Annotated in this window: 54 protein-coding genes (1 of these 54 running past the window's edge); 18 read left to right on the forward strand and 36 right to left on the reverse strand. The window is 42.0% G+C overall.

What is annotated here, in order from left to right; translation table 11 throughout:
• The 7 genes from M3I01_RS12070 to M3I01_RS12100 all read left to right on the forward strand — a co-directional run.
• The coding region (locus tag M3I01_RS12070) for an NUDIX hydrolase (protein ID WP_255896142.1) at positions 1–450 on the forward strand (450 nt) is incomplete at its 5' end.
• A gap of 76 nt (positions 451–526) precedes the next feature.
• Positions 527–1,654 carry a tRNA 2-thiouridine(34) synthase MnmA gene (gene mnmA, locus M3I01_RS12075; RefSeq protein WP_255896143.1) on the forward strand — a complete coding sequence of 376 codons (1,128 nt, stop codon included), beginning with the start codon at positions 527–529 and terminating at the stop codon, positions 1,652–1,654.
• Between the two features lie 43 nt (positions 1,655–1,697).
• Positions 1,698–2,327, forward strand: coding sequence for a high frequency lysogenization protein HflD (gene hflD / locus M3I01_RS12080; protein ID WP_255896144.1), 630 nt, complete (start codon positions 1,698–1,700; stop codon positions 2,325–2,327).
• Between the two features lie 277 nt (positions 2,328–2,604).
• Positions 2,605–4,824 carry an NADP-dependent isocitrate dehydrogenase gene (locus M3I01_RS12085; protein ID WP_255896145.1) on the forward strand — a complete coding sequence of 740 codons (2,220 nt, stop codon included), beginning with the start codon at positions 2,605–2,607 and terminating at the stop codon, positions 4,822–4,824.
• 167 nt (positions 4,825–4,991) lie between these two features.
• Complete coding sequence (purB, locus tag M3I01_RS12090) at positions 4,992–6,365, forward strand: adenylosuccinate lyase (RefSeq protein ID WP_255896146.1); 1,374 nt, start codon at positions 4,992–4,994, stop codon at positions 6,363–6,365.
• Between the two features lie 93 nt (positions 6,366–6,458).
• Positions 6,459–7,652, forward strand: a complete 1,194-nt coding sequence (locus M3I01_RS12095; RefSeq protein ID WP_255896147.1) for a cupin domain-containing protein — start codon at positions 6,459–6,461, stop codon at positions 7,650–7,652.
• A 9-nt stretch (positions 7,653–7,661) separates the two neighbouring features.
• Positions 7,662–8,078, forward strand: coding sequence for a GNAT family N-acetyltransferase (locus tag M3I01_RS12100; protein WP_255896148.1), 417 nt, complete (start codon positions 7,662–7,664; stop codon positions 8,076–8,078).
• Between the two features lie 80 nt (positions 8,079–8,158).
• Here M3I01_RS12100 and M3I01_RS12105 read toward each other — a convergent pair whose 3' ends face one another.
• Positions 8,159–8,779: an FKBP-type peptidyl-prolyl cis-trans isomerase gene (locus tag M3I01_RS12105; protein ID WP_275565099.1), complete on the reverse strand. Its 621-nt coding sequence runs from the start codon at positions 8,777–8,779 to the stop codon at positions 8,159–8,161.
• A gap of 438 nt (positions 8,780–9,217) precedes the next feature.
• On the opposite strand from M3I01_RS12105, the gene M3I01_RS12110 reads away from it, so the two are divergent.
• Complete coding sequence (locus M3I01_RS12110) at positions 9,218–9,700, forward strand: universal stress protein (protein ID WP_255896149.1); 483 nt, start codon at positions 9,218–9,220, stop codon at positions 9,698–9,700.
• Between the two features lie 68 nt (positions 9,701–9,768).
• Positions 9,769–11,763 (forward strand): DNA topoisomerase III, encoded by a 1,995-nt coding sequence (locus tag M3I01_RS12115; RefSeq protein ID WP_275565100.1) that lies wholly within the window; start codon positions 9,769–9,771, stop codon positions 11,761–11,763.
• Between the two features lie 36 nt (positions 11,764–11,799).
• Here M3I01_RS12115 and M3I01_RS12120 read toward each other — a convergent pair whose 3' ends face one another.
• From M3I01_RS12120 to M3I01_RS12140, 5 genes are all read right to left on the reverse strand, one after another.
• Positions 11,800–12,420: a LysE family translocator gene (locus tag M3I01_RS12120; RefSeq protein WP_255896151.1), complete on the reverse strand. Its 621-nt coding sequence runs from the start codon at positions 12,418–12,420 to the stop codon at positions 11,800–11,802.
• Positions 12,421–12,539: 119 nt separating this feature from the next.
• Complete coding sequence (locus M3I01_RS12125) at positions 12,540–13,322, reverse strand: hypothetical protein (protein ID WP_255896152.1); 783 nt, start codon at positions 13,320–13,322, stop codon at positions 12,540–12,542.
• Between the two features lie 86 nt (positions 13,323–13,408).
• Positions 13,409–14,110 carry a hypothetical protein gene (locus M3I01_RS12130; protein WP_255896153.1) on the reverse strand — a complete coding sequence of 234 codons (702 nt, stop codon included), beginning with the start codon at positions 14,108–14,110 and terminating at the stop codon, positions 13,409–13,411.
• Between the two features lie 133 nt (positions 14,111–14,243).
• Complete coding sequence (locus M3I01_RS12135) at positions 14,244–15,818, reverse strand: inorganic phosphate transporter (protein WP_255896154.1); 1,575 nt, start codon at positions 15,816–15,818, stop codon at positions 14,244–14,246.
• A 335-nt stretch (positions 15,819–16,153) separates the two neighbouring features.
• A complete protein-coding gene (locus M3I01_RS12140; protein ID WP_255896155.1) occupies positions 16,154–17,536 on the reverse strand; it encodes an L-serine ammonia-lyase in 1,383 nt (460 codons plus the stop codon).
• Between the two features lie 336 nt (positions 17,537–17,872).
• Between M3I01_RS12140 and M3I01_RS12145 the strand changes: the two genes are divergently transcribed.
• On the forward strand, positions 17,873–17,998 hold the full coding sequence (locus M3I01_RS12145) for a hypothetical protein (RefSeq protein WP_255896156.1): 126 nt from the start codon (positions 17,873–17,875) through the stop codon (positions 17,996–17,998).
• A 355-nt stretch (positions 17,999–18,353) separates the two neighbouring features.
• On the opposite strand, the gene exaC is transcribed toward M3I01_RS12145, so the two are convergent.
• Positions 18,354–19,871 carry an acetaldehyde dehydrogenase ExaC gene (exaC, locus tag M3I01_RS12150; protein ID WP_255896157.1) on the reverse strand — a complete coding sequence of 506 codons (1,518 nt, stop codon included), beginning with the start codon at positions 19,869–19,871 and terminating at the stop codon, positions 18,354–18,356.
• 222 nt (positions 19,872–20,093) lie between these two features.
• Between exaC and M3I01_RS12155 the strand changes: the two genes are divergently transcribed.
• Complete coding sequence (locus M3I01_RS12155) at positions 20,094–21,017, forward strand: helix-turn-helix domain-containing protein (protein WP_255896158.1); 924 nt, start codon at positions 20,094–20,096, stop codon at positions 21,015–21,017.
• A gap of 11 nt (positions 21,018–21,028) precedes the next feature.
• Here the strand turns inward: M3I01_RS12155 and M3I01_RS12160 are convergent, their stop codons facing one another.
• Complete coding sequence (locus M3I01_RS12160) at positions 21,029–22,246, reverse strand: MFS transporter (RefSeq protein ID WP_255896159.1); 1,218 nt, start codon at positions 22,244–22,246, stop codon at positions 21,029–21,031.
• 395 nt (positions 22,247–22,641) lie between these two features.
• On the opposite strand from M3I01_RS12160, the gene M3I01_RS12165 reads away from it, so the two are divergent.
• Positions 22,642–23,853 (forward strand): MFS transporter, encoded by a 1,212-nt coding sequence (locus M3I01_RS12165; RefSeq protein WP_255896160.1) that lies wholly within the window; start codon positions 22,642–22,644, stop codon positions 23,851–23,853.
• A gap of 18 nt (positions 23,854–23,871) precedes the next feature.
• Here the strand turns inward: M3I01_RS12165 and M3I01_RS12170 are convergent, their stop codons facing one another.
• From M3I01_RS12170 to folM, 4 genes are all read right to left on the reverse strand, one after another.
• Complete coding sequence (locus M3I01_RS12170) at positions 23,872–25,047, reverse strand: MFS transporter (RefSeq protein WP_255896161.1); 1,176 nt, start codon at positions 25,045–25,047, stop codon at positions 23,872–23,874.
• 83 nt (positions 25,048–25,130) lie between these two features.
• Entirely contained in the window at positions 25,131–25,406 is a 276-nt protein-coding gene (locus M3I01_RS12175) for a hypothetical protein (RefSeq protein WP_112141725.1), read from the reverse strand.
• Positions 25,407–25,534: 128 nt separating this feature from the next.
• A complete protein-coding gene (gene folE, locus M3I01_RS12180; RefSeq protein ID WP_255896162.1) occupies positions 25,535–26,218 on the reverse strand; it encodes a GTP cyclohydrolase I FolE in 684 nt (227 codons plus the stop codon).
• Between the two features lie 71 nt (positions 26,219–26,289).
• On the reverse strand, positions 26,290–27,012 hold the full coding sequence (gene folM, locus M3I01_RS12185; RefSeq protein WP_255896163.1) for a dihydromonapterin reductase: 723 nt from the start codon (positions 27,010–27,012) through the stop codon (positions 26,290–26,292).
• A gap of 226 nt (positions 27,013–27,238) precedes the next feature.
• On the opposite strand from folM, the gene M3I01_RS12190 reads away from it, so the two are divergent.
• Positions 27,239–28,162: a dienelactone hydrolase family protein gene (locus M3I01_RS12190; RefSeq protein ID WP_255896164.1), complete on the forward strand. Its 924-nt coding sequence runs from the start codon at positions 27,239–27,241 to the stop codon at positions 28,160–28,162.
• A 46-nt stretch (positions 28,163–28,208) separates the two neighbouring features.
• On the opposite strand, the gene M3I01_RS12195 is transcribed toward M3I01_RS12190, so the two are convergent.
• The 10 genes from M3I01_RS12195 to M3I01_RS12240 form a co-directional block, all read right to left on the reverse strand.
• Positions 28,209–29,300, reverse strand: a complete 1,092-nt coding sequence (locus tag M3I01_RS12195; protein WP_255896165.1) for an MJ1255/VC2487 family glycosyltransferase — start codon at positions 29,298–29,300, stop codon at positions 28,209–28,211.
• The gene (locus tag M3I01_RS12200) at positions 29,297–29,812 is read right to left on the reverse strand and encodes a phosphatase PAP2 family protein (RefSeq protein WP_255896166.1); all 516 of its coding nucleotides are present in this window, start codon (positions 29,810–29,812) and stop codon (positions 29,297–29,299) included. Before M3I01_RS12200 ends, M3I01_RS12195 begins: the two co-directional genes overlap by 4 nt.
• Positions 29,813–29,972: 160 nt before the next feature.
• Positions 29,973–30,545 carry a hypothetical protein gene (locus M3I01_RS12205; RefSeq protein WP_255896167.1) on the reverse strand — a complete coding sequence of 191 codons (573 nt, stop codon included), beginning with the start codon at positions 30,543–30,545 and terminating at the stop codon, positions 29,973–29,975.
• Positions 30,546–30,652: 107 nt separating this feature from the next.
• Positions 30,653–31,642: a phospholipase A gene (locus M3I01_RS12210; protein WP_255896168.1), complete on the reverse strand. Its 990-nt coding sequence runs from the start codon at positions 31,640–31,642 to the stop codon at positions 30,653–30,655.
• A gap of 37 nt (positions 31,643–31,679) precedes the next feature.
• Positions 31,680–32,030 (reverse strand): 5-carboxymethyl-2-hydroxymuconate Delta-isomerase, encoded by a 351-nt coding sequence (locus tag M3I01_RS12215; protein ID WP_255896169.1) that lies wholly within the window; start codon positions 32,028–32,030, stop codon positions 31,680–31,682.
• Positions 32,031–32,087: 57 nt separating this feature from the next.
• Entirely contained in the window at positions 32,088–33,023 is a 936-nt protein-coding gene (locus M3I01_RS12220; protein WP_255896170.1) for a 2-hydroxyacid dehydrogenase, read from the reverse strand.
• The gene (locus M3I01_RS12225) at positions 33,020–33,433 is read right to left on the reverse strand and encodes a VOC family protein (RefSeq protein ID WP_255896171.1); all 414 of its coding nucleotides are present in this window, start codon (positions 33,431–33,433) and stop codon (positions 33,020–33,022) included. The genes M3I01_RS12220 and M3I01_RS12225 overlap by 4 nt, the downstream gene beginning before the upstream one ends.
• A 169-nt stretch (positions 33,434–33,602) precedes the next feature.
• On the reverse strand, positions 33,603–35,162 hold the full coding sequence (locus tag M3I01_RS12230; RefSeq protein WP_275565101.1) for an FMN-binding glutamate synthase family protein: 1,560 nt from the start codon (positions 35,160–35,162) through the stop codon (positions 33,603–33,605).
• Between the two features lie 69 nt (positions 35,163–35,231).
• On the reverse strand, positions 35,232–37,622 hold the full coding sequence (locus M3I01_RS12235; protein ID WP_255896172.1) for an EAL domain-containing protein: 2,391 nt from the start codon (positions 37,620–37,622) through the stop codon (positions 35,232–35,234).
• A 327-nt stretch (positions 37,623–37,949) separates the two neighbouring features.
• Complete coding sequence (locus M3I01_RS12240) at positions 37,950–39,851, reverse strand: PhoX family protein (protein ID WP_255896173.1); 1,902 nt, start codon at positions 39,849–39,851, stop codon at positions 37,950–37,952.
• Positions 39,852–40,203: 352 nt separating this feature from the next.
• Between M3I01_RS12240 and M3I01_RS12245 the strand changes: the two genes are divergently transcribed.
• The gene (locus M3I01_RS12245) at positions 40,204–41,841 is read left to right on the forward strand and encodes a methyl-accepting chemotaxis protein (protein WP_255896174.1); all 1,638 of its coding nucleotides are present in this window, start codon (positions 40,204–40,206) and stop codon (positions 41,839–41,841) included.
• Positions 41,842–41,935: 94 nt separating this feature from the next.
• Here the strand turns inward: M3I01_RS12245 and M3I01_RS12250 are convergent, their stop codons facing one another.
• From M3I01_RS12250 to M3I01_RS12270, 5 genes are all read right to left on the reverse strand, one after another.
• Entirely contained in the window at positions 41,936–43,522 is a 1,587-nt protein-coding gene (locus M3I01_RS12250; protein WP_275565102.1) for an ABC-F family ATPase, read from the reverse strand.
• A gap of 164 nt (positions 43,523–43,686) precedes the next feature.
• On the reverse strand, positions 43,687–44,094 hold the full coding sequence (locus M3I01_RS12255; RefSeq protein ID WP_255896175.1) for a hypothetical protein: 408 nt from the start codon (positions 44,092–44,094) through the stop codon (positions 43,687–43,689).
• A 3-nt stretch (positions 44,095–44,097) separates the two neighbouring features.
• Positions 44,098–44,493: a hypothetical protein gene (locus M3I01_RS12260; RefSeq protein WP_255896176.1), complete on the reverse strand. Its 396-nt coding sequence runs from the start codon at positions 44,491–44,493 to the stop codon at positions 44,098–44,100.
• 5 nt (positions 44,494–44,498) lie between these two features.
• A complete protein-coding gene (locus tag M3I01_RS12265) occupies positions 44,499–44,804 on the reverse strand; it encodes a hypothetical protein (protein WP_255896177.1) in 306 nt (101 codons plus the stop codon).
• A gap of 847 nt (positions 44,805–45,651) precedes the next feature.
• On the reverse strand, positions 45,652–46,929 hold the full coding sequence (locus M3I01_RS12270; protein ID WP_255896178.1) for a hemolysin family protein: 1,278 nt from the start codon (positions 46,927–46,929) through the stop codon (positions 45,652–45,654).
• A gap of 265 nt (positions 46,930–47,194) precedes the next feature.
• On the opposite strand from M3I01_RS12270, the gene M3I01_RS12275 reads away from it, so the two are divergent.
• On the forward strand, positions 47,195–47,602 hold the full coding sequence (locus tag M3I01_RS12275; protein ID WP_255896179.1) for a DUF2721 domain-containing protein: 408 nt from the start codon (positions 47,195–47,197) through the stop codon (positions 47,600–47,602).
• A 20-nt stretch (positions 47,603–47,622) separates the two neighbouring features.
• On the opposite strand, the gene M3I01_RS12280 is transcribed toward M3I01_RS12275, so the two are convergent.
• Positions 47,623–48,606, reverse strand: a complete 984-nt coding sequence (locus tag M3I01_RS12280; protein ID WP_255896180.1) for an N-acetylmuramoyl-L-alanine amidase-like domain-containing protein — start codon at positions 48,604–48,606, stop codon at positions 47,623–47,625.
• Positions 48,607–48,699: 93 nt separating this feature from the next.
• On the opposite strand from M3I01_RS12280, the gene M3I01_RS12285 reads away from it, so the two are divergent.
• Positions 48,700–48,966 (forward strand): hypothetical protein, encoded by a 267-nt coding sequence (locus M3I01_RS12285; protein WP_176334653.1) that lies wholly within the window; start codon positions 48,700–48,702, stop codon positions 48,964–48,966.
• A gap of 70 nt (positions 48,967–49,036) precedes the next feature.
• Here M3I01_RS12285 and M3I01_RS12290 read toward each other — a convergent pair whose 3' ends face one another.
• From M3I01_RS12290 to M3I01_RS12310, 5 genes are all read right to left on the reverse strand, one after another.
• Positions 49,037–49,375: a thioredoxin family protein gene (locus M3I01_RS12290; RefSeq protein ID WP_255896181.1), complete on the reverse strand. Its 339-nt coding sequence runs from the start codon at positions 49,373–49,375 to the stop codon at positions 49,037–49,039.
• A 155-nt stretch (positions 49,376–49,530) separates the two neighbouring features.
• Entirely contained in the window at positions 49,531–49,821 is a 291-nt protein-coding gene (locus tag M3I01_RS12295; RefSeq protein WP_112140432.1) for a YkgJ family cysteine cluster protein, read from the reverse strand.
• 206 nt (positions 49,822–50,027) lie between these two features.
• Positions 50,028–50,687, reverse strand: coding sequence for a PAQR family membrane homeostasis protein TrhA (gene trhA / locus M3I01_RS12300; protein WP_255896182.1), 660 nt, complete (start codon positions 50,685–50,687; stop codon positions 50,028–50,030).
• Between the two features lie 111 nt (positions 50,688–50,798).
• Positions 50,799–51,890 carry an amidohydrolase family protein gene (locus M3I01_RS12305; protein ID WP_255896183.1) on the reverse strand — a complete coding sequence of 364 codons (1,092 nt, stop codon included), beginning with the start codon at positions 51,888–51,890 and terminating at the stop codon, positions 50,799–50,801.
• A gap of 149 nt (positions 51,891–52,039) precedes the next feature.
• Entirely contained in the window at positions 52,040–52,804 is a 765-nt protein-coding gene (locus M3I01_RS12310; protein ID WP_255896184.1) for an undecaprenyl-diphosphate phosphatase, read from the reverse strand.
• A gap of 168 nt (positions 52,805–52,972) precedes the next feature.
• Between M3I01_RS12310 and zntR the strand changes: the two genes are divergently transcribed.
• Both zntR and M3I01_RS12320 read left to right on the forward strand, forming a co-directional pair.
• Complete coding sequence (gene zntR / locus M3I01_RS12315) at positions 52,973–53,419, forward strand: Zn(2+)-responsive transcriptional regulator (RefSeq protein ID WP_255896185.1); 447 nt, start codon at positions 52,973–52,975, stop codon at positions 53,417–53,419.
• 154 nt (positions 53,420–53,573) lie between these two features.
• On the forward strand, positions 53,574–54,755 hold the full coding sequence (locus M3I01_RS12320) for a murein transglycosylase domain-containing protein (protein WP_255896186.1): 1,182 nt from the start codon (positions 53,574–53,576) through the stop codon (positions 54,753–54,755).
• Between the two features lie 169 nt (positions 54,756–54,924).
• Here the strand turns inward: M3I01_RS12320 and M3I01_RS12325 are convergent, their stop codons facing one another.
• The 3 genes from M3I01_RS12325 to cobI form a co-directional block, all read right to left on the reverse strand.
• The gene (locus tag M3I01_RS12325) at positions 54,925–56,262 is read right to left on the reverse strand and encodes a DUF4041 domain-containing protein (RefSeq protein WP_255896187.1); all 1,338 of its coding nucleotides are present in this window, start codon (positions 56,260–56,262) and stop codon (positions 54,925–54,927) included.
• Between the two features lie 61 nt (positions 56,263–56,323).
• Complete coding sequence (locus M3I01_RS12330) at positions 56,324–57,097, reverse strand: cobalamin biosynthesis protein (RefSeq protein WP_255896188.1); 774 nt, start codon at positions 57,095–57,097, stop codon at positions 56,324–56,326.
• Positions 57,094–57,671: the 3' portion of a precorrin-2 C(20)-methyltransferase gene (gene cobI / locus M3I01_RS12335; protein WP_255896189.1), read on the reverse strand. The gene runs 163 nt beyond the window's last position; 578 of the gene's 741 nt are visible here — the last part of the coding sequence; its start codon lies beyond the right edge, outside the window; it ends in the stop codon at positions 57,094–57,096. The genes M3I01_RS12330 and cobI overlap by 4 nt, the downstream gene beginning before the upstream one ends.

The raw sequence follows: 57,671 nt of genomic DNA on the forward strand, positions 1-57,671 counted from the left end.
CACCTAACCGTCGCAGCACTAGTGAGAAAAGGACAACAGTTCCTCATGATAAAGGAATGGCAAGACGGCCAACTCGTCCTAAATCAACCGGCCGGACACATCGAAAATAACGAAAGCGCCATCGACGCCGTGATCAGAGAAACACGCGAAGAATCAGGCTGGCTTGTCAAACCCATTGGCTTACTAGGCATGTACGCTTTCACGCCTTTCAACGGTGCAGACACATATCATCGCCTGTGTTTTTTATGTGAGCCGATAAACGATACCAATGAACCACTCGATGAAAATATTGCCTCTCGCCATTGGTTAACTTATGACGAAATCATGGCTTTACCGCATCGCAGCCCATTAATTAAAACGTGCATTGAAGATTCGTTAAACAACCCCATTATTCCCTTATCCTTCTTGTCAGATCAGCACTTGTCTCCTGTGCCGACCTGTCAAAAATGAAGTACAATGCACAATCCAATTCACTGAGGCTTCGCCTCTTCGTTTTACTAAATTAATAGTCGAGAAAAAACAGGTCATGAAAGAAAGTCTATACCTAACAGATCAACCAGCCAATCACGATAAAAAGGTCATTGTGGGCATGTCTGGTGGCGTCGATTCCTCAGTATCAGCCCTTATACTGATGCAACAGGGTTATCAGGTTGAAGGCCTATTCATGAAGAACTGGGACGAAGACGATGGCACAGAATATTGCACGGCAATAGATGACCTTGCCGACGCTCAAGCCGTATCGGATAAATTGGGTATAAAACTTCATACCGCAAACTTTGCATCAGAATACTGGGACAATGTCTTTGAGCATTTTTTAGAAGAATACAAAGCAGGCAGAACCCCTAATCCAGATATTCTGTGCAACAAAGAAATCAAATTTAAAGCCTTCCTAGAGTACGCTGTGGCACTGAACGCTGATTACATCGCAACGGGGCATTACGTGCGTCGTGGCGAAAAAGACGGCGAACCACTTCTGCTAAAAGGCCTAGACGGCAACAAAGATCAAAGTTATTTTTTATACGCCGTGGGTAAAGATGAAATAGCAAAAACACTCTTTCCGGTTGGAGAATTAGAAAAAACAGAAGTCCGCCGCTTAGCGGAAAAGTTTGGCCTTATCACCCACAATAAAAAAGACAGTACTGGTATTTGCTTTATCGGTGAACGTCGCTTCAAAGATTTCTTAGAACAATATCTACCAGCACAACCTGGTAACATTGAGACACTAGAAGGCGACAAAATCGCTCGCCACCATGGTTTGATGTATCACACAATTGGTCAACGCCAAGGTTTAGGCATTGGCGGTTTGGCTAAATACTCTGATGACCCTTGGTATGTGGTTGAAAAAGACTTAAAACGTAATGTTTTAATTGTTACCCAAGGCGGACAACATGAATCGTTATTTAAAACGCATTTAATTGCCGATAACTTCGATTGGGTTGCCAGAAAGAAACCAACACTTCCACTAACGTGTAAAGCAAAGTGTCGCTATCGTCAGCCAGATCAGGACTGTACGATTAATGAATTAGCCGATGGCCAAATTGAAGTATCTTTTGTCGAACCACAACGCGCCATCACACCAGGCCAATCGGTGGTTTTTTATCTAGACGACCGTTGCCTTGGCGGTGGTATCATCAACGTTGCTTTTAACAAATGATTTACAGAGCCCCTATCACCTTAAGTAATTGAGAGAAAAAGACGTGAGTAGTAGAGAAAAAGAGCAAACCATCGCCCTATCCGCTGTTTTTCAAGCGGCAGAGTTAGTGTCTATTTTGGCAAAAACAGGGCAAGTAGATAACGCCAGCCTACAGCCGATGTTGGACAGTATTTTAATGGTTAATGCCGCCTCTACTGAAGATGTTTATGGAGGCCAATGGGATTGTCAGAGTAATCTAGCCCTAGGAAGAAAAATCTCTCGACAAGCCCTAGGCAAAGAACGCAGCAGTGTTAATCCTGATACACTCAGATACGCCCTTAGCATGATCCATCTTGAACATAAGCTCTCTAAAACACCCGATATGCTGCCAGTTATTGGTCAAAAAATTGCTCAAATCGAGCAAAAGAAAGCACATTACGACAGCGTATTACATGAAAACATGCTCGCTTCGATCTCAGGCATGTACCAAGATACATTGAGCAAACTGTCATTTCGCATTCAAGTACATGGCGACAGTCGGTTCTTACAGCAGCCACAGGTGGCCAATCAAGTTCGAGCCATTTTAATGTCTGGTATTCGAGCCGCGATGTTATGGCGACAACTTGGCGGTAAGCGCTGGCATTTGATATTTAAAAGAAAAGCATTACTGAATGCTTTAGAGTCACGTAATTAGTACTTAAAAGGCCCGTCGGGTCTTTTTTTATGCCTATTGAAATAGAGACTAAAGCATAAAATAAGCTGTCGGGGCAGGGTATCGAATAACTGAAATCAATTTCGAGTATACAATAGAGCCGATATCTCTAGCCGCGTTTTTTAGGTACTATATTGAGCAAATTTTTAACCTGTGAACCCGTTTTCTGTTTAAAAACTAAAATAGAGAATGGCGGCTAAAAGCCATCTTAGATTCAATAGGCTAACTATAAAACAGTCTAAAACGTAAGGGGAACTACATGTCGAAACAAACCATTTACTACACGTTAACCGATGAAGCACCAGCACTTGCTACCGCGTCTTTGCTTCCTATCTTTGGCGCTTTCGCAAAAGAAGCAGACATCGAACTTAAACTGACTGACATTTCTTTGGCAAGCCGTATTATTTCTTCTTTTTCTGACCTATTGCCTGCCGACAAGCAAGCGGAAGATGGTTTGAAATTCTTAGGCGATCTAACCGCCTCTCCTGAAGCAAATATTGTAAAACTGCCTAACATCAGTGCTTCTCTGCCACAACTATATGCAGCCATCAAAGAGCTTAAAACACAAGGCTACGACCTCCCTGACTACCCAGAAAATGCACAAACTGACGCTGAAAAAGACGTACTAGCGCGTTATTCAAAAGTATTGGGCAGTGCGGTAAACCCTGTTCTACGCCAAGGTAACTCTGACCGACGCGCTCCTGCCGCCGTAAAAGGTTTCGCTCGTAAAAACCCTCACTCAATGGGTAAGTGGAGCAAAACATCAACGTCTCACGCCGACTATATGCGCGATGGTGACTTTTACTCTTCTGAACAGTCCGTAACAATGGATTCTGCTCAAACCGTTAAGATTGAATTCGTTGGAAAAGACGGTTCAGTTGAAGTGAAAAAAACACTTCCTCTTCTCGCGGGTGAAATACTAGACAGCATGAACATCAGCTGCGCCAAGCTTCGCGCTTTCTTCGAAGCATCCTTACAAGAAGCGAAAAAAGACAACATCATGTGGTCTGTGCACTTAAAAGCAACCATGATGAAAGTGTCTCACCCAATCGTATTTGGTCACGCTGTCACCGTTTTCTACAAAGACGTTTTCGAAAAATACAGTGAATTGTTTAAAGAAATCGGTGTGAATCCTAACAACGGTCTAGGCAGTGTTTACGATAAGATCCAAACACTACCAGAAGCGAAACAAGAAGAAATCAAACAAGCCATCCAAGCTTGCTACGATACTCGTCCAGAATTGGCCATGGTTGATTCAGACAAAGGCATCACTAACCTACACGTACCAAGTGACGTTATTGTTGATGCCTCTATGCCAGCAATGATTCGTAACTCTGGTAAAATGTGGGGTCGTGACGGTAAAGCACATGACGCTAAAGCCGTTATTCCAGACAGCACTTATGCTCGCATTTACCAAGAAACAATTAATTTCTGTAAAACCAATGGCGCGTTCGACCCAGTCACTATGGGTACCGTTCCAAACGTTGGCCTAATGGCGCAAAAAGCAGAAGAATACGGTTCTCATGATAAAACGTTTGAAATAGCAGCCGCCGGTACGATGCGTATTGTTGATGCGAATGGCAATGTCCTAATGCAGCACGCGGTAGAAAAAGGCGATATCTGGCGCGCATGCCAAACAAAAGACGCTCCAATCCGTGATTGGGTAAAATTGGGCGTTACTCGTGCTCGCCAGTCTGATACACCTGCTGTTTTTTGGTTGGATGAAAATCGTCCTCACGATAACCAGCTTCGCAATAAAGTTGAAACGTATCTAAAAGACCATGATACAAACGGTCTAGACATTCGTATCATGTCTTACAACGAAGCGATCCGTTTCTCTATGGAACGCATCATTCGTGGCGAAGACACTATTTCAGTGACAGGCAACATTCTTCGTGACTACCTAACGGATTTGTTCCCAATCTTGGAATTAGGTACCTCTGCGAAAATGCTCTCTATCGTTCCAATGCTGGAAGGCGGCGGCATGTATGAAACAGGCGCTGGTGGTTCTGCTCCTAAGCACGTTCAACAGCTGATGGAGGAAAACCATCTTCGTTGGGATTCACTGGGTGAATTTTTGGCCGTGGCGGTGTCTTTCGAAGAACTTGGTATCAAGCACAACAACGAGAAAGCCATTATTCTTGCTAAGTGCCTAGACAAAGCAACCGGCAAGTTATTAGACACCAACAAGTCGCCTTCTCGTAAATCGGGCGAAATTGATAACCGTGGTAGCCATTTCTACTTAGCGCTGTACTGGGCTCAAGAACTGGCAACTCAAACAGAGAATGCTGAGCTTGCTACTAAATTTTCACCTTTGGCAAAAGCGTTAGCGGCGAAAGAAACAACCATCGTTGCTGAACTGGCTGCAGTACAAGGCAAGCCTGCTGGTTTATCTGGTTATTACCATATTAACCTTGAAGAAGTGACTAAGATCATGCGCCCAAGTGACACCTTCAACCAAGCATTAGCGTCTCTATAAATTAAAAAGACCTTTGTAAAGCTAAGCCCGGACGCCCTTTAGATATTTATTATTTAATGGGCATCTGGGCTTTTTTATGTCAATACATCCCCCTAATCCCTGTATTACCTCCTCCCTTTTGCCTATAATAGCCGCTCCCTGAAAACCATGTTCGAGGCGTTATCTCAATGGAACTAACTAGCTTAAATGCAATTTCCCCTATCGACGGTCGTTACGGATCGAAAACGGACGTATTACGTCGCTCTGTGAGCGAATACGGTTTGCTACGTATGCGGGTTATAGTCGAAGTTCGCTGGCTACAGGCGCTTGCTAAGCACCCACAAATCATCGAAGTTCCAACATTGAGCAATGAAGCGAGCGCTTTCTTGGATCAATTGGCAGACAACTTTAATGAAGCCGATGCTCAAGCCATTAAAGACATTGAGAAAACCACCAATCACGATGTCAAAGCCGTTGAATATTTTATTAAAAACAAAATGGCTGACAACGCAGAATTGGCGACCGTCTCTGAATTTGTACACTTTGCTTGTACGTCAGAAGACATCAACAACCTATCTCACGGGTTAATGCTTCGTGAAGCGCTGGAAGAAGGCATTGTTCCAGAACTGAAAAATGTTATTACCGCTATTCAAGACCTTGCGATTGAGCACGCGGAACAACCTATGTTGTCTCGCACACACGGACAAACCGCCTCTCCTTCAACGGTAGGTAAAGAAATGGCCAATGTGGCAGCTCGCCTTAGTCGCCAGCTGACACAAATTGAAAAAATTGAATTTTTAGGCAAAATAAACGGCGCTGTTGGTAACTATAACGCTCACCTTTCTGCTTATCCGGACGTCGATTGGCAAGCTCACGCCGAAGCGTTTGTGACGTCTCTTGGTTTGACTTGGAACCCATACACAACTCAAATAGAGCCACACGATTACATCGCTGAACTATTCGATGCTATGTGTCGTTTCAACACCATTCTTCTCGATTTCGACCGAGATGTTTGGGGCTATATTTCTATGGGCTTTTTCAAACAGAAAACGATTGCAGGTGAAATTGGCTCATCAACTATGCCACACAAAGTTAACCCAATCGACTTTGAAAACTCCGAAGGTAACTTGGGTATTGCGAACGCTATCATGGGTCACTTAAGCGCAAAGTTGCCAATTTCTCGCTGGCAGCGTGACTTAACGGATTCGACTGTATTGCGTAATCTAGGTGTTGGTTTGGCACACAGTTTAATTGCTTATCAATCCACACTAAAAGGCATCAGCAAACTTGAAATCAACGCACCTCGTCTAAACGCAGACTTAGACGCTGCATGGGAAGTGCTGGCTGAGCCAATTCAAACCGTGATGCGTCGCTACGGTATTGAATCGCCTTACGAGAAACTAAAAGAGTTAACTCGTGGCCGCACAATCGACCAAGCAACTATCGAAGCCTTCGTTGAGACGCTAGACATGCCAGAACAAGCAAAAGCAGAACTAAAAGCATTAACACCAGGTACTTATATTGGTAATGCTGTTGCTCAAGCGAAAGCTATCCGCAACTAAGTTTAGCTTTTAAGAAAACACAAAAAAGAGCCGATTTATCGGCTCTTTTTTGTCTTTGTATTCCAACTGATTTTTTATTTTCGTGAGCCACCTATGACAGATCTAACAACGCCTTTAACGATTCTTGGCGGTATGACAGCACACACCTTTTTGAATGAATACTGGCAAAAAAAACCACTGCTCATTCGTGCTGGTCTGGTAGATTTTCACGTGCCATTGGAAGCCGATGAACTGGCAGGCATGGCGATGGAAGAAGAAGTAGAGTCACGTATTGTTATCGAAAATGGAAAAACACCATGGGAAACACAGCAAGGCCCCTTCGATGAAAGTACTTTTTCCTCTCTGCCTGAAAAAGAGTGGACGCTACTGGTTCAAGCAGTCGATCATTGGGTTCCTGAAATCCAGACACTAAAAGAACAATTTCAATTTCTACCAAGTTGGCGTTTAGACGATGTAATGGTCAGCTACGCAACCGAAGGCGGCAGTGTTGGCCCTCATTATGATCAATACGATGTTTTCTTAGCACAAGTGGCTGGAAAGCGCCGCTGGCAAGTACTCACTCCGAAAGAGTACCAAGATTCTGCTATTTCAGATATTTCCTTACATATTTTAGATAATTTCAACGCCAATCCAGACATGGACTGGGAGCTTGAAGCAGGCGATATTTTATATTTGCCGCCTAATTTTGCCCACAATGGCCGCGCTATGGACGATGATTGCATGACTTACTCTATCGGTTTCCGTGCGCCTAGCTTGCAAGATGCATTAACGGGTGTCCGTGATAAGTTATGCGAAACAGTCAATGTAAAAGATCGTTTCGCGGCACCAGAAACTGGCAAACGTGAGCATAACGCGCAAATTCATTCAGACGATATTGCTTATTTACAGGCAGAGCTTACTCGCTTAATCAATCAGCCAGACCTATTGGCAAACTGGTTAGGTGAAACCATGAGCGAAAGCAAATACCCTGAGTATTTGGTGCCGTTGAATGGAAAAGAACTAAATGAAGCGTTTGAAAGTGCCACACAAGGGCAAACCTTTATTCGCCCTGGCGATGCTCGAATTTGTTACTATCTATCAACCAATGACAATACCATGTGCGTTTTTTGTAATGGCGAGAATTTAGAAGTCAGCAATGAATTAGCCCCTTTCGTTCAAGCTATTACAGATCAAATTGAGTTTGATTTTTCAGGGTTGGATTTGAATCAAAATAAAGATTTAGAGCCTCTCGTGCGATTCCTAATTCGTCAACAAGGCATCATTGAACTTGTCGCGTCAGAAGAATAAGAGGACAACATGAAAGCATTAACATCAGACTGGAACAGCAGCACAGACCAGATCACCTTCGTGCGCAAGCAAGTCTTTATTATTGAGCAAGGTATAGACCCTAAAGACGAATGGGACGAGCATGATAAAGAAGCCGTCCACTTTGTCTCTTTCGGGACGACTGCTGTCCCGACAGGAACCTGTCGACTAACGGAAGATGGTCAAATCGGACGATTGGCTGTTTTGCCAGCTTATCGTCATCAAGGCTACGGTGAAATGCTACTAAACCGAGCGGTTAAAGTGGCCAGAGAAATGGGCATTCGAACGGTATTTTTACATGCTCAGGTGGATGTACAAACTTTTTATGAAAAACAAAATTTCCGAACGGATGGAAAGGTCTTTCTAGAAGCCGGAAAAATGCACATACGTATGGCAAGAGAGATTTAGCGTCTTTTCTACTTTTTCGACGTATAAAAAAACGAGCAACCCGTTTAAGATTGCTCGTTTTTTTTGTGTTTAAAAACTACTTAAACAACCGCGATCAACTCAACATCAAACTGAAGAACAGAATGAGGTTGGATCATTGCACCAGCACCTTGAGCACCGTATGCCAATTCAGCAGGGATCGTAAGACGGTGTTTCGCGCCTTCTTTCATCAACTGAAGACCTTCAGTCCAACCAGCAATAACACCAGTTAGTGGAAATTCAATGGGTTCGCCACGGGCGATTGAGCTGTCAAATACTTGACCATCAAGCAAACGACCTTCGTAATGAACACGAACGGTTGCTTCACGGCTAGGTGTCGCACCAGTACCTTCTTCAAGCACTTCAAACTGCAAGCCACTTTCCGTTGTTTGAACACCAGGTTTTGCTTTGTTTTCTGCAAGAAAGGCTTCGCCCTCTTTAACAGTGCCTTCAGACGCTGCACGGCTTTTTTCTTCCATTTTTTGCTGAAGCTCAGCAAAAGCTGCTTCTAGCTGTTCGCCGGGAACGCGCATCTCAGCTTGATTCAAAGAATCTTCAATCGCTGCAAAAAGATGTGTTAGAGATAACTCACCAAGATCACTACCGCGTAGTTGATCGCCAATTTGACGACCAATGCCGTATGCGATTTTTGCTTCATTCGAGTCGAAAGACAGTTCTGACATGATTACACTCTCTTATTCATTGCCTATAAAATTGAGCGCGTATTATAACATAGCCAGAATCTCAGAAGATATTCCGCACCTTAAATCTTCCCTATCCAAACTTTATCTATATAACCCCATAGATTTATTAAATGATATTCATTATCATCTATTGGATAGTTATTCACTTTGGAGCGCATGATGAAAACGAAAACTTTTGTTCCGTCCATCAAGAGGTACAACACTAAAAAAACAATCGATTATTGGGGGATACTTTTTGTTGGCTTTATCTTTGTATCTTCCATTGGCTGTTTTTTATTCGCTAATAACGTTGATCGACAGCTCTCTCACAACTTATCAGATGTGATGAAAAAGCCAAGCAGTATGATGATTGACATAGATCAGAAAAGAAAAAGCTAAAAGGAATAAGCTATCAGCACATAAACAAAGGACTTTGCCATGCTACCTAAAATAAACACGATTATTTACGCCTGCGATTTAGAAAACCAAACTCAAGCAGCCATGGAGCTTGTGCTGAATTTAGCCAATTTACACAAAGCAAAAATAATATTAATGCATGTAATGGAACCGCTAAATGCTCAAGCGTCCAACATGATCAATAACTATATTTCAGAAGAAGTAATCGTTTCTATGCGAAAAGAGGCGCAAAAAGACATTCATAACCGTATGGAACAAATGCTGAGCAATTATATGCAACAACATGTGGAAGAACTTTCCACTTTAGAATATCCACCTGAGACACTCATCACCAGCGGCGCACCTTCAGACTGTATTCAACAGATAGCAAAAGCTCAGAATGCCGACTTGATTGTTATGAACAGCAGAACACACAGTCGATTAGGGCAAATGATTCTCGGCTCTACGGCCAATAAAGTCATACACAACAGCACCATTCCTGTGCTAGTTGTACCTATAAAATAGCCACTTACTCTAGCCACGCTCCTCGCTCTTAGATACACTTACTGTATATATAACCAGTAAGTGTATTTATGATTCTTTATATTGCAGAGAAACCCAGCCTTGCACGTGCTATTGCAGCTGCCCTACCGTCACCTCAGAAAAAAGAAGAAGGCTGTATTTGGCTGCCAAATGGGGACTGCGTCAGTTGGTGCATAGGTCACTTACTCGAACAAGCAGAACCTCATCAATACAACCCCGCTTTTAAAGTCTGGAATATAGATCACTTACCTATTATCCCAACAGAATGGCAGTGGCAAGAAAAAACCAATACCAAAAAGCAACTTGGCATTCTGAAGAAACTCATCAAAAAAGCGACACACCTTGTTCATGCTGGCGATCCAGACAGAGAAGGACAACTTTTAGTCGACGAAGTCCTTCACTACACCAAGGTTCCAGCACAAAAGTTAAAAAGCACACAGCGCCTTTTGATCAATGACTTAACGCCCTCCGCTGTCAAAAAATCGTTATCAAACTTACGTTTAAACAGTGAATTCTCGGCCTTATCTCGGTCGGCACTTGGTCGTGCTCGTGCAGATTGGTTGTTTGGCTTGAACCTAACGCGCGCTTACACCATTAAAGGACGCCAAGCGGGTTATCAGGGCGTTTTATCGATAGGGCGAGTACAAACCCCGGTATTAGGGCTTGTTGCTGCCAGGGACAAAGAAAGAGAAGCCTTTGTTCCAAAGGATTTTTATCAGGTATGGGCAAATGTACAAACGCATCAAGGCGTTGAGTTCCAAGCAAAATGGCTGCCAAGCGAGTCTTGCCAACCCTATATGGATGAAGAAAACCGAGTGCTGAGCTTACCGCTTGCACAAAATGTTGCCAATCGTATTACGAATAAACCCGCTCTCGTTGTGGACGCTAACTACAAGCAAAAAAAGCAGCCAGCACCATTACCCTACAGTTTGTCGGCACTTCAAATTGATGCAGCCAAAGCCTTCTCCCTTTCTGCTCAGCAAGTATTAGATATTTGCCAAACACTTTATGAACGTCATCAGATGATCACGTATCCACGATCTGATTGCCGTTATTTACCGACCCAACAACACAAAGACGCACCTGCGATCATTGCAGCACTCATTCGCTCGGGCGGTGAAATACAACAAGGTGCTGAAAGCGCCGACGCATCGAAAAAAAACAAAGTGTGGAATGACAAACAAGTCACGGCCCACCATGCCATCATCCCAACGACGCAAGCACACAAAGCCGCGTCATTATCTAAAACCGAAACCTTGGTATTTAACCTAATTGCCCGACAATATTTAATGCAGTTTTACCCAGAATACGATTACCTCGCGTCTTATATTAAATTGGAAATCGAAGGCGGCCACTTTGAAGCAAAAGGTAATACGCCTATCTCACTCGGTTGGAAAGCTCTTTTACCCAACAAAGCAAAAAGCCAAGATTCAGACGAAGAAAACCAAAGCATCTTACCAAAGCTAAAAAAAGCAGATACATTATGGTGTACAAAAGGGCAAGTTCAAGAAAAAATCACCACCCCACCCGCTGCTTTTACGGATGCAACCTTGCTAGCGGCTATGACGGGGATTAGCCGCTTTGTCACCAATAAAGACATTCGCGCGATTCTAAAAGAAACCGATGGTCTAGGCACTGAAGCCACACGCGCCAGTATTATAGAGCTTCTTTTCAAGAGGAATTTTCTAATGAGGCAAGGCAAACAAATTCACGCCAGCCAAACAGGTCGTGCTTTTATTGATTGTTTACCAGAGCAATTAGTCACTCCCGATATGACAGCTCAATGGGAATCTACTCTTAACGGCATCAGTCTTGGCGAAGCCAGTTATCAAGACTTTATGACGAACTTAGAAGGGAATTTAAATCAGCTACTGAACGCTTCTCGGGATATGCCAACCTCAGCATTACAAAACCTACCATCACCGAAAAATCCGTTTACCAAACGAAAAAGCTCAACCAGTAAAAAATCAACAGGTACGCGCAAAGCTACCAATGCAAAATCCACAACCTCAAACGCAAGAAGACGCCCAAAAGCGTCTTCTTGATAAAAGTAGTCTTCTCAATAAAGCTTAATCAACGCATTAACCAACGGCTAGCCAAACGCCAACACCAATCATTAATGAGCCCGCAATACGATTCATAATTCTTACATTACCACTTTGCATTAGAATCGATTTAAGTGTTCTGCCACCCGCCGCATAAATAAGTAAGCACGTCAGCTCAAGCGTTAGAATAATCGTAATCAGCACAGCTAACTGACTTGTAAGAGGCTGACTGGCATCTAAAAAAGGCGGTAATAACGCAACAAAAAATGCCCAGCCTTTAGGGTTTGCTATTGCAGTTACAAAGCCTTGCGATATTAGGTCAATTCGTGAGGCGGGTTTGGTGTCATTAGCATCCGCTTTAATGGCCATTTTACCTTTAGATAACCACATTTGAAGACCAACAAAAGCAAGATAAGCACCTCCGATGTATTTCAGTACGATAAATACATTAGGATAATTCAATAATAATGCCGCCACTCCAATCGCTGACAAAATAGCCACGGTTGCAACACCTACAAGCTCACCTAGCATCATCCAAAGCGCACGTTTTACACCAATTGTCATACCCAATGTCATCGCCAATGTCATGCACATACCTGGAGTAATAGACACAAAAAAGAACGTCGGTATAAATGCAGAAAGAAGTGCGAGATTCACAAAGAAATCCTTACTAAAATGAGGTTAAATTGGAAAGAAAACGGTGTAATCTGTGGGAGCTAGCAAGAGCCAGACTCTTATTAAAATAGCAAAATCATCATGGTAGAAGCTGAATATAATTAAAAGCGTTTTTTTGTCTGAAACGTAGAATCTTCTATAAATTTACTCCATTCATCATCTAACTCCTCTTCGCCTTCACTTTCCATGCTTTTACTCATTTCTTCTTCGGCTTTTTGTAAAGCAAGATCGTCTTGAATTTCTTGAAGCAGATCTTTGATTTTAAGAATGACTGGTTGAGCCTCAAGCGATTCTTTGATCGGTGCTAATTGAGATAAAGCCTCTTTATACATATCAACAGCCGTCTCCATTTGACCACTCAAAAATGCCTTACGAGCAAGATATGAATGATAATCCGCATTAATTTTATAATGATAAAAGTTTAATAATTTGCCATATCGATGAGCAATATCCGAATTGATAGACTTTTCTTTTTGAGACAACACTAAAAACGATTTAAAAGATTCAAACAAGCGCTTTACTTCAAGTATCAGAAGCTCATCATTCATCGGCTTAGCGCGCCTTTTCTGCTTACTCGCTTGAAACTCAGACATTTCTTCCGCTAAATGACCACGACGACGAGTCAGTGTGGCATCCGGCTGAAGCTCCAATAACTGATCGTATATGATAATCATGCGAGAGAATAACCACAACCTCATGTCTTTGGGCTGATATTGAGGTGGCATATCATCGAGATACCGACGTACTTGACGCAATTGATTATTAAGCAATGCTACTTTACGCAATTTCTCCAATCGTGCCTGCTCTTTTAACTGAAGAAAAATTGCAAAGGCAATAAATCCACCGATCACGAGCAAAAGTACAGTAATGGTTACAGCTGTCATATGATACGTAGTTTACCTTAGTAAGGTTTATAGCAGGACAACATCCTATTCTGCTTCTAAAGGTTAATGCAATAAAACTCGCCAACTTACTTCAACTCAGATTCCGTTTTATCTCTTTTTGAAAATAAAACCTTTTCAACATCCTGTATCATGTTTTGTAGGCGCACTATCTCTCTTTTCGAGCTACTCACGGAACGGTTCTTTTCTATTGAGGACAAAGCAATTCGATATTTTTCTAATGCCAGCCCTTTTTTATCATTTTCTAAATCCAGTCCAGCCTGTTTTACCAGTAAATCACGATAAGCTAATGCATGAGCATATCTAACTAAAACAATATGGTGCTTTACTATCACTCGACTGACGACACGATTTTCTGGAATATTCCTCATTTCTCTAAGAATGTACTGAAGCGCATCACAAACTTGATCAAATTGCTCTTGGCTCCCTACACGATCCCTAGTCACTTGTTGTCGTCCTGACTTTAATTCAGTCAAACAATCTACTAAAAAACCCTGTTTTGACACAAACTTTGACTGATAATTAGCATTTTTTAGCTGTCCAATCACATAAAGTAAATATTCCAAGAAAAAAACGTTGGTCTCTTTCGTTAGATAGCGATCGGATATCATCTCTAAAGAGTAAAGCAATCGTTCACTTCGACTCGATAAACGAGAAAGTAGTCTTTCCCTTAGCGCTTTTCGATGTTTTTTCCATCGGAAAAAAGCAGGAAGCAAGCAGCACAAAACCAATAAAACAACTAAAGCTAAAACAAACATATTTGATTTCACTACTTAACAACCGTCTAACACTGACTTTCTTTAAAAACAAATAAGTAACATACTTTTATATAACACTGACGACGCTATGAATACAAAAAAAGACCAGAGAATCTGATCTTTTTTTGTATATCGCTTAACTTATTTATCGAGCGATCGAAAATCCAAGTAACATATAAAAAATCATAGCGGCCAGTAAAGCGGAAGCAGGAACAGTAATTACCCACGCTGCTGCAATACGTAATAGAGCAGAACGTTTAACTAATTCTTTCTTCGTGGCTTTCTTCAACCCTTTACGCTCTGAAGAAGAAATAGGTGAAGACGATTGCGCTGCTTTCAACTCTTTCAAAATGCTGCGCTTCTCTTCTACATCGGCTAACTTGAACCTTTTAACAAACTCTTGAGTCTGCTGTCCATTAAGACCCGCTGACTCAGAATGAGAAGTAATCGCTGCCAACTTCTTCTCGTAAGACAGTTTTAAATACTCACGTAAAAAGCCTACGCCAAAAATACCACCAACAGCAATATGCGTAGAACTCACAGGTAAACCAAGCTGAGACGCAATAATAACGGTAATAGCGGCGGCCATGGCAACACAAAATGCTCGAGTTTTGTCTAACTCTGTAATTTCAGACCCGACCGTCTTAATCAGCTTAGGGCCAAACAAAGCAAGACCGACTGCAATACCCAACCCCCCCACTACCATGATCCAAAGAGGGATAGACGCCTTACTAGACACAGCCCCTGTCATCAAAGCGTCGTTAATCGCTGCAAGAGGTCCGATGGCATTGGCCACATCATTCGCACCATGCGCAAAACTTAACAACGCCGCAGACACAATAAGAGGAAGGGTGAACAAACTATTCACCGCATCTTTGTTATTTTCCAACGACGACGCGGCTTTTTCTACCATAGGTCGAACAATGAAATAAACAGTCAATGCAATCGCAAGCGCAATAAGACCCGCAGTAACAAAATCTAATTGCCAAATTTTCTTCAAACCTTTCAGAATCAGGTAAGTAGAAAACGCCCAAACCATGAATGCAACAAGCAAAGGAACAACTTTCTTGGCCGATTCAATCATGTCACTTTTGTAGGTAACTGAACGTTTGATGTACATCAAAAACAAAGCCGCAATGACGCCACCCAACACAGGCGAGATAACCCAACTTGCAACAATAGCAATCAATTTATCCCAGTTCGCAATATCCAAACCACCCGCAGCAATACCAGCACCTAAAACACCACCAACAATAGAGTGTGTTGTCGAAACCGGTGCGCCGAGATATGTGGCTAAATTAAGCCAAATTGCACCCGCAAGTAAAGCCGCCATCATGACCCATATAAAGGTTTCAGTATCGCCTATTGAGTTCGGGTTTATAATACCGTTCTTAATGGTTCCAACAACCGTACCACCAGCAATCAAAGCACCAGCCGCTTCAAAAATAGCTGCAATTAAAATTGCACCTGTCATAGACAACGCTTTAGACCCTACCGCTGGCCCCACATTATTGGCGACATCATTGGCACCAATATTTACCGCCATGTAAGCGCCTATTGCCGCTGCTATGGCTAAAATGGACAGATTAGAAACCCCCACACCATTAGATGATGCATAAAAACCGGCGGCTAACACAAACGCTAAAGCGATTAATACACGAACAAACTCATGTCCACTCAATAAAGTGGATTCTTCTTTCGGGCTATTTGTAAGATCCATACGGGCTCTTCTTTCTATAATTAATCTATACCAAACCGTTGTTAGTTAAGGGGACTCGACATTAACAACGCCATGCTGATCCTAGCATCTCAAATTAATTCGGCTCTCAATTCATCCCGTTACATTTTGATAAAATGTAAATTTCGCGTCATTCTACACTGCGAGTCTTTAGATAAAAACCCCTAAAATCATTGATAGCGACGACTCAAAAAAGAACAAAAAAAGTGCCTTAACAAGGCACTGAATAGAAATATACTACAGAAATATGACGGTTTTGTTACAGTTTAAATATCCAAACAACACACTATTAACATAGAGCAATAAATACAGAATAATTAACACTCAATCACATTAACCGCTAGTCCACCGCGCGATGTTTCTTTGTATTTATCATTCATATCTCGTCCTGTATCGCGCATAGTACGAATCACCTTATCTAGAGAAACGTAGTGCGTTCCATCTCCCCGAAGCGCCATACTGGCAGAGTTAATGGCTTTCATGGACCCCATGGCATTACGTTCAATACAAGGTACCTGCACTAACCCTCCAATAGGGTCACACGTTAATCCTAAATTATGCTCCATACCAATTTCTGCGGCATTTTCTATTTGCTCAGGAGAGCCCCCTGTAGCGGCTGCCAAACCAGCCGCCGCCATAGCGCAAGCCGATCCGACCTCCCCCTGACAACCAACTTCAGCACCAGAAATAGAGGCATTCTCTTTAAACAAAAATCCAATAGCCGCGGCCGTAAGGAAGAAATCAATAATTCCCTCTTCGCTAGAACGAGGACAAAACTCCCAGTAATAATGTAAAACTGCAGGAATAATACCTGCTGCGCCATTTGTGGGAGCGGTTACCACTCGACCACCGGCGGCATTTTCTTCATTTACCGCCAAAGCATAAAGATTCACCCAGTCCATTGCTCCTAGTGACGGTGTAATCATATCCATACGCGTTTTACTGGTTAAATCCCTATACAAACTTGCTGCTCTTCGCTTTACCTTCAGACCACCAGGTAAAATACCTTCATTGCGAATTCCTTGCTGTACACAGGCTTTCATTGCAGACCAGATTGAAAGAATTCCCTGTTTAATCTCTTCCTCTGTTCTCCAATATTTTTCATTTTCCATCATAATCTGCGCAATGCTCTTGTCTTGTGTTCGGCAAAGCTGAATGAGCGTTTCGGCATCATGAAAAACATGAGGGAGTTCAGTAGTATCTTCAACTAACGCCACATTCCCATGTTCATCTTCTTGGACAATAAAACCACCACCAACAGAATAAAATGTCGCTTGATGAATAGCTTGACCGTCAACATCAAAAGCCACTAGAACCATACCATTCGCATGAAAATCCAAGCGATCAATACGGTGATAAATAATGTCTGTGGCAACATCAATATTGATAGTTTGTTGAGCTAATAGATTCAGCTGCGACAGACTCTCTATTTGCTTAACGCGCTCACTCACACCGCTTGGATCAATGGACTCTGGCAGTTCATCTTCAAGCCCCATTAATACAGCCGTTCCAGTGCCATGGCCTTTGCCTGTGGCACCAAGCGAACCATATAGATCCACTTTTAAGCGAGTTACTTTCGATAATAAATGTCGATCTTGTAATTGGTGAGCAAATTGATTTGCTGCCACCATAGGGCCAACAGTATGAGAACTTGACGGTCCAATGCCCACTTTAAACAGATCAAATAAACTGATTGCCATAACCTTTTCCTCTGTCATCAGGCTTTCACCCGTACGACGATCAAAATACAAAAATACGATAGTACTAACAAACGAAATTATCACTTAAGAGATAAAGTTTCCAATCGGAAACAAGTATTTTTCATAATATTGAAGCATTAATACAAAATTAGGCAGCTTTATGGCGCGATAAGATAAATACACAAGCAACGTAAGAATCAAATAGAAACTTAAAATGACTAAAATCAGACATCCACAAAGGCTTCGCAACTAAACTTCTGCATCTCTTTTTAAAGAATAAAAATAGCCTATCTTTAAAGCTTAGCCTATTACCGTTGTCAGCTGAGGAGCGTCACTATGAAAAATTACACTTATCTATTTAGCGTGACCGCTGCATTACTTTTATTAAGCTTGAGCTCATCGACTCATGCAGAAGGGATTGATGCGGTAGTGAATGAAATTTTCGGCAATGTAATGGGCTGATTTATTTGTCTCATCTTTGCTCCTCTTCCTGGAACGAGCTTTCCATGGATTGCCCTATGGTTAGTAACCGGCGCCACCGTCTTTCACTGTGTATTTTGGATTCACTCAATCTTGTAGTATTGGCCACTCAATTGCCTTGGTAATATTGTCAGCTTGTGCTTATTAATGCCGATTACTAAAAGAGAACACTTGTCTTATCAAAAGCGTTTAAGATCTGGTGAGATTATTAAGTTCAAGGATCGTAAAAGATCCACTAAGAGGTTCAAAATAGCCAAATAGAAAAACCCCCATTAACGAAATCGTCAATGGGGGTTTTATTGTCAGAGGGATTCAGCTCAATGCTCAAATAAACAGGTTAGAAGAAACCTAGAGGATTGACATCATAGCTAATTAGCATGTTCTTCGTTTGCTGATAATGCTCTAGCGCCATTTTATGTGTTTCACGACCCACACCGGATTTTTTATAACCACCAAAAGCGGAATGAGCAGGATACTGGTGATAGCAATTCATCCATACACGGCCTGCCTCTAGGTTGCGCCCCATACGATAAGCAAGATTTGTGTCTCGCGTCCACACTCCCGCTCCTAGGCCAAACTCACTGTCGTTTGCAATGGCAAGCGCCTCTGCTTCATCTTTAAAAGTTGTGACACTAACAACAGGACCAAAAATTTCTTCTTGAAAAATACGCATGTCGTTAGAGCCTTTAAACAATGTTGGCTGGACATAGAACCCTTGATTCAAACCATCAATCGACTCAACACCACCACCTATCAGTAACTCTGCGCCTTCTTTTTTACCAATATCAATGTAACTCAGTATTTTATCGAATTGCTCTTTCGACGCCTGAGCCCCGACTTGTACGTCAGTATCCAATGGGTTTCCGCGCTTAATGGTTTTAGTGCGCTCGATCACCAACGCCATAAACTCGTCATAAATAGACTCATGAACCAATGCACGAGATGGGCAAGTACAAACTTCTCCTTGGTTAAAGAAAGCCAGCACTAAACCTTCAACACATTTACTGATAAAAGCGTCTTCTTGCTTCATCACATCGGCAAAATAGATATTAGGAGACTTACCACCTAACTCAACAGAAGAAGGAATGATATTTTCAGCCGCGCATTTCAAAATATGTGAGCCGACAGGAGTCGATCCAGTAAAGGCAATTTTAGCAATACGTTTGCTGCTTGCGAGCGCTTGCCCCGCCTCTTTCCCATAGCCATTTACAATATTTAACACGCCAGGTGGTAGCAAGTCTTGAATGACTTTAACCAATTCAAGAATAGACGCCGGTGTTTGTTCTGCTGGTTTTAGCACCACGCAGTTACCCGCCGCTAGTGCAGGCGCCAATTTCCACGCCGCCATCAAGATTGGAAAATTCCAAGGAATAATTTGACCGACAACACCCAATGGTTCGTGAAAATGATAAGCCACTGTATGTTCATCTAATTCAGCTGTGCTGCCTTCTTGCGCTCTCAAGCACCCTGCAAAGTAACGAAAATGATCGGCCGCCAAAGGAATGTCTGCGTTTAATGTTTCTCGAATCGCTTTGCCGTTGTCCCATGTTTCTGCGACAGCAAGGGCTTCTAGATGTTGTTCGATTCGGTCGGCTATTTTTAACAAAATGTTAGAGCGATTAGTAACCGACGTTTTACCCCACCCCACACGAGCAGCATGCGCTGCATCAAGCGCAAGATTGATATCTTCCTCTGTAGAACGAGGAATTCGGCAAAACACTTCGCCATTGACGGGACTAATATTATCAAAATACTGACCTTTTACCGGAGCCACCCACTCGCCTCCGATAAAATTACCGTACTCAGCTTCAAATGTAATCAGGCTGCCATTACTACCAGGTTGGGCATAGATCATAAAATCGTCTCCATTATTGTTGTTTTTATTTCAGGCTTTATTTTTAACCTTGGTAGTAAGAGTAGAAACAAAGCGAAAATAAAACTTGCCTGTCAGTCCATGAAACTTGTCTAGCGATCCATTTCTATTGATGTATTTGTATTGACCCATAACCAGTCAAGAGTGATGATAAGCACACGAAAATTAACCACGCCATACGATTAAAATAAAAGAGGTGTGTAAATGAACCGTTCTGCATCTACAGAAAAAACATTACTCGAGCAAAAACGCTCACCCACACAACTGGTCGAAAACCGTGTCTGCTTTGCGGGCCCGCATTCAGAATTAAGTATTTACGATACTTATGAACAGGCAAAAAAAGTCAGCCTAAAAGCAGATTCTCTTCTTTACTGTGGCATGGTGACCGGCGCAAAAGTAATGCACACTAAAGACCATGACAATATCGCATTTTTACCCCATGAGTCCTTTATTCTAGCCCCACAAGAAGAGGTGTTCATCGACTTTCCAGAAGCTCAGCGAAATAGCCCTACGACCTGTCTAACCATTGCAATCTCAAAAGAAAGAGTGGCTCAAATCTGTGACCGGATGAATGACATCATGGTCAAAGCCTTACCTTCTAGCGTTACCTTAGACCCAAACCAGCACCTACATACAATGCACACGCAAGCCACGCAACAATTGCTTGATCGACTAACCAGTGAGTTTGTACAGAATGATCCTGACCGAGACTTACTGGTCGATTTTGGTGTCAGTGAATTGGTCACGCGAATACTCAGACATCATGGTAGAGACGCACTATTGCGGTTTAGCCAAAATACGCCAGACGCCAATGGTTTGACCTGCGTTATTCATTGGATAGAACAACACCTTGCCTTGCCACTGGATATAAACTTTCTGGCAAAGAATGCGTGCATGAGTCGTAGCCGTTTCTATGAAAGCTTCAAACGACAACTTGGCTGCACACCAGTAGAATATCAACACCAACGAAGAATGAGCCGAGCCTATCAGCGTTTACAAGAAAAGTGTTCAGTAACAGAAGTGAGCTATGAACTAGGCTATCTTAGCTTGAGTCACTTCAGTCGACGCTTCCACCAACACTTTGGTATTTCACCGCGTCAAGTGACTCAGAAAAAACTCAATTCATAATCGAAGAAACGCTAAAAAACATGTTTTAATTTAGACTTACAATAGACAAAAACGCCTAACATAAAGAGAAGGGCAAACATCAAACCAAGAAAGGGAACCAACTGCCCTAACTGGTACAAAGAAGCAAGAATTACCGGTCCCAATGCAGCGCCAAGTCCTTGCATAGAGGCATTCATACTGGCCAAACGACTTTGCTGATCATCTTTTACCAACAAGGTTTGTGCCGTCACAATACCAGGAAACAAGAAACCAAAACCGGCTCCAAATAACCCCATCGCAAACAAAATGCCAACATAAGAATCTAACAAAATAAAGGCAAGTTGAGCAAGCACTCCCATGACAACACCAGAGAAAATCAAGGTAACCACACCCAATTGAAATCTAGGTACTAGAATCATTTGTACCAAAATACTAAAACAAGACATCGTCATCATGGCAAATCCAAGCTGATGCGTTGTTTGTGCCACATCAAGCTGAAATCTGTCCTGAATTAAAAAACCCATAATCTGCTGAATACCCGTCACAGATAAAATAGCCAAGGTAGACATTCCCAAAAATGGCATCACAGGTTCTTTAAACCAATTGATCGCAGGCGGTCTTTCGAACTGACGAACATGTTTTTTATCTTTTACAAACAGAACAACAAATAAAGCCGCACAGCCAGCCAAAAAAGCAATAATGTAAAAAGGCGCAGTGAGGCCTAAACTACTCAATAAAGACGCAAAAGCAGGCCCTAAAATCATACCTATACTAAAAGAAGCACCAATCATCGCTATGGTTGAACTACGATGTTTAATATCAGTATGCGCAATCAAAAAGGTCTGAATAGAAGGCAAAACACCAGCTATTCCAAGTGAAAAGACAATACGTAATGCAAACACCCAATAATAAGTCTGCTCGGCTGATAGGTTTTTAGCCAAGGCTTCTTGTAAAACAAACCCTGTCAGCGCAATAGTCAACGCATAACAGCTCATACCAATAATCACAGAACGTACGCGACCAATACGGTTAATAATACCGCCCCAAAGAAAAGCGGCGACCACAAATGTTGCTGCACCTGCCGTAATTAGTGTGCTGATTCGCACATCGGCTAAGCCAATTTCTCGGCCGATTGGAGGTAAAGAGGTAAAAATAAAAGATTGACCAATCCCAACGGCGACCAAGCAAAACAGCAGCAGCCATCGAGACAAGCGTTCATTAAAAAACGAATAGGTGTCAGAGTTAATCAATGTATAATCCTTGATAATAAACGAGCAGTTTAGTCTGCCTACATAGCAGATTTTCTCAGGCGAACCTGCAATAAGGTTTACCGATAAACAAGGGGGCTATTTATCATCCTGATAAAATAAGACATTAAATTAGCACAATCTTTTCACGCTTTCTGAGACATTTCATTCAAACTAAGCAATACAAAGCCTACCAAGACAACATCCACAATTCTTAGGCTTTTGACTTATTCCTTATCGACGTCATAACCATACAAACCACTCAGAATATATTACCGCTTTGTATCTATGAATCCTTAAGTGGGCTGGCGTATTATGGGCAACAACCTGTCACTTTAAACAATAAAGTCTACTTGACCTCAACAGAAAGTTTGATTTTCAAAGTACCATAGGAAACCATGCAACCTCTTTTTCAACACCCAAATTTTGTCCATTATTGGATTGGACAAATTGCATCGTCTTTTGCCTTTCAAATGCTCAGTGTTGGTATTGGTTGGCAAATGTATGATTTAACCAACAGTCCAATGGCACTTGGGCTCGTGGGACTTTGCCAGTTTCTACCCCAGCTATTATTAACCTTAGTGGTAGGGCACGTCGCCGATCGCTATAACCGCCGTCTTATTTGTGTTTGCACCCGATTAGCGATGGCAATGACCGTTGGCATTCTTGCCTACGGCAACATAAGCGCAACCATTTCAGCCAGTATGATTTACACCTGTGCCGCCTTATTAGGTACCGCTAGAGCATTTGAAATGCCAGCCAATCAAGCCATTTTACCTAATCTTATTCCCAGTGAATTATTGTCTCGTGCCATTAGCGCCATCGCGTCGGCACGAGAGATATCTGTCATAGCAGGTCCCGCTCTAGGCGGTTTAATTTATCTGTTAGGCCCATCAACACTGTATTTATCAAGCTTGAGTTGTTTCTTAATCTCTTGCGCCATCATGTTCTTTTTGAGATATAACTTTAGCGTAAAAAGTAAGTCACCCATCGATATAGGACATCTACTTGGTGGATTAACTTTTATACGCGGGAATAAGGTCATACTGGGGTCTGTGTCATTGGATATGTTCGCCGTTTTATTAGGCGGCGCAACGGCGCTCTTACCTATTGTCGCAAAAGACATTCTACACACTGACCCTTGGGGATTAGGGTTATTACGCTGTGCGCCAGCTCTGGGAGCGTTATTGATGTCTATTTATTTAGCCCGTCACCCTTTAACGCACAGTGTTGGAAAAATAATGTTTGCGGCAGTGGCTATTTTTGGTGTTGCTACCATTTTATTTGGTTTATCAGACAGCTTAATTCTTTCTATGTTTGCCCTTATTTTATTAGGCTCTTCAGACATGATCAGCGTGGTGATTCGTTCGACGCTTGTTCAATTAGAAACACCCGATGAAATGCGCGGTCGGGTCAGTGCGGCTAACTCTGTCTTCATTGGCAGTTCAAATCAGTTAGGGGAGTTTGAATCGGGCGTAACAGCAGCTTGGTTTGGTGTCATTCCGGCCATTGTGCTTGGTGGTGTTGGAACCATCGCGGTTGTCGGAATATGGATGTATTTATTTCCAGATTTACTAAAAAGAGAAGCCTTAGGCAAGGAAAACGATTAATCCGCAGATCCAAAAAATCTAATCTTCTCGTTTTAAAATACGTTGAAAAAGACCAAACAGCAAAAGTGCATAAAGCAAAAAAGTCATGCTCAACGCGGTTAAACCATAATGCCCACCAATCAAACCACTGAAAAATGGCAAGGTCATGGCTCCAATGACGGCGGCGCTCATTTGAAAACCAATAGCATGAGCTGAATATCTTTTACCGACACGGATGGCGGTTTGAGAAATCATACAAGGGAAAATAGGTGCTGCACTAAAACCCATTATAATCAGACCTAGATAGCTGGTATAGGGTGAGATATTGATAGCGAATGACAAAGCGCCTAATACCACGCCCGCCAAACAAAGACGTAAGAGTTGATCGACCGGAAAGCGCTCTACTAAGAAACCAAATACGGCCCGACCAAACGCTAAGGCCCCCCAATAAATCGCCACCCATGTACCAGCACTGGCTAATGAAATACCACGAGACTCTGTCATCACCGTAAATGCCCATTGTCCAACGCCGACTTCCACCCCAGAGTACAAGAAAAAAAATACGATTTGGAAACGAATAATTGGATGTTTAAGTGCCTGACGTTGGGAAACCACCACTACCTCATCAAGACCTTCCTCTGATTTTTTTGGGGCATGCTTATCACTTTCCCATAGGTGTCGGCTGAACAAAAACACCATCGCCATAACAAACAGTATCACCGCGAGAGTCGCATAGCCTAAACGCCAATTTTGAGAAAAACTAACCAGCACAGTGGTAACAATAATAGGGCCGGCGGTAGCACCAACACCAAAAGCGGCATGTAACCAATTCATGTGCTTGGCAGAAAAATGTTCTGCGGCGTACGCGTTCAATCCAGCATCAATCGCACCAGATCCCATACCAATGACAATTGCAAATAGGACAAAAATAATAAAGGTAGAGCTGAAGTAAAAGCCAAATAAACCAAAGCTGACCAATAGGCTACTCACTACCAACAGCCAGCCAACACCAAAGCGAGACAGCAGATAGCCAACAGAAAAACTCGACACTAAATAACCAACGCCGCCACCAGCAATGACTAAACCTAACCACCCTATTGGAACAGAAAATTCCGTACGCACAAACGGCCAATTAATCCCATGAGCCGCATCGGGTAAGCCCAGACTAATGAAACCTAGATACGCAATAAACAACAACACACCTGATGTGCGCATTCACAAACCCTTATCCATATTTTTTTTGCTATTTGAGCGTATTTAACCGATGAATAAAATCTTTAAATCCACTTAATTTTTCTTCATTTGAACAGTCTACGTTTTTCTTTTTCAATCGGTTTCCATTTCCAACTAGGTGCGTCGCCCTTCACATAATAAACAACGAGCAGAATAAGCGTGCTGATAGAGACCAGTAAAATCCATTTTAAAAGCTCAATTTTTGGATCAACCGAAAAACTGATAAAACCAACGGTAAATAAATAAAGCATTTGTACAAACCAACCTTGCCACGCCGTTGGTTTCCCCCATCCCCACCCATTTTTTTTTGCTGGAAACCACACTGTTTTTTTATCTGTCATAGTAAAAGCCTCAAAGCCAAATAATTCTATACGCTGCGTCACTTTGCCTGATTTCATGGCATAAAAAAAGAGCCTTGAACATAGGGCTCTTTTTATCAAACTAAACAAACGTACTTTTATCTAAAAATCTACCTTGCAAGGAATTCACCACGCGTTTTATCGCTGCGTTTAAACAAACCACCCAGTGCGGTTGTTTGAGTAGAAGAACTTGCATCCATAACACCTCGGGCTTTTACACAATAATGCACAGCACTGATACTGACCGCCACATTGTCGGTTTCTAGCAACGCTTGCAATGTCACTAAAATCTGCTGAGTCAGGCGTTCTTGTACTTGCGGACGCTGGGCAAAAAATCGCACGATACGATTGATTTTCGACAAGCCGATAATCTTTGTTTTTGGCAGGTAAGCAACTTTTGCTAGTCCATCGATTGTCACAAAATGATGTTCACATGTACTGGTAAAGCTAATGTCGCTCACTTTTACCATTTCATCCACTTTCATCTTGTTTTCAATCACAGTGATTTTTGGAAACTGAGCGTAGTCTAGGCCTGAGAAGATCTCCTTAACGTACATTTTAGCAATACGATGTGGCGTTTCTGCCAAGCTATCATCGGTCAAATCGAGCCCCAATGTCGTCACAATTTCTTCAAATGAGCTTTTAATACGCTGATACTTTTCTTCGCTTGTCAGACCATTATCAATCATAGGGGTTTCTAAACCACTTTTGATTAAGGTATCACGTACTTTAATAGCCTCATCAGACAACACAAGGCGATTTAAATTGGTTTGTAGAGCTATGTTAGCGTTCATATCTTTGTCCTAAGTTGCTTAACCCTGTCTCATGACATGGAGGCGTTAAAAGAGAAGTCTTATTTGGCGAGTTAAACCAAATGCCGGCCTCCATCAAGTGACAAGGTTCGACCTGTCATATAGCGGCTGTCTAGTATGTACTGCACCGCTAGCACCCCTTCTTGCTCTCCTGGCTCTTTTTGCAGCAGAGACTTACTCAATGCCTTATGACGGTATTCCTCGTCATCACTGTCGTTAAACATTAACAGTGACGGCGCGATCGCATTGACTTTTATTTGAGGAGCGAAACGCTTGGCAAATGAACACGTTAAGTTTGCCAAACCTGCTTTACTAGAAGCATAGGCGATGTGTTTATCACTGCCTTTTTCCACCACATAATCCGTCATGTGAATGATGTCTGCTTGCCCATCGAGCTTAGATCCTGCACATAATAATCTTTCGAAGGCGAGATTTATACGATAGGGTGCAAATACATGCACTTGCCACATTTTTTCCATTAAAAACGCCGTGTCCAAGGCACTTTCTTCGGACTCCCATTCAGATGCATTATGAATTATGCCACCCAATGCCGAATATTGATGCTGTATTTTTTCAATAAAGGCATCGACACCGGCACTGCTTGAAAAATCGGCTTGAACGCACGTGATACCCTGCGCTTCTAGCTCTGCGATGTCTTTTCGTTCACGACGATAAGTAATAATCACGCAATACCCTTGCGTGACCAATGACTTTGCACAGGCAAGACCAAGACGCTGAGCTCCGCCAGTGATAATAATTGGCATTTTACGCATCATTAGTATCCGTTCCTACTGAGTTATCTTCATTAAGCAGATGAAAAAACAACCTAACAAAGGCCTATATTTTATTTCTGCTAAATTTAGTTACGTATGTTTGTAAAAAAAAGATCAATCTATGTCATCTAATGTCTTTTTTCACACGTATCCATTGAACCACTTTTCATTAATAAGTTCTAAACAATGCGCTACTCATACAAATCAACCCGACAAAGAAGGAATTGTGATGACCTTACCGACAGCTAAATCGACCCCAAGCATGCCATCCAGCAAGAATATCCCTCAAGAAGCTTTTGATTGGTACGACGAGTACGCTCATGGCGACATTGATCGCCGAACTTTTTTGTCTCGGCTTGGCACACTCAGCGTTACGGGACTCACTCTTTCTGTAGTCGCTGGCGCATTAACGCCAGACTATGCGCTTGCAGAACAAGTCTCCTTTAATGACCCTGAAATTACAGCTAGCTATGTAGAGTTTGATTCACCAAACGGCCATGGTAAAGGACGTGGTTATTTGGTCGTACCAAAAGGCGTCGACATAAATAATAAAGCACCAGCCGTGCTTGTCGCCCACGAAAACCGTGGCCTTAACCCTTATATTGAAGATGTGGCTCGACGTCTTGCCAAAGCGGGATTTATCGCTTTTGCGCCGGATGCGCTTTTCCCGTTAGGCGGTTATCCTGGAAACGATGACGAAGGCCGCGCCATGCAGAAAACACTAGACGGTAATAAAATCGAAGGGGACTTCATGGACGCCGCAACCTTGCTAAAAAATCATTCATTTAGCACAGGAAAAGTTGGCATGGTGGGGTTTTGCTTTGGTGGTTATTTAACCAATTCATTGGTGGCGAATATGCCGGACACCATTCAAGCCGGTGCGCCTTATTACGGCACACCAGCAAAATCCAACATAGACAAAATAAAAGCACCATTACAGCTGCACTTTGCTGAGTTGGATAAACGTGTGAATGATTCTTGGCCAGATTACGAAAAAGAGCTCAAAGCAAACCAAGTCGATTACACCGCTTATGTTTACCCTACCGCAAACCATGGTTTTCATAATGATTCGACCGCACGTTACCAAGAAAAAAATGCGGAGCTGGCCTGGGAGCGTACGATTCAATTCTTTAATAAGACATTAAACGCCTAATAAAACATGAAGCGAGATGTTATGAACAAGCGCTACGGCCAGAATATTAAGCCGTAACGCTTTTTTCGTTGTTCTCAGAAGTGTCTTTATTGTATTTAAAGTCGATTCCGCGCACATTCGGAGTTTGCTGCCACAACGACTCACACAAATCCTCCACACTCGTATCATTATTCGACTGTAGCCAAGCCACCACAACTCGGGCAACATTTGGATAAGAAATTTGAACCACACGGCTCGTTTCCAACCAATCTTGAATAATCTTCGAATTCAAAACGTCACTCGTTTTGGCAATCCCCAACAAATCCAACGCAATGGCATTGGAATGCTGCTCTATTTGCCCTTTTAACGGTTTCGCTAAAATGCGTCGACCCAGTTGTAATGCCTCTGAATTCAACTCAAACCCGGCATTACACAACACAGATTCGCATTCGCTTAAATTTTTTTGAAACAACTCTCGTCCAAATGGAAATACTTCAACATTGCCATAAATACCGGGTTCAATGTCTTTACAGTGAAAGCGAAAATGATAGTTAGGAACGCCATCAAGCCAATCTAGTACCGCCTCACTGTTCTCAAAAGGTAGATAGACCAATACTTGATCAGGATCAGTGATATTTTTCATTTCTTGAGCATGAATAAGAGGAGGTAGAATAGGATAACCAAAGTGATGCCAATGAGCGCCTAGTTGCGTATCCGCCGGTGCAAAATTCGACATAATCCATTGTGCAATAAAATTCTTTTTATAACGCGGAATATCATATTTAAACGCATATTGATGACCAAAACCAATACAAGGCACACCCTGACGTTTAGCAGCCCATGCAACAATAGGCTCAAAATCAGTGATGACTAAATCATAACCTCTCGTATCCAGTGCCCGAATGTCTCGATACAGCATAAAAAAATGCGCATTCTTGCAGGTTGCATACAGATCTAACTGTCCATTTCGGGCCACAAAACTTAAGCCTTGAAACGTTCGATAGTCGCCAAATACCGCCATATCAAAATAGTCTTCCGGTGGACGACCGGAGAACACAAAGTCCACCCTAAAGCCTGCTGCATACATTTCTGCCGCCATGGCTCTTGCTCGGGTAATATGACCATTACCGGTACCTTGAACGCCATAAAGAATTTTCATACTAAAACGCCTATTGCCACTGCAGCGCAAGCGCTGCCTAATAAAGCACCAATCACCGTATCCGTAGGAAAATGCACACCTAGAAAGATACGCGATAAAGCGACATTAGCAGCCCAGAAATACAACATCACATTCAAGCTTGGAAACCACTCACTCAAACAGAACGCAATAAAAAATGCGCCTGATGTATGGCCTGAAGGAAAAGAGAATTGATCAGATGGAATAATAAAACTACTGAAGTCATCTAACGCATCGGCAGGACGATGACGCTTAAAACCTCGCTTTAAAATAAAATATACGGCGCGCTCAATCAAAAAACCAAAGGCTAATACACAAACTAATGTCTCAAATCCTGCCAGCCAAACCAGTGCAGCAACCAAAGCATACATAGGGCCATCCGCTGAAAACGATATAGCGCGCCCTATCTGGGTTAACTTAGCTCTATGTTTGCGTGCCATACACCAATAAAAAGTCTGTACATCAAATGCATGAATGTTTTGGAGTATATTCATTTTGTCACCTCACTGATTTTGTCTTACTTTCAACATAGACCAGTAAAATGTCAGTTCCGTGGCACTTAGATGACAACTTAATGACACCCTTACACGGTAAAACGCAGACAAAAAAATACCTCGTAATGACGAGGCATTTTTTAAATTTTAACCAAATTAATTACTTCATATCATTCATTTTATGAAACAACGCAATCATCGCTTCAGGCTTAACTTTTTTATTGCTGCTGTTCAAAGCATACACAACGGTCTCGCCTTTTGGCCCAGATCCGATATCCGTATAACGCAGAGGCACTTCACCAACAATCCGCGCGCTATTCATTTCTTGTAAGGACCCAAAAACATAAATTCGGCCATCTATTCGCATTTCACCATAAAAAGGTGTCGCCGCGTCTAATGCACCATCGTACATATCAACTGAGGCAATGCCCGACATTTTCTTTTTATCCGCATTCGTTAAACCAAATACAATCGTTTCACCCTTTGGGCCTGCACCAATACGAACTTTGCGATATGAAGTTTCGCCAACTTGTAGAAATTCTTCATAGACAGCACGATCATCAAAAATATAAATCCGTCCATCATGATGAACCTCGTACAAGTCTTCGTTATTCAAAGACGCAGCTTCAGCCATCGGCTTTGCCTCATCTTTTTTAACCATTTCACCACCACAGGCGGTTAGTAATGTAAGCGCGACTAAACTTGTTACAACAGGTAAAAATGTCAATTTCATGGTGTAGCTCCTAAGTTAGATTGATACCCACCTTAAAAGCAAAAAATGACGAAATAATGACAATTTAATGACACTATAAATTCTATGGACACGATAAAGCCTTCGAACTACAGCCAGTTAGTCAGCATAATCCCGATACCAAGTGATTGTGTTTGATGGTTGTAGTCCAATAGAGATTGTCCATAACCATTAAAATATTGGATGTAACCACGTGTTTTTCCCCATAGGGGAAAATTAAAACCAACCTGAAGTGCGCCCCTATTATCAGACGACTTAAGGTTATTTCGCAGCATGATATCAATGCTGTAGTCATCAATAACATGTATCACATTCAACTCTCCATAACCGAAATACTTTTCGATATTAGGATTGTCATCTACTTTTGAACTTTCAGAAATTCGATACCAAGGCTTAAAAGAGAATGCGGTATCACCTGCCTCAAACAAAAAATCTACATAGAATCGATTCCAAGAGCGTGATAAATCCCCAGACTGGCCATTAGATTGGTGATTAAAGCCGTATGAAACGTATTCCGGTTTAATGCCCAAAAAGCCATGTTTCGGCTTCGTAACGATAAAGACTTCAGGTTCATGATTGGTATCACGAAAAGGCGCAGAAATATTGCTGTTATATGCCTGCCAATAGGCTTGCTGAGTATAGGCAAACCATAAACTGCTATTTCGCCCAACTACGTCATAAGCAACGGGGAACTTCACACTCAGTTGAAATTTAAATTCAACGCTTTGCAAACTTTCCGAGTCACTGTCTTCACCTAAAAAAGCACGATCATTTGGATTGGAGGTATACGCAAACGGTAAAAAATAATTCGGCTTATGAGGTGTCATAACAAACGGATTATTTACCGTGGCCGTTTCTCTGTCTTCCCTCTGTTGAAATAACCCATTGGCCTCTTTAGCACGTTTTGCAATCGATTCTGGCACTTCTGGCTCTTCAGGTGAGTAAGGCTCATCCTTTTCCTCCACCGCAACGAGCACGTTATCAGCCTCCGCCTTTGACCTATCGTCTACTTCAGAAGATTCAACTTGAGCCCAAAGCAAACTTGGAAGAAACAACATTGAGCACATGATAACTTTCATTATGTAAAACCTTTTTTGACGAGAGTATTTGCCATGACTATTCAGAATGAACCACTTTTTTAGCGTAGGTATCACGATCCATATCACACACTTCAACTGAAAAACTAACATCTTTTAATGAAAATTTTGTTAACGACTCTAAAACTAAATGAGAAAGCCGATTTTTTTGCTCAGAAGTGCGCCCAGACAACATTCTCAATGTCACATGTATAAAAGCATCTTCTTGCCCACCCGTTATGAAGCTTTTATAGGGAAAACTACGAAGTTTAATGTCTTCCGCCGAAAAAATAGCGGATGCAATACAAGCTCCTTTTATCGCTTCCAGTATGTCAACTGGTGGTACTTCTTGTTCTAAATTTTGACTGTATTCAAGAATACAATGAGGCATAGCAGGCTCCATTTTTTATAGTTTTACGCACAAATTACAGCGCACTTAGCACTAGAATCAATAACCCCGAACAGGATCGACAGCAGGAGGTATATCACCCGTTAATCGGAAGTTTCTTATATTACTTGCAACTATATCACTAGCACTCACTGGATGAGTTGGCGCCGAAATATGTGGCAAGACCGTCACAGAAGCGTTGTGCCAATATGAATGATCGACTGGCAATGGTTCCTGCTCGAAAACATCCAACACCGCATGATATATATGATTTTCATCAAGCATCACAAGTAACGCTTCATCGTCAATAATAGGCCCCCGAGCAAAGTTAATCAGACTTGCACCCTCTGGCAGTCGCGATAAGGCTTGTTGATTCAACAAACCTTTCGTTTCCATTGTCAAAGGCAACAGACACACCAGTATGTCACTTTGATCTAATAACGACGTCAGCCCACCTTCACCATGAAAGCACGTTATGCCGTCTACTTGTTTAGCATTCCGGCTCCATCCCGATACAGAGAAACCATTCTGCGCCAAACGTTGAGCACTCACTTTACCCAACTCCCCCAGCCCCAACACACCAATTCGACGGTCTTGCGCGCGAACCATAGGTCGCTGCAGCCATGACTGACTAGCTTGTTGTTTGGCATACGCAGGCATATCACGATGAAGAAATAGCGTCCAAGCAAGCACCGCTTCCGACATGGTTTTCGCCAAATCCGGATCAATCAATCGCACAATTGAAAAAGGCGGTGAAGATAACTCATTCATCATACGTTCAACCCCCGCCCACATACTGTGAACCCACTTTAAAGCGGGGAGTGCTAGTAGGTCTTGAGGATCAGGGTTGGCGACAATAGCCACATCGCACAGCTGTTTTTGTGCTGCCGTCAAATCAGAAAAAGGTAATATAACTTCATCGGGCATGGCGACCGATAAGGTTTTAATCCAAGCATCTTGTTCAAGCGGATCAATACGACTCACAAAAGGAATCATTTTTCGTACACCTGAGATAGGTTTTTAAAGCCTTTTAACTCAATGGCATTGCCACTTGGGTCTTTGAAGAACATCGTCCATTGCTCACCAGGCAAGCCTTCAAAGCGAACACTCGGAGCAAGGTCAAACGCTACATTAGCTTCGGTTAGACGTTTGGCTACTTTTTGCCACTCATCCAGAGGCAAAATCAAACCAAAATGTGGCATAGAAACTAGATGATCACCTACTCGACCTGTCTTCGTCGTTGGGCTTGGTACTCCCAGATGCAAAGACAACTGATGACCATAAAAATCAAAATCGATCCACGTTTCGGTACTTCGCCCCTCTACACAACCTAAAACTTGTGTATAAAAAAGGCGAGTTTCTTCTAAAGAGGTGACATGAAAAGCGTAATGAAATAAAGCAGACATAAGGACTCCTAACAGCAATTATGAGGTTAAAAAATACAGCACGCAGACTAAAAGTAAATACGAGGTACTCTCGTGGAGCTATATACTTAGCATTAGGAGCAAAAATGACGATAAAAAATGCTTTTGGCCAACCGGAACCATTGCACGTTACTATCGCTATAATACTTTTTTACTGTAAACGATCTTCCATGCTCACCGTTTCTTGGAACTCAGTCATATTAATAAACTCAGGTCGGACGTTCGGTATTGGGTTTATGTCTGAAAATAGATTAGAACGACTTTGATTTTCAATAATACGTACATGAGAGCGAGTCAGTTCTCTTGGCTCTTTAACGCCACAAGAGTGTGCAATCATGCCAATACCATGCAATAACTCTGCTGCGTAATTCGCCACCCGTTCAGATTTTTCAGCCGCCACTAAACCCCGTTGTAAATCAGGGTTGTGTGTCGTAATCCCAGTCGGACAGGTATTTTTATTGCATTGCAACGCTTGAATGCAACCAAGCGAAAACAAGAATCCTCGTGCGGTCACTACAAAGTCTGCGCCCGCGCTCAACGCCCAAGCCGCTTTGCCCGGCACAATCAACTTGCCTGATGCAATGATTTTGATATAACGACGCAAGCCATAAGACGTCACAATGTTTACGACAGTCGGTAAGCTTTCACGTAATTGCATGCCAACATAATCCATTAACGGCTGGGGTGCCGCGCCTGTTCCGCCATCAGAACTGTCGATAGTGATAAAATCTGGACAATAATCGATGCCTTTTTTATGCACTAACTCACATAGAGTTTCAAAAAATTTTAGGTCGCCCACCACCATTTTGAAGCCAACGGGCTTAGACGTGACTTGTCGAACATGGTGGATCATATTTAATAAGTCGTCGATGGATTTTATATCTGGATGACCATTTGGACTAATGGAGTCATGACCAACAGGAATCCCACGAGTATGCGCAATTTCTTCTGTCACTTTTGCACCGGGGAGCATTCCACCTTTACCAGGCTTAGCCCCCTGACTCATTTTAATTTCGAACATTCGCACATTTTCATGATTAGCAAGGCTCACCAATTTTGTGTCATCTAAATGCCCTTGATGATTTCGTACACCGTATTTAGCAGTACCAATCTGAAAAACAAGATCACAACCGCCTTCAAGATGATAAGGCGATAATCCACCCTCACCTGTGTTCATCCAAATACCCGCTTTACGGGCCCCTTTTGATAAGGCTTGAACCGCGGGCTTAGACAACGCACCGAAGCTCATTCCTGAAATATTAACAACAGATTGTGTTCGGTACGGTATTTTTGCGGTGTGTTCGCCAATACAAACTTCTTTGGGCTGAGCCGCGTCTTCATCCAAGGTTGGAAAAGCACAATTTAAAAAGAAAATGTCTCCCGGTGTTTCAAGAGAGCGAGTAGAACCAAAGGCAATGGTGGTATCTACTTTTTTAGCGGCACGATAGGCCCATGACCGTTCAGCTCGATCAAACGGTCTTTCTTCTCGATCCATTGCGAAAAAATATTGGCGAAAAAACTCACCTAGATGTTCAAAAAGATAACGAAAGCGGCCAACAACGGGATAGTTCCGTCTTATGGTATGAGTGGTTTGATGTGAATCGACCCAATACATTACCGCAACAGAAATTAAGGTGAGAAAGAGTAAGAACACAAACAACAATGCGCCCCAATGAATGGTTAGCGTTGCTAATGATGACAAAAAGTCCATGTCTAGCCCTTAAGGTTAAATGATAAATCAGCTCGTTATAGTACGCTAAAAACTAGGCTTCAACGTGGTTTAATCATGAACAAATGCAGCGACGAACTTATCTGGCGGCAAGGGATGTCCAAAGTAATATCCTTGATAACAAAAGCAGTTTATTTCACGTAACCGGTCGTAATGCGAAAGTGTTTCTACCCCTTCCGCAAGCACTTCGATATTAAGGGCTTTGGCCATCGCAATAACAGCATGAACAATCGCCTCATCGCTTTTATCTGTTAATAAATCACGCACGAAAGATTGATCGATTTTCAATCTGTCTATTGGTAATAATTTTAAATATTTAAGAGAAGAGTAACCAGTGCCAAAGTCATCAATTGAAAGGTAAACGCCTAAGCTTTTTATGGCATTCATTTTCTCTAAACTAGAAGCAAGATCGTTCAATAGCATATTTTCCGTAATCTCAAGATCAACACAACATGCAGGGACATCATGCTTTTGTAATTGCGCTTTTAACATAGGTAGAAAGCCCGCTTGTTGAAACTGAATGGGGCTTACATTAATAGAAATACGCCAAGATACTTGCCACTTCCCCTCTTTCAACCAAACTGCTACTTGCGATAAGGCTTCATTCAAAACCCAATCACCAATCTCGACAATGAGCCCAATTTCTTCTGCCACAGGAATAAATTCAGCGGGAGAAATAAAGCCTTTTTTATCATCCTTCCAACGGATTAGCGCCTCAGCACCAATTAACTCGTTTTGATCGTTAATTTGCGGCTGATAATACAATTCAAATAACTTAAATTCTGTTGCATGATGAAGCGCTTTTTCCATCTCAAGACGCGCATCGGAAACGGCCTGCATTTCTTTTTTATACAAGGCAAAGGTATTACGTCCACACTCTTTTGCTCGATACAATGCAGTATCTGCTTGTTTTAAAATAATTTCTTCAGAGCATTCAGAATCATCAAATATAGTGGCACCTAGACTCGCCGTTATATGCACCTCATGGTGACCTGCTTTTTTAACTTGTTGGCACGCAAACATAATACTTTCAGCGAACCCGTTTATAACGAGTTCAACTTGCTTTTTATTGTCGCCTAAATTAGTTAATAAAAAAGCGAACTCATCGCCGCCCATCCGAGCAAAAACAACATTTTCCTCAATAAGAGCAGATAGTTGTGACGCCACACAACACAGCAGCTGATCACCTACATTATGACCAAGCGAATCATTAATCGTCTTGAACCTATCGAGGTCCATAAAAACAACGGCAGAAGAACTTGGAATTGGCTGCTTACGCTGTAGCGTTTCACGCAGTTTATCCGCTAAATATTGACGGTTGGGGAGGTTTGTGACTGAATCGTAATACGCCAAATAATGGATATGTGCTTCTGTTTCTTTGCGTTCAGAAACATCACGAATAAGCATCAAAACTTCTACTTTGTCTTGTATTTTGTACTTTGCTAACCGTATTTCGACAGGCAATTCAATATTTTGTATTTGATAAAGCGTTTCAACAGTACGAGGAGCGTCTATTTGAAGTGAATTCAAAGCTTCTGAAAATACGCCCCAAGATGAAGAGGCATGCAAGGTTTCCAAAGAAAGAGATTTAAGTGTCTCACTTTTCATTTTCAACATGAATTCCGCTGCGGTATTAACCAGCGTTATTTTATTGTTTTCATCCAACAACAAAATACCATCTGCCGCATGCTCTATCATCGCTTTTGTATGACTATCACTGCGCTCCAAATCACTAAGCGCCGTATTTAATTTGTTCCAAAGTAAAGAGAAAGTGGAATGCAAATGTCCTAATTCATCCGATTTATGGCGTCGATAAAATGATTTTGGTAAAGGTAGCTTTTCATTGTAGCCTACCGTCGACAAGGATTCCGTCAAACGCTTTAAAGGGTGTGTCACTAAAAAGTAGAAGACCAATGAAATCAAAGAGGCCAATAAAACATCTTTGAACAGATTATAAATCAATATGGAAAGTTGCTCTTTAAATATTTTATCGAGCAAATAACGCTTCTCTGGCAAGACTAGCAAATACCCAGCTTGAAAAAGTGGCCTTTCTAAGCGCAATTCCCGCTTATAATTCTGCAAGTCAGGTAAAAAATAATCAGCCAATGAATGGGAAGCGGAAAAATGATGTTTTGCAGCAGTTGCTTGCACAAACAACACTCCAGCCTCGTCTCGAACTTCTACATGGGCAATAGAGGAACTCAGCAGCAAACTATCAATCTGGTGTTGAGCAAAAGTAATGTCTAGCCGGAAAACAGCCTCAGACAGTGGTTTTTCGACAACAGCCAGCAATTCATCAAAGTCTTGATCTATCTGTTGCTTCTGATATCGAATACCATCAATAAATTGAATGCCGCTACTGACCAAACTTAAAACAATCGCGAGCGCTAAGGTTAAAACCGCTTGTTTTATAAATAGTGATTTAGAAAGTACGACGCCCATTACTACTCACTTAAATTTTTCATGTCCTGCGAGGCACTCTACCTACCCCCCTATAATAGAAAACTAACTAGGATGATCGAAGTAAACATATAAATTATAAAGAAAAAATAAGTTATGTACCTTTGCCCAAGAAAACTAAGACTGACATTTTATCTATAATGAAGCAAGGATGCCATAAGTAAACTTTATACACTTAATGATATAAGTCATGGAACATAATACGATTAGAAATAAAAAGGGTCGACTCAGGTAACTAAGCATTATTCAAAGAACCTACGCGCAATAAAAAACCAGTATGAATACTGGTTTTTTCATCGCTGAAAACGCTTAGCCTATTACTGCGCCATCTTTACGAGAAATCGCAACGACACTAGAGCGAGGAACAGACTGTCCGCCGTCAGGCCAATGAGAATTTCCTTTCTCGCCAGGGTGTTGAACACTAATAAACATAGTAGTTCGTTCAGCGTTCCAAGCAGACCCTGTAATTTCACACTCCTTTGGCCCAACTAAGAAACGACGAATTTCACCGGTTTCTGGGTCGCCAACCAACATCTGATTATTACCTTGACCCTGAAACCCTTTGACATTTGAATAATTACCGTCTGTTTGAATCCACAATAATCCTTTAGAGTCGAATTTCAGACCATCTGGCGAGTTAAACATATTATCTTGGTTGATGTTTTGAGAGCCCGCATTAGCATCGTCATAAACCGCTGGATTGCCCGCGAGTACAAACAAATTCCACTTAAACTCACTGCTGGTGTGGTCTTCGTTCATCGGAATCCAACGAACGATCTGACCAAAATTATTTTCCACTCGAGGATTAGGGCCACTTGGGGGAGTTGCATCACCACCCGCATTCGGTTTTACACCACGATTTTTATTGTTCGTCAAAGCACAGAAGACTTCCGCTTTATTTGGGTTTGCTGCCACCCACTCAGGGCGATCCATCGTTGTCGCCCCCACTTTAGAGGCAGCCATTCGAGTATGAATCGAAATTTCAGCGTCTGTCATCCCTGTTGTTTTTGGTGTTAAAGCGAGCCATTCACCACGATTGTTATCGTGGAATTTGGCAACAAACAATGTCCCTTCTTCCAGTAAGTCGCGATTATTACCTCCCGCTAAATACTTATGCTTAGACACAAAACGATACAAAAATTCACCCCGTTCGTCATCGCCAAGATAGACCACAACATGGCCATTTGAAGCGATGGTCAATTCTGCATTTTCGTGTTTAAAACGACCCAGTGCTGTACGCTTTTTTGGACGAGAGGTTGGGTCTAACGGATCAATCTCAACCACATAACCAAAACGGTTTGGCTCATTGGGCTCTTTGATTAAATCAAAACGCGCATCACTCATCGCCCAATTGTAGCGCCCTTCTGTGCTAAGGCCGTAACGTTTAAACGCTTCAGGCATTTTGTAATTTTTATCATTGGCAGTGAAGTAGCCATTGAAGTTTTCTTCGCAAGTAAGATATGTACCCCATGGCGTTTGTCCATTACCACAGTTATTCCAAGTACCTTTGGCAACTAAGCCTTTAGGATCTTCTGACGTCTGCATCCATTTATGGCCTCGCGCTGGGCCGGTAATGTCCATTTCTGTGTCAGCGGTAATTCGGCGATTATATAGAGAGTCTTGAACAATTCCCCAGTTACCACCTCGTTGAGCCACTTCCACAATAGAGACACCATGCGCCGCTTTGTTTTTACGAACGTCGTCTGCTGTTTCAGGCATACCATTAGCCCGATTCGCATGAAGCGTTTTTCCATCGGTGTATTCGTTGTTAATGGCCATGATCTGCTTGCCATCTTTCGAGAAAAAAGCCATACCATCATTATGATCACCAAAAGCCAACTCTTGAGAAGCGCCTGTACCACCTGTTGTAGTATCTAACGCTGGGGCATTACTGAACAATGGGTCACCCCAAGAAACAACCACTTCCCACTTATAGCCTTCAGGCACCGTTATAGTATCAAGACCATTTGCCTTGACCATCTTAAACGCAAGACGTGACTCGTCTGTACCAGCCGCCAATGCTTTTCCTGCTGATAATGCAGTAGAGCCCATCACAAATGCGCCTGCACCAACAGCCACGCCACTGCCCAAAAAACCACGGCGAGAAACCATTTTATTGGCCACTTCTTCGAACTCTACGACGCGTGGCGCAGGTCGCGAAATTTCATCTAATTCATCAAAACTCATATGATTCATTTGTTTAATTTTCATAATACTGCCCCTACTATTAAATATATTCTCCCCAATTGGCGACTAATCCAATTAAAGAAAGTGATCAAGAATGACCTTCCCCTGCAAAAGAAAGTTGATCATCAATTTATAGGCAAAAGATTACATAGAAATGACAGAGGCTTAGCATTATGGTTATATTGCTGAAAGGGTAAGCATTAAATGCGGAAAATTAGCAACACCAAACGCATATGAACGCAATTTTAGAAAAGGAAAATCATCAAACAGGCATGTTTGCAGCGACTCTCAGAGTATGGTGACTAAAACAGGAGTAACATTTTTTAAATCTCCCTTAGATATTATAAAACTAAACATACCTATCGAGGACGGCTCAATGATCAATACGCTTCGCAAAATCCCCATTAACCTACGCCTAACCAGCTTGGTTTTTTTCTTTTCTCTAGGACTATTACTGGTCATTTATTTAACTCTCACGGTCAATAAACAATCTCTTCTTGATGAAAAATATTCTCAAACGAAGCATGTTATTGAAACAGCAACAGGTGTCCTTAAACACTATTACAAACTTCAACAATCTGGCGAGCTTACTAAGGCCGACGCCCAACGTCATGCAATGGAGACCATTAAAGACATTCGTTACGCAGAATCAGAGTATTTTTGGATTAATGACTATAATGCCATCATGGTCATGCACTCGGTCAAACCGGCATTAGATGGAAAAGACCTTACCAATCTAGAAGACACAAATGGCAAAAAATTCTTTTCAGAGTTCGTGAAGGTCGTCAAAGCGAAAGAAGCGGGGTTCGTTGACTATTTGTGGCCAAAGCCTGGCAGCGAAAAACCAGTAGAGAAAATTTCCTATGTACAAGGTTTTAAGCCTTGGGGATGGATCATCGGTTCCGGAATTTATTTAGATGATGTGGATTCTCAATTCAAACAAGAAGCCATTAAACTAGGCACAGTCAGTGCTATTATCATATTAATATCTCTGCTTATATCCTTTTTAATTGTACGTTCAATTCTCTTACCCATTGGTCAAATACAAACCGCCTTGCACAATATTTCAGCCGGCGATGGCGACTTAAAAACACGTCTACCAGAGTCAGGCAAAGATCAATTGACCGAAATTGCAATTTATTACAATACTTTTGTAGAACGCCTTTCAAAAACCTTAACTAAAGCGGTATCCCTTAATAAAGAAGTTGAAAGCAAAAGCCAAGAATTAAAATCCGTTGCAGCAAAAACACAAACGATCACACAACAACGTGAAGGCATGTTTGCGGAAATGGCAGAAACCATCAAAGAAGTTGATACGTTTAAAAATGAAGTCATTGAAGGCACTCAGTCCACTCTTACCTCTGCACAAATAACGGCAGAAAAAACACAAACGGGACAAGTCTCTATTAAACAAACGGTAGAATCTCTTGAAAAGCTCTCTGAGGATCTCGAAGCGGGTCTAAACACCGTTGTACAACTAGCAGAACAGTCACAAACCATAGGCTCGGTACTAGACGTCATTAGTGCTATTGCTGAACAAACTAACTTATTAGCCCTCAACGCAGCGATAGAAGCGGCCAGAGCAGGTGAGCAAGGAAGAGGGTTTGCCGTTGTAGCAGACGAAGTACGCGGCTTGGCAAGTCGAACTCAAGCATCTACCGATGAAATTCAAAACATGATCAGTAAGCTTCAAAGTGGAGCAAAAGAAGCCGAAGCTCGTATCACCGCTAGCCATCAGCAATCACAAAAAACCACGGAAGAGATCACTCTATCTACACAATACCTACAAGATATCTCCCTATCAGTAGATGAAATAAACAGAGCTAGTAATAAAGTTATTCAAAGTGTCACCATGCAAAGCGAAGCGGTGCAACAGCTTAATAATTTAAATCAAAAGGTCTCAGAACTCTCCGCCCAAGCAGGCTTGCAGGTTCAACAAAACAGCGCGACCAGTGAATCTTTAGCAAAAACAGCCAAAGACACCCAAGAAATCATGTCTATTTTTAAACTGTAATTTGCGTTTACATTGCATTTAGAAAGACTTAAAACAAAAAAACCGCTTGCTGATATTCAGTAAGCGGTTTTTAAATACTTGCATCTAAATAAAATTAGGCTTGATGAGCGAGATATTCATCGTAAGTACCTTGGAAATCAATAATTTGTTGATCTTTGATTTCAATCACTCGATTTGCCAACGATGAGACAAACGCTCTATCGTGGCTGACGAAAATTAAGGTGCCATCAAAGTCGATCAAAGCATTGTTAAGAGCTTCAATTGCTTCCATATCCATGTGGTTGGTTGGCTCGTCCATGATAAGAACGTTTAAGTCCATCATCATTAACTTACCAAACAATAGACGGTTTTTCTCGCCACCAGAGCAAACTCGGACTTTTTTATTAAAGTCATCGGCCGTAAATAATAAACGACCCAGCATAGCGCGAACTTTTAAGTCATCATGTTTTACCGTACGCCATTTTGACATCCAATCAAACAAAGTCAGATCAGAATTAAAATCTTCAGTACTGTCCTGCGGGCAATAACCAATAACAGCATTTTCTGCCCATTTGATTTCGCCCTGTTTGGCCTCTAATTCGTTCATCAAGCAGCGAAGGAACGTCGTTTTACCTGCGCCATTCTCACCGATAATCGCCAGTCGCGCACCTGCATCAAGAATGATACTGCCGTTGGTAAACAACAATTCGTCTTCATAGCCGTGACCCAATTCTTCAAGAATTAACGCCTGACGGTGGAGCTTTTTATCTTGTTTGAAATTAAGTGATGGCGTCATACGGCTTGACTGTTTCACTTCTGACAATTCGATTTTATCTAATTTCTTCGCACGAGAGCTGGCTTGCTTCGCTTTCGATGCATTGGCAGAGAAGCGATTGACGAACGCTTGCAAATCGTCCATTTCAGCGCTTTTCTTTGCATTCTCTGTCAGCAATTGCTCTCGAATCAAAGATGAGGCTTCCATAAAATATTCGTAGTTGCCTGGGTAAATACGCAACTCACCAAAATCGATGTCCGCCATGTGCGTACACACAGAGTTCAAAAAGTGACGGTCATGGGAAATGATAATCATGGTGCATTTACGCTGATTCAATACACCAGCCAACCAGTTGATGGTATGGATATCCAAGTTGTTGGTTGGTTCGTCTAGCAGCAAAATATCTGGATTAGCAAACAAGGCTTGCGCAAGTAATACTCGAAGTTTCCAACCTGGCGCCACTTGGCTCATTAGACCAAAGTGATAATCTTCTTCAATTCCGGCCTCTAATAAAATGTCACCTGCGCGACTTTCTGCACTATAGCCATCCATTTCAGCGAATTCTGCTTCAAGCTCACCGGCGCGCATACCGTCTTCTTCACTCATTTCTGGCTTGGAGTAAATCGCATCACGCTCTTGTTTAATTTTCCACAGCGCCACATCGCCCATAATCACGGCATCAACAACAGAGTATTCTTCGAAAGCGAACTGATCCTGACTCAAGGTACCGACTTTTTCACCCGGTGTAATAGAGACGTTTCCAGAAGTGGGTGTCAACGCCCCACTGAGAATTTTCATAAACGTAGACTTACCACAACCGTTGGCGCCAATAAGGCCATAACGATTACCGTTACCGAATTTCGCTGAGATGTTTTCAAACAGTGGCGTTGCGCCAAATTGCATGGTGATATTAGCCGTGGAAATCAAAAGAAAGTCCTGAAAAAAAAGAATAGAAAGCCGTTTACACTTGTTGCCTGATCAGCGTACAAAATATAAACACAAAGGGGGGCGAATATAGTGGCTTACTGCACTAAAGTCGAGGACTAAGCGATGTTTTTTGAATAAACAACTATATTAGAGAAGAACACGCCTTAATAGCGCGGGATAGTTTCCTTCACCGGTTGCTGATCCGTGTCTTCTTCAATAGGCATTGTTGGATCTTGAACAGGCATTGTTGGAGGCCGATCGACAGAGACATTCTCCTCTTTCATCGGCGTTTTTGGAGGCTCTGTAGCCATGTAAGCCATGACTTGACTCGATAAAAAACTCAACACATCTCGGCTGGCACCATTTAATAGGCTCTTCCGAATTTTCTTTGTAATATCCAGTTGCGTGCTCGCGCCTAAAACAAAGCTTGCAATCAACCCTGCTGGACTGGTCGCTTTATTTAGAACGTCATCTATAGCATTTTCACGAGATAGTTTGGCACGGTTTTCCAGTCGCTGTGTGCGTTCGTACAAGTGTTTTCGTTGTCTATGCATACGCTTAAGACCAAACATTACTTATTCCTCTTCCGTTGGAATAATGGCGTCCAACGTGTGGGTGAAATTCATGTTTTTCAATGTAATTCCAACCAAATAGAGCAAGACGGCCGCACTGGCAAAAGTCACCAAAGTGGCACTCAATAAAATACCCATCAGTGAAAAGCCATAGCTCCAAGCAATGGCAGCCGCTGTGGCAATAAGCAACAACCACGTAGTGAGTAACAAGAAAATAACACCGCACATTAAGGCAAGGAGCTGGGCGCTCGAAGTCACCCACATTTTAGCTTCTAGTGCTCCTAACCCTAATACGCTCTTCAACCAACTTTTGTGTGAGAGGATAACCTCATCAAAAGCCGACGTCTCATCGGATGAGTCGGTCTTCGGTTGCGAGTCTGAATGCGGTGGTGTTTCCATGAAGTTTATTTACGCTTGCACAAGAAACTGGCCGCTAATGCACCCGCTAAAAAGGCGATACCGATGGTTTTGACGGGGTGTTCTTTAGCATATTCACCCACAGCAGAAGATACTTTTTCTGATTGGCTTTTCGCTGTTTCCGCGATTTTATGGGCTTGCTCGCTAATTTGATGAGCCACTTCCTCGATACGCTCTTGGCTTTTTTCTTTCATTTCAGCCGCGCTGTCTACCCCTTTATGGGCAACTTCAGCTGCACTATCTACTTTTTCATGAGCTTTTGATTGGGTCGTGTTTTTGATTCCGGTAGCCATTCTTTATTCTCCTTCTAAATAATGAACTGATTTCTCAACACCCCTCGAATTCAAGTCCGAAGTGCGACAAAAAACAACGAATACATGATCTGGATCGAGTAAAAATATAAACCTTCTTACTTCTGTATTTCTCTTAAGGCGATATCTCAAATATCATCGAGAAAAAATAACAAAACAAAAGGTTTAATTTCTACCTTGCTATCTAGCCTACTGGGTTATATTTTGGTCGTCAAATTTGCACAGAGAAACGTGCCCACTTTCCTTTTTATATGGTCGATCTTTAAAAAAGAGAACCTTTTTTGCACAAAAACAGTTAGACAATATGCAAATCGATTCATAAACCTTCTCATGGTTTTCTAACTGCTTTATTCAAAGATAAGCGTCGTCACCACTTTTTAATATCAACCCAAGCGTCCAGCCTTTTCTAAAGAAACACCCTTTCCCCATTATTCGAATAATCGTTGATCTTCTTGACGAGTGGTGCTTAATTGAGACAAAACGTACCTTCTCGTGCAACAAACAACGCAATTTAAGGAATGCATGTGTTTAGTTTAAATAGACCACTGGCGTGACAGCGCAATCACCTCTTCTAACGACGACCAAGAAGCCATGAACAACAACTTTCCCAATAGTAAGACGGACGCTAAGCCTGCTGGAGAATACTTAAACATCTCGGCTTTGTAGCCTTATTTTACTAAAGTAATCGTAATAAGACTTCATTGAGCACCGCCAGTCGACCACAAATAAAAGCATGTAATGTCCAAGTAGATAGCCTCCAGCAACTAACTTAATATTGATGTTCTCCGCCTACTTCTACAGCACCTTGCTGAGCCGATGGTTATTATCTTTATTTCAAACGTGTTACCAATACCTGTTCAACACGAACACCTTCAAGGTCCAACACTTCAAACTTATAATCTGCATAAACAAAAAAATCTGTACGCTTTGGCAATCGCTTCAAACTATAAGTCATAAAACCACCCAGAGTTTCATATTGGCTACGATCTGGAAATTCTTCTATATTAAGACTTCGCATAACATCACTGATCGGTGTCAATCCCTCTATTAACCAAGAATTCGCATCACGCTGTACGATTTGTTCTTCGTCATGAGGCGTTAACAACCCCCCCATGAAGCCGCCAAGTAAGTCTTTCACCGTTACAATACCAACAATTGTCGCGTATTCATTGACGATAACAGCAAACGCTTGTGGCGCCATTCTGAACGCATTTAACGCTTCCGAAAGCGTTAGTGTTTCTGGTAAATAAAAGACATCTTTATCCACTTGCTCTGGTTTGATTTGTGCTGGCTCCCCTTTAAGCACTAATCGCAATATTTCTTTTGACTCAATAATGCCCTCAATTTTATCTAAACTGCCATTGCAAACTAAGAAATCATTATGTGGATGATCAATGATTTTTTGGCTAATGACTTCGCTGCTGTCGTCAATATCGAAGTAGATAATCTGATCACGCGGAGTCATCGCACTGGAAATATTGCGCGTTTCCAGTTCAAACACATTACCAATAAGCTGATATTCCTGACTCTGCAAACTGCCATCTTCCGCACCGGCTTCCATCATGGCAACAATATCTTCTGTAGTAACAATTTCTTCACGCTCAATTGGCACATTAAACAAGCGCAGAATCGTATTGGTTATACCATTAAACAAAAAAACCACGGGCGTTAACATAAAGGTTACCCAAAGCATTGGCGTAACCATACGAATAGCCACCGCTTCCGGCATAATGATCGCCAAACGCTTTGGCAGCAAATCTGCAAATAAAATAAACAGCGACGTCAACGTCAGAAAGGAAAGAACAAAGCTCACTTGATCCAATAACGGCCCTGAATACATTAAGGCCACAACCTGCGTAATGTAAGGGGTTAGTGCTTGCTCTCCGATAATACCGCCCAAAATAGCAATCGCATTCAGAGCGATTTGAATCATGGCAAAAAAAGCACCGGGTTTTTGCTGTAACTTAATCACGGCGAGCGCTTTTACGTTCCCCTCATCGGCGAGCACTCGTAGCTTTATTTTTCTCGCGGCGGCCATACCCATTTCAGACATAGCAAACAATGCACCGGCAATAATCAGTAAGCCAATACTCAACACATCACTCATTTTTTTCTCACTCATCACGGAAGGGATAGAACTAAAACGCAGGTTAAATAGATTGAAATAATATTGTCTCAGCCATTTCAATACATAAATGTAGCCGCATTATAGAAGGAAGTTGGGACGATACAATGCTTATTTTCTATACTTTTGGAAGGGAGTTATTGGATATAAGATATTCTAGCAAAGACGTAAAAAAATGACCGACCAGCTCTACAACACAGCATCAAAGAACACGACACAATGTCTCACTTTACCAACAAGGTCCACTATGATTATTACACTAACCACACCCGCCATGTTGTTTCCTGCGGTTTCGTTATTGCTACTGGCTTACACCAACCGCTTTGTAACGCTCGCTTCTATTATTCGTACTTTTGACCCAAAGCTTGAAGACGAGAATATTACTGAGCAAATTACTAACTTACGTAAACGTATATACTTAATACGACGCATGCAGGAAGCAGGCGTCGTTAGCTTTTTTCTGTGCGTTTTATCAATGATGGCCATTTATTTAGAATACCAACAAATCGGCAGTTATATCTTCGGTGCTAGCCTTGTTTGCTTAATGTACTCTTTGTATCTGTCAGTTCGTGAAATCACCATTTCATGTGATGCACTTGAGTTACATCTGCAGTATTTCAGTACCAACTTTAAACAGCGACACAATAAAAAGTAGATAAAACGAAATATAGCGTGTTAATGAGTCAAGCTTTGAACGTTAAACCCTTTCAAAGTCGAGGACGCTGAATAACCAGAAAAGTAATCGACAAAGTTTTCATCTAAGACTTTTTTGTGTACAACACTAGCATGTCGAAGAAATAACGTGCCATTTTTTCGGATGGCGATACCTTGATGTGACACGTTCATATTAGTTCCAATCCATTGTTTAATTGGCCAGTCTGGGCGAACCATATTAATCACACTGCCAGAAGGAATTCTATCTAATAAGGCTTGATTAGTGCGCTTAGCCTCACCAAGGAACAACTCGGTCAAAGGAATATAAGATAGAAACGCAGGCTCAGGATCAAACGCATCACCCTCACCCTGTAATCGAGTCAACAACGTTAGACAATCGCTCGACGATGCCACATCGCAATGAATAACATCGTCCCCAATATGCTGATACCACGCCGTTTTATCTATTATTGTCTTTGCCATTGAAACGGCGCCGCCTGCAACGGTTGATGTGATATCAACTAACTTATCTTGATTATTAGGTAGCCAGTCTAGACTAGGAAAATGATTGCGCGACACGAAGGATACATTTCCCTCTTTATAGCGCAATCGCATTAGATTCTGTTCAAATTCATCAGAAGAAGCCGACATAGCACCCGCCAATATTGTTTCAACATACGTTGTGCAATCAAATACATCAAAACGCACTAAAGGGTCTTTATCATAAATCCCTTCTTCACCTTCGCCCACACTGCCACCAACATACACAGAGCCTAACAAAACCTGACTCAATGCCTCTAGTTTTTGAGTATGGCCAGCAGAACGAGTACCCGCTTGACTCTCGTCTATCACTTTATACAAAAGCGCCTTATTAGCAGAATCAATAGCATTAATGGCCATCGCAGGTGATAAGAAAAAACTAAGCACGCAGATAGGCAAGATCTTCCTCAAACCACCCGTCATTCTCTCCTTCCGGTGACTAACAACATCGTCAATGAATGGCATTTTCAATACTCAACATAAAAAAACATTCCTTGTTCAAAAAACAGACAATTAAATGATACTATTACTAAATACTTAAAAAAAGAAGGCCAGCCAATGCAAATCAACAATTCTTCATTTCCATTTGGTCAGCAAGGTCTACAGCGCAGCCAAGATAAACTAGACCAAGCCAGCCAAAAAGTAGCGGAGGCATCAACCCAAACGCTAAGCCAAAATGCACCTAAAAATTCGGGCATTTACGGTTCTCCTATTCAAGATGGCTTAATCGAAGCCAAAAGCAGTGAATTAGAAGCTCAAGCCAATGCCAAGGTGATCGACTCATCAGATAAAACCATTGGCAGACTGATTGACATAACAGCCTAAAAGAACACCGTCCTAACAAAGGCGGCTTCTATTATCTATTAGTAACCAACACTGAAATATTAGTCAGTACTCAAACACTTAGACTCATCAATTTTCGTACTTCATTGGCGGTTGTAAAACGAATAACTCGCCCAACTTCTTTCCCGTCGTGCAGCAAAATTAAGGTTGGCCAAAGCGTCACACTAAACTGCCTACCAAGCCGTTTTCCTTTGCCATCGAATACCTTGATATGCGCTAAATCTGGGAGTTCCAGCATGACCTCTTCGATCGCTGAACGCGATGCCTGACAATGTCCGCACCAAGGCGTACCAAATTCAAGTAACGCGTTGCCAACTAAGCCACTCAGCTCATCGAGGCTCGGGGCATCTTCAGAATATTCTGGATTAAACCCTATTTGAGTCGCTTGCATCGAAACACCTCTTTTAAAGTCTACAGGCGCCAGTTTTCCACGATATGACACATGGTCAAACAACAACCAAATGATTAATAGAAAACCAACAATTTAGGATAATGGCAATAGGTCTTGCTTTAAAACATGATGAAATACGCGACGCGCTATTATTGCTACCTAATGATGTTAAATTCTTCTCGACACTCATCCGATCCCATTTCAAACTCTCGGCAAATCCAAGGCCGATTTTCGTAAATCGTACAAAGGTAGGTATCTCTGTCCACTGCTGAGCACCAACCATCGTCAAGTCTCAACATCGTTTCTCCGCCCCATTCATCCACCGAAATATGCTTATCGGGCACACCAGTATCGCTGATGATCATGACTTCCATACGACAACAACAAGCTTGGCAGTTAGAGCAAGTCACATCAGTTTCGGCTATATTTTCCAGTACGATATTCATAAAACAATGTTTTACCTAGCGAAGAAAAGAATCTATACATTAGAGACGGCGTTTAAACGTCACAGATTTCAGGTCAAAAATGCCAATATACACGCGATTAAATTTGGAAGATATTAATCTGAAAAATCCACAAAAAGAATCCGTTTGCTCAATCAAGCTGTCATCTATCATGTCAAAACATCAAAAAACTAACGCTAGTCTTTTGGTTAAGCGCCGTAATAGAAAATCGAAAAATAGTGACTCACTGTCCCGCCCACAACAAATAAATGCCAAATAAAATGCCCATAGCGCAGGCGTGAATCAATCACAAAAAAGACCACGCCAAGTGTATAAAGTACGCCACCAAGCACCAGTAAGAGCAAACCATTGGGCTCCATAAGTGCAACAAGCGGCTTAATCGCAATCAGTATAAGCCAGCCTAAAATGACATAGAGCGTAGTGGATACAGCAGGATGAGAGGCCTTTCCAAATGCTTTAAGACCCACTCCAACCAGTGCTAATGTCCAAACAGCAGCAAGCAAAGACCAACCCCAAACACCTTCCAACACCCCCAACATAAAGGGGGTATAGGTTCCTGCGATCAATAAATATACAGCAGAGTGATCAATCACCTGGAAGACATATTTCGCCTTGCCTCGTGGCATCGCATGATAAACCGTCGACGCCAAATACAGCACAATCATGGTGGCTGAAAAAACACTTACTCCGACAATAAAACTTATATCGGCGTAATCAATGGCACTCAATATAAGAAACGGAGTACCAATAATCGCAGCAACCAACCCCAAACCATGACTGATACTGTTCGCCACCTCTTCCCCTAAAGATTGACCACGGTTAGAAGCGGCTGAAAAATACTTACCCATACACAGTTTCCTCCGAGCTTGAATACTAGAAGCATGAAACACGCCCTGCTATTTAACAACGCAAGACAACGAATAAACTAAGAAAATTGAAAGCATGTTTTAAATAAAACACTACTTCTGACACACCTCTGGTGCCTGATAATCAAGGTTCAATAATGTAAAGTAATTTTGCCCCAAAGCAATATTACGAAAGGCGTTATCATCAAGGTATTTGTGTATACGGCCAGTAACCTCTAACTCTTGTTGGTACGTCTTAAACGTATTGTTTCGGAACGCAACAAAGTCAGAGCCGGGCAAAATACGGTCAGAATAGAGATTCATAAAAGCAACATATTGAGCTTGATTTTCCGATTTACTAAAATAGTAATCATCTAAAATACGCCATGAAATATCCAGCATCAAGTTTGGATGTTGGTCCAATAAACGTGACAAAACTGCAATGTGCTCTGATGCCTTCATTGTCGTCAATTCATAGGACAATCCCATGTGCGCCCAAACAATTTTATTATCAGGATACAACGCCAACGCTTGCTCCATGAGAGGCAGGTATAAGGTAGGTGACGCATCATTACCCAAGTCTGAATGTATTGTAATGGGATAATTTCTTGTTCGTAATTCTGTCATGAACCCCGCCCACTGAGTAATATTTTCAGGGCTTGCCGCTACATGATGATTATTAAACTGAGCTTGTTTGACCAAATTCACTTCCCCCATCCAATGAAACAAACCTGGGTATTCTTTTTCATAGAGCTTCATCAACTCAATCGTTGGTTCAGGATTGGATAAATCAGTAAACGTCATTGAAAGAGTCAGATGGAGGTTGTCAGGTCTATGCTCTATCATATTGGCGGCATTAACAAAATCACTCCTTGTGGTCGGCAGCACTGGCGTACCAGGGCATTTCAGATAATTAGAACAGGTGGAGTAGGAAGGAAGCATTTGCCCAATACCATACACATTAGCAAAGCGAACACTGGTCTGAGATAAATAGGAATTCATCTCCTCAAAAGGAATCGCCCTGCCATCAAAAGGCCGATAATGTATATGCGTATCCACAACCGCAGTATAAGGCTCGACCTCTCTGTCATAACAAGCAGACTCACCATTAAAGGAATCTAAGGAACGATTCGTTGGCGAGTCATTTGAGGACACACAGCCAGCCAATGAAGTGACCAACATAGCAAAAGAAAAACAACGATGCATAACAAACATTCCCACTAAGTATCATCATAAAAAGGCAAACAGGAAGGGGCATTACAAAATATCCCTTCCTATGTATAAACGACTATTTGACGCGATATCATACTGTGATGGACGTGGGCACCATGACATAAACGTAAATGCAATTGAGGCTAAGCAAGGAACAACAAGAGCGCACCAAACACAATGCGGTACCAGCCAAAAGCCACAAACGTAAATTTGTCCAAAAATGCCATAAACAGTTTCATCGCAATAAAAGCACTCGCGAACGCGACAACAAATCCGACCACGAGAGGCAACAACTGCTCCCCAGAAAATACCTTATAATTTGATAGTAAATCATAGCCAGATGCGGCTATCATGACAGGCAACGCCAACAAAAAAGAAAACTCTGCACTGGTTTTGCGGCTTAAGCCAACGAACAAAGCACCGACAATCGTTGAACCCGCTCGACTGGTACCGGGAATGAGTGCAAATATCTGAGCGAACCCTATCCATAACGCTTGTTTAAAACTCAGATTTTCTAACTGCTCGACACTGGCTTTTTTATCCTTAATCACTTTTTCAGTAATCAAAAATATTACCCCACCCACAATAAACATGGTTGCCACTACAGACACAGAAAACAATTCTTTAATTTGATGTCGCAGTAAAAAGCCCACAACAGCAACAGGTAAAAAAGCAACAAACACCTGACACCAAAGGCGAGTATGCTTGAAGGTAAAACGCTCTTTATAATTCGCGACAACCGCCAAGATAGCAGCCAATTGAATAATCACCTCAAACGCTTTGTTGCCTTCTGTTTGCTCCATTCCCAACCATTGACTGACCACAATCATATGACCTGTTGAAGAAATAGGTAAAAATTCTGTTGCTCCCTCAACCAACCCCAAAATGACACTATGTAGTATATCCACCTTAACCTACCTTCTACTCATGGCGCAAAGCGCTAGAACATACCAGAAAAACATACACCCGTAATGTAAAAGATCGCAGATAAAAGAAAAGTAAAAGACCAATAAGATCATTGACCTGTGACTTATCTATAAGGTTTATAATAGGGCAATCATAAAAGGAGTAAAAACATGTATCGAATTGGGGAACTGGCAAAAATATGCGATATAAATAATGACACATTACGTTTTTATGAAAAAAATGCACTACTCATACCATCCAGCCGCTCAGAATCTGGCTATCGCCTTTACACAGAAAAAGACAAAGACACCCTACAATTTATCCTTCGAGCCAAAGGAGTTGGATTTACACTCGCCGACATTCGTGAACTCCTCTCCATAGAAATAAACAAAGCGGATAACGCCTGCGCCGATGTAAAAGTCTTAGTAGATACTAAACGTCATGACGTCGAGAAAAAAATTGCCGAACTCATTCGTTTTCAAACATCGCTAAAGCGCCTATCAGATTCCTGTTGCGGTGGGGCTGAAAGCGCCGAGCATTGCACCATTCTCGAAGCACTGGAATCTAATACAGACGATGTTCGCCATGAACACCATCATAATGAGTTCGGAGAGTGATCGCCCTTTTTTCACATAGATTACTATTCTGATACAATCTAGCGACTAAATAGACAGCATTTTTATAACAAAGACATTCCTACCGTTTAAAATAGAACACTTCAACGAACATACAGCGACCTTTCAATGTCGCTTATATAAGAGTAGCAATTTGATGTTAAAACGTATCATTCGCCAACCCGCCGTTGTATTACTTGGCTTTTTGTTACTAACATTAGGTGGCTGCCAATCAGGCGCATCATTTAAATCACTGACGTCCGTTGAGACCTTGTCAGAACAGATAAAAAATGCTGATGGTGTTGACGATATAAAAGCCATCGCGAAACAAGCTAAAACCAGCCGAGACTTAATTAGAGCAGACATTAAAGCGATAAAAGCTTTGTACGCAGAGCTTGACCAGAAAGTGAATAAGAAATGGGGCAAAGACAATAGCGAACTGCCCGATAAGAAAAAATACGTAAAATACACCAACGACTACCAAGCCAGGACCATCGTTGATTTTGATAAAGGCACAGTACGAGTCGAAACACTCACCACAAACTCACCGCTTGATACCTTAAAACAAGCCGTCGCAACCACACTACTAACAACAGCCGATCCAACCAAAACCGATATTTTTTCTAGCGACGCACCGAATACCGAAGGCGTGCCGTTTTTGTATCCTCAAGTCATGGACCACGATGGCAAGCTTGTGCAATATCGCTGGCGAGCTGAGCGTTACTCAAATTACCTTGTGACTAACAAACTAAAAAAATCCAAATCAAACGGCAAAACCGTGTACGCCGTTGAATTCAATCTTGTTGCACAGCACGAACACCTTCGCCAAGAGAAATACAGCGATTACGTCATCGCCGCCGCTAAACGCTACAACCTAGAACCCGCGCTTATTTATGGCATCATCGAAACCGAAAGTTCGTTTAACCCTTACGCCGTCAGCCCAGCAAACGCCTATGGTTTGATGCAAGTAGTGCCTTCCACTGCCGGCAAAGACGTGTACAACCTAGTGAAGAAAAAATCCGGCCAACCAACCAAAGAAGTGCTTTTCTCCCCTGCTAGCAACATCGATATCGGCAGCGCTTATCTCTATATTTTGCAAACGCGCTATCTCGTCAAAGTCACCAATAAAACCAGCCAAGAATATTCTATGATCTCCGCCTACAATGGCGGCACAGGAAACGTACTGAAAACATTCGACAGCAACAGAACAAGAGCGATGGACAGGCTAAACCAAACATCCGTAAGCAATGTTTATAAAAAACTCAGATACGACCATCCTCGATCTGAATCTCGGATGTACTTAGAAAAAGTCACAAAGGCGAAGAAGAACTATGAGTAGGAGTGGTTTTTTAATCTTCTAGATTAGGTTCTCAGTAAGTAATCGAAGAAAATGACATTCCTCCTCGAAACTACCGCCTACCTCGTTGGAATGTCATTTTTTCTAGGGTTGCTAGCAGCAAAATTTCCATGCATAAGAGCCAACCATTGAATTAAAATTGATTCTCGAGCTAAATTTCTTCTGGGAATACTATTTTTAAATCACTCATTTTTTGTGATTTTTCCCGCTGAGATATTATGTTCAATGATTCTCGGAAATCTCTAGCTTCTGCAGTTTCAATAAACTCTGCTTCTGGTGAAATTTTCTTAACTTCACTTTCTATATCTATCAGACTTACATTGAAAAACTCCTTTCTTGAGTTCACTAAATTAAGTCTTTGTTGATCAAACTTCTTGTGTAAGGAGTTTTCCAAGGCAGGAGCATCCTCAGAGTGAATCATAGCATGAACATCAAATACAAAAGGTACACTAGCATCCCCAAGCTCTTTAACTCTATCTAAAGGCTCTAAGCGTCGAGTCATACCTATTTTATAAACATTTCCCCCAAATGAACCAATATTAGAAATAATATAAACATGGCCTCGTTTAGTTTGTTCCGCCATAGACTTTGCTCGTTCAGACTTCTCATGAGCATCGCTTAACTCTTGATGTAACTTGGATATTTTTTCTTGAAGAGACTCAAGTTTAGTTCCAGTGGCCTTTTCGGCCTCTTCCTTAGCCTTCATTAAAAGTTTGTTATATTTTTCTTCCTCTTTAAAAGCTTTGTCTGCTTCTTGTTCAAACTTAGCCTCTTCTCGCATTTGGTGCTTAATTTCTTGTTGCTCTTCTTTTTCATGCTGTTTCTTTTCAGCATACTCGTAAGCTAAACGAAGCTCTTTTAGTTTTAGTAGAAAGTATTCATTCGAGATAATTATTGCACTTGATTGATTCAACTTGTTAATAGCGTCATAAGCTTTCTCGATTCGTTGTTCCATTCGATCAACGTTATTCCATCTTGTATTAGAAATAGCAGCATCACATTCATTATTAAATGCTCTTGCGGTCAATCTAATCCCACGATTCGTCATTATTTTGCCTTTTGCTTTACTTCCTTCAACAGTCCACTCAGTAGTGCAAAAAATAGCTTTATCAGATGAAACTAATTCCTTTTGTTTTTTATTAACTGCTGAAATTGCATCTTTGTACTTCTCAGAAGTGCCAAAATCAAAGTGAGGTTTATAAAAACCTAATTCGGCAAGCTGTATCTCTTCATCATAGATTGCAGCTTCTTTAACTATTCTTTCAAATAAAATTCGTTTTTCTTTATAATTTTCTCGAAGCGACAATATATCTTGATCTATAGCGTCTTTTTCTTCTCTAGATTTTTCAACTTCTAGATCTACATCCAGAATTTTTGAATACTTTAGTTCTATTGCCCTAAGCCGGACTCTCAACTTAAAAGCAAAGTAAATTGTCGTAGCTAAAGCTAAAAATAGAATAAATATAACGACTAAAACTTGATCTTCCATAAACAAGTATCCTTCAAAAAATTAATTGATTATTCATACTAAAGTACTTTATCTATTAAAACTACGACTCAAAGCCTCTTGCTACAGCTACTGTCGCTTTAGAATTTTTAATCTTTTCTAAAACCAATTCGGGTTCTGAATCAACCGCCAACTTTGCGGCCAAAAGCGCGGCGGATTCGGCGACGCCGTAGACGCCGACGGTGTTGAATATGTAATCAGATTTAGTGCTAAGAAGTGGTTCCATTGGGGCGAGTTGTTGGGCGCTGTAGGTGTTGAAGTCCCAATCATATTTTGCAGCGAGGGCAATGAGGTTGGTTTCATCGGCTTTGATGTCGATGCTGTTTAAGGAGTGAATATCGTTTGGCGTTAAGCCTTTTTGCGCAAGGGCATCAAGCATGAGGCTTTCTAGGAATTCCAGTGGGCAGTTGCGTTCGCAGCCCATTCCCAAGGTATAAATAGGGTTCAGGTAAGGTTTCGCTGTGGTCATAACAAGTTGTGCGCCAAGGGATTTTGCCACTTGCGCGCCCCACTCGTTGGCGCCACCTTCATGACCTGATAACAGCGGGATGACAAATTTACCTTCTTCGTCCAAAACCAAGACTGGCGGGTCTTGATATTTGTCTTGAATCACCGGTGCGAGGGTTCGCATGACGATGCCTGTCGCACAAATAAACACCAACCAGTCGCCATTATTAAACGCCGTCTGTACGAACTGTGCAAAAGGTTTGGGTTTGTATTCAACTCTCACCTCAAGGTTATTCGCCTTAGGCCATTCAGCTTGTAAGCGTTCAGCAAGTTGTTTGCCTGCGGGGGTTAACGCGACAATGCGTATCACCGTGTGCCTCGCTCGCTTTTTGTCACCACAAACAAGGAAAAGTACGGGCCAGCTTTGTCTTCTAGGGTCGACACATCGCGTACGATGCGTTCGTTTTCACGACCAATGTATTCTAGGTATTTGGCGTCTTGCATGCGGTTGGTTTTGCGCAGCGCCATGAGAATGCGAGGGCGAGCGCGCCCTGCTTTCATGATGACTACGCTGTCGTGCTGTTCCAAGGCGGTATCAATCTGCAAAGCAGAATGACGACCGCTGACCACGGCGAAAGATTCTTTTAGCACTGTGAGCGGATGATTTAACGCCGAAGACGCGGCATTAATAGACGATACGCCCGGCACCACTTGGCATTGAAAATCGCCTTCTAAGCGTTCTAATAAATACGCGAATGAACCAAAAAATAACGGATCACCTTCGCACAAAAACACTACGTCTTTGCCTTGTGCCAATTCGGCGGCGATGGCGTTTGCGCCATTGTCGTAGGCTTCATTTGCCAAAGAGCGATCCGTCGACATCGGCATCACAATGGCGATTTCATTTTGTACGTGCGTCACGCCAGCAAAGGCTTCACTGGCGA

Source organism: Marinomonas maritima (assembly GCF_024435075.2).
Taxonomy (GTDB): Bacteria; Pseudomonadota; Gammaproteobacteria; order Pseudomonadales; family Marinomonadaceae; genus Marinomonas; species Marinomonas maritima.

Excerpts from the sequence above, each read along its gene's own strand:
- mnmA (WP_255896143.1), top strand. The coding sequence starts at position 527 with ATGAAAGAAAGTCTATACCTAACAGATCAACCAGCCAATCACGATAAA.
- M3I01_RS12085 (WP_255896145.1), top strand. The coding sequence starts at position 2,605 with ATGTCGAAACAAACCATTTACTACACGTTAACCGATGAAGCACCAGCA.
- purB (WP_255896146.1), top strand. The coding sequence starts at position 4,992 with ATGGAACTAACTAGCTTAAATGCAATTTCCCCTATCGACGGTCGTTAC.
- M3I01_RS12095 (WP_255896147.1), top strand. The coding sequence starts at position 6,459 with ATGACAGATCTAACAACGCCTTTAACGATTCTTGGCGGTATGACAGCA.
- M3I01_RS12100 (WP_255896148.1), top strand. The coding sequence starts at position 7,662 with ATGAAAGCATTAACATCAGACTGGAACAGCAGCACAGACCAGATCACC.
- M3I01_RS12105 (WP_275565099.1), bottom strand. The coding sequence starts at position 8,779 with ATGTCAGAACTGTCTTTCGACTCGAATGAAGCAAAAATCGCATACGGC.
- M3I01_RS12110 (WP_255896149.1), top strand. The coding sequence starts at position 9,218 with ATGCTACCTAAAATAAACACGATTATTTACGCCTGCGATTTAGAAAAC.
- M3I01_RS12115 (WP_275565100.1), top strand. The coding sequence starts at position 9,769 with ATGATTCTTTATATTGCAGAGAAACCCAGCCTTGCACGTGCTATTGCA.
- M3I01_RS12125 (WP_255896152.1), bottom strand. The coding sequence starts at position 13,322 with ATGACAGCTGTAACCATTACTGTACTTTTGCTCGTGATCGGTGGATTT.
- M3I01_RS12135 (WP_255896154.1), bottom strand. The coding sequence starts at position 15,818 with ATGGATCTTACAAATAGCCCGAAAGAAGAATCCACTTTATTGAGTGGA.
- M3I01_RS12140 (WP_255896155.1), bottom strand. The coding sequence starts at position 17,536 with ATGGCAATCAGTTTATTTGATCTGTTTAAAGTGGGCATTGGACCGTCA.
- M3I01_RS12145 (WP_255896156.1), top strand. The coding sequence starts at position 17,873 with ATGAAAAATTACACTTATCTATTTAGCGTGACCGCTGCATTACTTTTA.
- exaC (WP_255896157.1), bottom strand. The coding sequence starts at position 19,871 with ATGATCTATGCCCAACCTGGTAGTAATGGCAGCCTGATTACATTTGAA.
- M3I01_RS12155 (WP_255896158.1), top strand. The coding sequence starts at position 20,094 with ATGAACCGTTCTGCATCTACAGAAAAAACATTACTCGAGCAAAAACGC.
- M3I01_RS12165 (WP_255896160.1), top strand. The coding sequence starts at position 22,642 with ATGCAACCTCTTTTTCAACACCCAAATTTTGTCCATTATTGGATTGGA.
- M3I01_RS12170 (WP_255896161.1), bottom strand. The coding sequence starts at position 25,047 with ATGCGCACATCAGGTGTGTTGTTGTTTATTGCGTATCTAGGTTTCATT.
- M3I01_RS12175 (WP_112141725.1), bottom strand. The coding sequence starts at position 25,406 with ATGACAGATAAAAAAACAGTGTGGTTTCCAGCAAAAAAAAATGGGTGG.
- folE (WP_255896162.1), bottom strand. The coding sequence starts at position 26,218 with ATGAACGCTAACATAGCTCTACAAACCAATTTAAATCGCCTTGTGTTG.
- folM (WP_255896163.1), bottom strand. The coding sequence starts at position 27,012 with ATGATGCGTAAAATGCCAATTATTATCACTGGCGGAGCTCAGCGTCTT.
- M3I01_RS12190 (WP_255896164.1), top strand. The coding sequence starts at position 27,239 with ATGACCTTACCGACAGCTAAATCGACCCCAAGCATGCCATCCAGCAAG.
- M3I01_RS12195 (WP_255896165.1), bottom strand. The coding sequence starts at position 29,300 with ATGAAAATTCTTTATGGCGTTCAAGGTACCGGTAATGGTCATATTACC.
- M3I01_RS12200 (WP_255896166.1), bottom strand. The coding sequence starts at position 29,812 with ATGAATATACTCCAAAACATTCATGCATTTGATGTACAGACTTTTTAT.
- M3I01_RS12205 (WP_255896167.1), bottom strand. The coding sequence starts at position 30,545 with ATGAAATTGACATTTTTACCTGTTGTAACAAGTTTAGTCGCGCTTACA.
- M3I01_RS12210 (WP_255896168.1), bottom strand. The coding sequence starts at position 31,642 with ATGAAAGTTATCATGTGCTCAATGTTGTTTCTTCCAAGTTTGCTTTGG.
- M3I01_RS12215 (WP_255896169.1), bottom strand. The coding sequence starts at position 32,030 with ATGCCTCATTGTATTCTTGAATACAGTCAAAATTTAGAACAAGAAGTA.
- M3I01_RS12220 (WP_255896170.1), bottom strand. The coding sequence starts at position 33,023 with ATGATTCCTTTTGTGAGTCGTATTGATCCGCTTGAACAAGATGCTTGG.
- M3I01_RS12225 (WP_255896171.1), bottom strand. The coding sequence starts at position 33,433 with ATGTCTGCTTTATTTCATTACGCTTTTCATGTCACCTCTTTAGAAGAA.
- M3I01_RS12230 (WP_275565101.1), bottom strand. The coding sequence starts at position 35,162 with ATGGACTTTTTGTCATCATTAGCAACGCTAACCATTCATTGGGGCGCA.
- M3I01_RS12235 (WP_255896172.1), bottom strand. The coding sequence starts at position 37,622 with ATGGGCGTCGTACTTTCTAAATCACTATTTATAAAACAAGCGGTTTTA.
- M3I01_RS12240 (WP_255896173.1), bottom strand. The coding sequence starts at position 39,851 with ATGAAAATTAAACAAATGAATCATATGAGTTTTGATGAATTAGATGAA.
- M3I01_RS12245 (WP_255896174.1), top strand. The coding sequence starts at position 40,204 with ATGATCAATACGCTTCGCAAAATCCCCATTAACCTACGCCTAACCAGC.
- M3I01_RS12255 (WP_255896175.1), bottom strand. The coding sequence starts at position 44,094 with ATGTTTGGTCTTAAGCGTATGCATAGACAACGAAAACACTTGTACGAA.
- M3I01_RS12260 (WP_255896176.1), bottom strand. The coding sequence starts at position 44,493 with ATGGAAACACCACCGCATTCAGACTCGCAACCGAAGACCGACTCATCC.
- M3I01_RS12265 (WP_255896177.1), bottom strand. The coding sequence starts at position 44,804 with ATGGCTACCGGAATCAAAAACACGACCCAATCAAAAGCTCATGAAAAA.
- M3I01_RS12270 (WP_255896178.1), bottom strand. The coding sequence starts at position 46,929 with ATGAGTGATGTGTTGAGTATTGGCTTACTGATTATTGCCGGTGCATTG.
- M3I01_RS12275 (WP_255896179.1), top strand. The coding sequence starts at position 47,195 with ATGATTATTACACTAACCACACCCGCCATGTTGTTTCCTGCGGTTTCG.
- M3I01_RS12280 (WP_255896180.1), bottom strand. The coding sequence starts at position 48,606 with ATGCCATTCATTGACGATGTTGTTAGTCACCGGAAGGAGAGAATGACG.
- M3I01_RS12285 (WP_176334653.1), top strand. The coding sequence starts at position 48,700 with ATGCAAATCAACAATTCTTCATTTCCATTTGGTCAGCAAGGTCTACAG.
- M3I01_RS12290 (WP_255896181.1), bottom strand. The coding sequence starts at position 49,375 with ATGCAAGCGACTCAAATAGGGTTTAATCCAGAATATTCTGAAGATGCC.
- M3I01_RS12295 (WP_112140432.1), bottom strand. The coding sequence starts at position 49,821 with ATGAATATCGTACTGGAAAATATAGCCGAAACTGATGTGACTTGCTCT.
- trhA (WP_255896182.1), bottom strand. The coding sequence starts at position 50,687 with ATGGGTAAGTATTTTTCAGCCGCTTCTAACCGTGGTCAATCTTTAGGG.
- M3I01_RS12305 (WP_255896183.1), bottom strand. The coding sequence starts at position 51,890 with ATGCATCGTTGTTTTTCTTTTGCTATGTTGGTCACTTCATTGGCTGGC.
- zntR (WP_255896185.1), top strand. The coding sequence starts at position 52,973 with ATGTATCGAATTGGGGAACTGGCAAAAATATGCGATATAAATAATGAC.
- M3I01_RS12320 (WP_255896186.1), top strand. The coding sequence starts at position 53,574 with ATGTTAAAACGTATCATTCGCCAACCCGCCGTTGTATTACTTGGCTTT.
- M3I01_RS12325 (WP_255896187.1), bottom strand. The coding sequence starts at position 56,262 with ATGGAAGATCAAGTTTTAGTCGTTATATTTATTCTATTTTTAGCTTTA.